Origin of the sequence: Actinoalloteichus sp. AHMU CJ021 (genome assembly GCF_002895405.1) — a bacterium.
Taxonomy (GTDB): Bacteria; Actinomycetota; Actinomycetes; order Mycobacteriales; family Pseudonocardiaceae; genus Actinoalloteichus_B; species Actinoalloteichus_B caeruleus.
The window spans coordinates 6737811-6795481 of record NZ_CP025990.1; the positions used below are offsets into that span (position 1 = coordinate 6737811).

At 72.3% G+C, this 57671-nt stretch carries 30 protein-coding genes and 1 CRISPR repeat array (2 of these 31 cut by a window edge); of the genes, 11 read left to right on the top strand and 19 right to left on the bottom strand.

Features of this window, described 5'->3' with window-relative positions; genetic code table 11:
* From C1701_RS26715 to eccD, 10 genes are all read right to left on the bottom strand, one after another.
* A protein-coding gene (locus tag C1701_RS26715) for a WXG100-like domain-containing protein (RefSeq protein WP_103056895.1) crosses the window boundary here: on the bottom strand, window positions 1–15363 show its 5' portion. 3456 nt of this gene lie to the left of the window's left edge; 15363 of the gene's 18819 nt are visible here — the first part of the coding sequence; the start codon lies at window positions 15361–15363; the stop codon falls past the left edge of the window.
* Between the two features lie 19 nt (window positions 15364–15382).
* Entirely contained in the window at window positions 15383–15733 is a 351-nt protein-coding gene (locus tag C1701_RS26720) for a hypothetical protein (protein ID WP_030107301.1), read from the bottom strand.
* Between the two features lie 119 nt (window positions 15734–15852).
* The gene (locus C1701_RS26725) at window positions 15853–16335 is read right to left on the bottom strand and encodes a YbaB/EbfC family nucleoid-associated protein (RefSeq protein WP_030107302.1); all 483 of its coding nucleotides are present in this window, start codon (window positions 16333–16335) and stop codon (window positions 15853–15855) included.
* Between the two features lie 49 nt (window positions 16336–16384).
* The gene (locus tag C1701_RS26730; RefSeq protein WP_026420311.1) at window positions 16385–18208 is read right to left on the bottom strand and encodes a WXG100 family type VII secretion target; all 1824 of its coding nucleotides are present in this window, start codon (window positions 18206–18208) and stop codon (window positions 16385–16387) included.
* 62 nt (window positions 18209–18270) lie between these two features.
* Window positions 18271–21486 (bottom strand): hypothetical protein, encoded by a 3216-nt coding sequence (locus C1701_RS28055; RefSeq protein WP_337662020.1) that lies wholly within the window; start codon window positions 21484–21486, stop codon window positions 18271–18273.
* Between the two features lie 147 nt (window positions 21487–21633).
* Complete coding sequence (locus C1701_RS26740; RefSeq protein ID WP_103056896.1) at window positions 21634–22557, bottom strand: hypothetical protein; 924 nt, start codon at window positions 22555–22557, stop codon at window positions 21634–21636.
* A gap of 98 nt (window positions 22558–22655) precedes the next feature.
* Window positions 22656–22943 carry a WXG100 family type VII secretion target gene (locus C1701_RS26745; RefSeq protein ID WP_026420308.1) on the bottom strand — a complete coding sequence of 96 codons (288 nt, stop codon included), beginning with the start codon at window positions 22941–22943 and terminating at the stop codon, window positions 22656–22658.
* A gap of 53 nt (window positions 22944–22996) precedes the next feature.
* The gene (locus tag C1701_RS26750; protein WP_026420307.1) at window positions 22997–23326 is read right to left on the bottom strand and encodes a WXG100 family type VII secretion target; all 330 of its coding nucleotides are present in this window, start codon (window positions 23324–23326) and stop codon (window positions 22997–22999) included.
* Between the two features lie 151 nt (window positions 23327–23477).
* The gene (gene eccB, locus C1701_RS26755) at window positions 23478–24929 is read right to left on the bottom strand and encodes a type VII secretion protein EccB (RefSeq protein ID WP_051314308.1); all 1452 of its coding nucleotides are present in this window, start codon (window positions 24927–24929) and stop codon (window positions 23478–23480) included.
* A gap of 81 nt (window positions 24930–25010) precedes the next feature.
* Window positions 25011–26408: a type VII secretion integral membrane protein EccD gene (gene eccD, locus C1701_RS26760; RefSeq protein WP_026420306.1), complete on the bottom strand. Its 1398-nt coding sequence runs from the start codon at window positions 26406–26408 to the stop codon at window positions 25011–25013.
* 143 nt (window positions 26409–26551) lie between these two features.
* On the opposite strand from eccD, the gene C1701_RS26765 reads away from it, so the two are divergent.
* Window positions 26552–30550 carry a type VII secretion protein EccC gene (locus C1701_RS26765; RefSeq protein WP_026420305.1) on the top strand — a complete coding sequence of 1333 codons (3999 nt, stop codon included), beginning with the start codon at window positions 26552–26554 and terminating at the stop codon, window positions 30548–30550.
* Between the two features lie 335 nt (window positions 30551–30885).
* Here the strand turns inward: C1701_RS26765 and C1701_RS26770 are convergent, their stop codons facing one another.
* Window positions 30886–31269, bottom strand: a complete 384-nt coding sequence (locus C1701_RS26770; protein ID WP_103056897.1) for a VOC family protein — start codon at window positions 31267–31269, stop codon at window positions 30886–30888.
* Window positions 31270–31567: 298 nt separating this feature from the next.
* Here C1701_RS26770 and C1701_RS26775 point away from each other — a divergent pair, with 298 nt between their 5' ends.
* The 3 genes from C1701_RS26775 (at window position 31568) to C1701_RS26785 (ending at window position 33447) form a co-directional block, all read left to right on the top strand.
* The gene (locus C1701_RS26775) at window positions 31568–32032 is read left to right on the top strand and encodes an NUDIX hydrolase (protein ID WP_026420303.1); all 465 of its coding nucleotides are present in this window, start codon (window positions 31568–31570) and stop codon (window positions 32030–32032) included.
* 453 nt (window positions 32033–32485) lie between these two features.
* Window positions 32486–33091, top strand: coding sequence for a TetR/AcrR family transcriptional regulator (locus C1701_RS26780; protein ID WP_026420302.1), 606 nt, complete (start codon window positions 32486–32488; stop codon window positions 33089–33091).
* Window positions 33088–33447, top strand: a complete 360-nt coding sequence (locus C1701_RS26785) for a DoxX family protein (RefSeq protein WP_026420301.1) — start codon at window positions 33088–33090, stop codon at window positions 33445–33447. Before C1701_RS26780 ends, C1701_RS26785 begins: the two co-directional genes overlap by 4 nt.
* 305 nt (window positions 33448–33752) lie before the next feature.
* Here C1701_RS26785 and mycP read toward each other — a convergent pair whose 3' ends face one another.
* Together mycP and C1701_RS26795 are read right to left on the bottom strand one after the other, a co-directional pair.
* Window positions 33753–35168 carry a type VII secretion-associated serine protease mycosin gene (gene mycP / locus C1701_RS28060; RefSeq protein WP_026420300.1) on the bottom strand — a complete coding sequence of 472 codons (1416 nt, stop codon included), beginning with the start codon at window positions 35166–35168 and terminating at the stop codon, window positions 33753–33755.
* 28 nt (window positions 35169–35196) lie between these two features.
* Window positions 35197–39651, bottom strand: a complete 4455-nt coding sequence (locus tag C1701_RS26795) for a hypothetical protein (protein WP_103056898.1) — start codon at window positions 39649–39651, stop codon at window positions 35197–35199.
* Between the two features lie 711 nt (window positions 39652–40362).
* Between C1701_RS26795 and C1701_RS26805 the strand changes: the two genes are divergently transcribed.
* Together C1701_RS26805 and C1701_RS26810 are read left to right on the top strand one after the other, a co-directional pair.
* Window positions 40363–41328 (top strand): arsenic resistance protein, encoded by a 966-nt coding sequence (locus C1701_RS26805; RefSeq protein WP_103057202.1) that lies wholly within the window; start codon window positions 40363–40365, stop codon window positions 41326–41328.
* A 1131-nt stretch (window positions 41329–42459) separates the two neighbouring features.
* Window positions 42460–43410 (top strand): glycoside hydrolase family 16 protein, encoded by a 951-nt coding sequence (locus C1701_RS26810; protein WP_026420296.1) that lies wholly within the window; start codon window positions 42460–42462, stop codon window positions 43408–43410.
* A gap of 283 nt (window positions 43411–43693) precedes the next feature.
* Here C1701_RS26810 and C1701_RS26815 read toward each other — a convergent pair whose 3' ends face one another.
* The 4 genes from C1701_RS26815 to C1701_RS26830 all read right to left on the bottom strand — a co-directional run bounded on the left by C1701_RS26815 (window position 43694) and on the right by C1701_RS26830 (window position 48412).
* Window positions 43694–45028, bottom strand: a complete 1335-nt coding sequence (locus C1701_RS26815) for an MFS transporter (protein ID WP_103056899.1) — start codon at window positions 45026–45028, stop codon at window positions 43694–43696.
* A 77-nt stretch (window positions 45029–45105) separates the two neighbouring features.
* Entirely contained in the window at window positions 45106–46440 is a 1335-nt protein-coding gene (locus C1701_RS26820) for an alanine racemase (protein WP_103056900.1), read from the bottom strand.
* Window positions 46437–47588 (bottom strand): M20 family metallopeptidase, encoded by a 1152-nt coding sequence (locus tag C1701_RS26825; protein ID WP_051314304.1) that lies wholly within the window; start codon window positions 47586–47588, stop codon window positions 46437–46439. The genes C1701_RS26820 and C1701_RS26825 overlap by 4 nt, the downstream gene beginning before the upstream one ends.
* Window positions 47589–47689: 101 nt before the next feature.
* Window positions 47690–48412: a bifunctional 4-hydroxy-2-oxoglutarate aldolase/2-dehydro-3-deoxy-phosphogluconate aldolase gene (locus C1701_RS26830; protein WP_103056901.1), complete on the bottom strand. Its 723-nt coding sequence runs from the start codon at window positions 48410–48412 to the stop codon at window positions 47690–47692.
* Between the two features lie 310 nt (window positions 48413–48722).
* Here C1701_RS26830 and C1701_RS26835 point away from each other — a divergent pair, with 310 nt between their 5' ends.
* The 4 genes from C1701_RS26835 (at window position 48723) to C1701_RS26850 (ending at window position 52173) form a co-directional block, all read left to right on the top strand.
* Window positions 48723–49760 (top strand): sugar kinase, encoded by a 1038-nt coding sequence (locus C1701_RS26835; RefSeq protein WP_103056902.1) that lies wholly within the window; start codon window positions 48723–48725, stop codon window positions 49758–49760.
* Between the two features lie 61 nt (window positions 49761–49821).
* Window positions 49822–50595, top strand: coding sequence for an IclR family transcriptional regulator (locus C1701_RS26840; protein ID WP_035276098.1), 774 nt, complete (start codon window positions 49822–49824; stop codon window positions 50593–50595).
* A gap of 16 nt (window positions 50596–50611) precedes the next feature.
* Entirely contained in the window at window positions 50612–51025 is a 414-nt protein-coding gene (locus C1701_RS26845) for a RidA family protein (protein WP_030107328.1), read from the top strand.
* Window positions 51026–51723: 698 nt separating this feature from the next.
* Window positions 51724–52173 carry a hypothetical protein gene (locus tag C1701_RS26850; RefSeq protein WP_103056903.1) on the top strand — a complete coding sequence of 150 codons (450 nt, stop codon included), beginning with the start codon at window positions 51724–51726 and terminating at the stop codon, window positions 52171–52173.
* A gap of 150 nt (window positions 52174–52323) precedes the next feature.
* Window positions 52324–54269: direct repeats of the CRISPR family, unit length 37 nt; unit sequence GTTGCGATCCTCACCGGCCCCGGAGGGCCGGTGCAAC.
* 497 nt (window positions 54270–54766) lie between these two features.
* Here the strand turns inward: C1701_RS26850 and C1701_RS26855 are convergent.
* Together C1701_RS26855 and pruA are read right to left on the bottom strand one after the other, a co-directional pair.
* A complete protein-coding gene (locus C1701_RS26855) occupies window positions 54767–55696 on the bottom strand; it encodes a proline dehydrogenase family protein (RefSeq protein WP_026420291.1) in 930 nt (309 codons plus the stop codon).
* A 25-nt stretch (window positions 55697–55721) separates the two neighbouring features.
* On the bottom strand, window positions 55722–57347 hold the full coding sequence (gene pruA, locus C1701_RS26860; RefSeq protein WP_026420290.1) for an L-glutamate gamma-semialdehyde dehydrogenase: 1626 nt from the start codon (window positions 57345–57347) through the stop codon (window positions 55722–55724).
* A 127-nt stretch (window positions 57348–57474) separates the two neighbouring features.
* Between pruA and C1701_RS26865 the strand changes: the two genes are divergently transcribed.
* Window positions 57475–57671, top strand: the beginning of a protein-coding gene (locus C1701_RS26865; protein WP_035292967.1) for a PucR family transcriptional regulator. Its footprint extends 1435 nt past the window's final position; the window shows 197 of its 1632 coding nt (coding positions 1–197); it begins with the start codon at window positions 57475–57477; its stop codon lies off the right edge, out of view.

Sequence of the window (57671 nt, forward strand, 5' to 3'; positions counted from 1 at the left end):
GGTGACCTGGGCGATCACCTTCTTGAGCGTCGCGTCGAGCTCCTTCAGGCCCTCCGGGGAAACGAGGGCGGTGTCGGCGCCCAGCGCGGTCCCGACCCCGATGTAGGGCGGGAGCTTCCGGGTACCAGCGCCCGGGTTCTTCTTCGGGCTCTCGGTGGTCGCGGTGCTCCCGTCGGTCTCCGTCGTCCCGTCCTTCGCCGTGGAGGCCGGGTCCTTCCCGGGTGCCTTCCCGGTGGAATTCTCGGGAGCCTTCCCGGTGCTGCTCTCCGGGGTCGTTCCGGTGCTGTTCTCCGGAGCCTTCCCGGTGCTGTTCTCCGGAGTCGTTCCGGTGCTGTTCTCCGGAGTCGTTCCGGTGGTGTCCCCGTTGGGGTTCTCCGGAGCTCTCGTCGTCGACGTGGTGGTGTCCGTCGCGTCGGTGGTCTCGGCCGAGCGTTCGCCTCGCTGGTTCGTCCGACCATCCCCACCGGCCGTGTCCCGCATGGCGGACTCGGTGGTGTCGGCCGGACCGCGCCGCTGGCCGTCGTGTCGCCCGTCGCTCGCCGAGTCGCGGCCCTCGGTCTGGTCGCTCGCCGGGCCGGCCTCGGTGTTCGGCGCGTCCTGGTCCGGGGACTTCGTTCCCTCCGTGCCCTCCTTCGTCGTCCCGGTCGATCCGCCCTCGCTGGGCTCCTTCGTGCCGTCCTTCACCGTGCTGGGCGGCTCGGGGAGCTTCTTGTCCTGGCGCTGGGTGTCGGTGACCACGAACTCGAGTGCCTTGGGGATGAGCACCGTGACGGTCTTGGTCGCCGGAGCCATCGGGTACCCGAAGAAGTTCCGGTGCCCCCAGGCGTCCTGGTTCGGCTGTCCGAGGAGGTTCTGCCAGGCGTGGGCCGAGATGGTCACCAGGGCGTCGGCACGGTACCGGTGGTACACCGTGTCCTTGATTCCCTCGACGGCGGTGACCTTCTTCGCGCCGTAGCCCTTGCCCGCCGACTGCTCGCTCGACCAGCTCTTCCCCGCGTTGCCCGTGACGGGGGTGACCATCACGTTGACGTTCATCGAGGTGTCGCTGCTGCTCCCGCTGGTCTGCTTGCGGGAGCTGTCCACCGTGGTCTGCTCGCTCGGCGTCAGCCCGGGCGGGCTGTCCACGTAGGTGGCGCCGTGCGCGCGCATCCCGATGACACCGCTTTCGGTGCGGTCGAGAACGGTTCCCTTCTCCGTGCCGTTCGAGAGCACGGCGCCCTCTCCCAGGAGGCGGTCCTGGTTCGCGGCCCACCACTCGGAGTCGATCACCATCGTGGTGTCGGTGTCGCTCGGCTTCGCGTTGACCCTCTCGCGCACGTCCTGCTGCGCGGTCCTCAGCGCGTCGTTGATGGCGGTCAGGTCGTTGACGGGCCTTGTCACCAGGGCGCCGGACAGGTCGATCCCGTCCTCCCGGCTGCTCTTCTGGAAGTCCGCGTCCTTGGGGTCGGTGATCGGCTTGCCGGGCAGGGACTCCTCCACCGACCGTTGCGGGTTGTCCTTGCCGTCGGTGGGTACCTGGAACTCCGGTACCTGGTGGCGAGCGACCACCGGGACGGAGATGTCGGTCCTGCCGCCCTTGTCGTTGGACGGCTCCGTGATGGTGACGTTCAACTGCCCGCCGCGCTCGATCTCCCGGATCGGACCCTTGTACTTGATCTTCTTCTCGACGCTGGTCGTGCTGGTCAGCCCCGAGCCGTGGTTGTGCTCGGAACGGTACCCCGGCCCGAGGTGGAAGCCACCCAGGAAGCGCTGGAGGTTGGGCGCACCGCTCAGGCGGGAGCGGAAGCCGAACATCAACGAGGCGAACTGCGCACCGGCGGTCTGGATCTTGGTCCCGAGCCCGGCGCCCTGTCCCGGGGTGGCGGTGATCTCACCTTCCTTGACCGACCGTTCGGAGTGGACGGCGGTCACGGGGTCGCTGTCGGGCGTGGCCGTCAGAGCGATCTCGAACTCTCGCGACGCCACTCGGACGGTCGAGGTGAGCGGGGGGCTGCCCGGCACGGAGATGCGGTGGTAGTCGCCTTCGACCCGCGACTGGCTGATGGCGGCGGTCAGGCTCCTGGTGATCTGTGCCCTGACGTGCTTGTCGACGACGACGCCATCCCTGGTGAGGCGCTGCTCGATGTCGGCGTGCGCCTTGGCCAGGGCCTGGTGCGCGCCCTTGACGCGCTCGGTGTGGTTGAACAGGCTCGCGTCGGTGGCAGCCCTCAGGGCGGCCTGCCGCTCGACGCTGGGACGGTTCGGCGTCGTTGAGCCGTCCTTGGCGGTGGACGAGGTCGTGTCGGTGTTGCCACCGCTGGACTCGTCCCCACCCGACTCCGGCTTGCTCGTGGACGAGGTCGTGTCGGTGGTACCGCCGCCGGACTCGTCCCCACCCGACTCCGGCTTGCTGGTCGTGACGTTCGCCGGGTCGGTCCCTGCCGGGTTCCGGCCCGTGGTCCCGGTCTCGCCCCGCTTCGCGCGGTCGTTGCCGCTCCCGTCGGTACCCGAGGTGCCGTGCTGGTACCCTGCCGACTGGGCGGGAGTCTGGGTGTCCGCGCCGGTCTGACTCGCGGGGTTCGGCTGCGCGATGGGGGTCAGCGGGATACCCGAGGCGGGGTCGCCGTTCGTCGTCGACGTGTCCCGCCCACCGCCGAAGAGCCTGCGCACCGGCAGGGGGACCGAAAGCCGGTCCCACCGCGTCACGTTGGCCTGCCGTCCTCCGTTCGCGGCGGGCGGGCTGGTGGTGGGATTGGTGTTCGCCGCCGCTCGGTCGCCCGAACCCTGGTTGTCGGTCTGACCGGTCTTCCCGGCGGGCGCGGGGCCCCCCGTCTCGCTCCCCTTGTCGGCGCCGCCGGACTTGTCGACCGTCGTCGACCCCTCGCCACCCGTCGACTTCTCGGTGGTGGCCGGCTGGTCCTTGAGCGCCTCGTTGAGCAGGAGCTCCACGGTGTCCGCATCGGAGCCGCGAACCCGCAGGTGCACCTTGCCCTCCTTGCCGTCGACGGTGAAGTCGACGTTCTCCATCCCCCGGAACCGGGTGGCGGAGACGTCCGCGCTGAACTCGGCGTCCAGCACGAAGAGGGTGGTGTCGGAATCGATCTTCGACTCGCTCTTGAGTGCCTGGTTGTAGGCCAACGAGCCCGTCGTCTTCCGGGAAGCGCCGAAGCCGAGCGTGCCGACCCCGCCCACGTTCATCTGCTGGCCGTGGCTCAGTTCTCCACCGGGACCGTAACCGCGTACCTCGACCCCGAGCTCGAAACCGCTGGAAATCCCCTTCTCGTTCGACTGACTCCCGGTCGCGGAGGCCTCGTGGCCGAGGGTGGCTTCACCGGCGTCGTGCCGTTGGAAGCCGCGGAACCTGGTGGTCGTGGTCGTGCTGACGTCAGGGAGGACCTGGTGGTAGGTGCGTCGCCCAGAAGGCTGTGGATTGGAGGTGGACAGTCCGTGGATGAGGGCGTCGGGCCCCGACTTCTCCACATGCGCCGAGTTGATCCGGCTCACCGCGTCCCGGCGGATGGTCCCGTCGACGGGGACGCTGGCGGGCAGCTTGCTCATGACGTCCGCCCGGACCTGCCCCAGGCCCGAGACGAGATCCACGGACACGATGTGGTCGAGCAGGGCGGGTGGCAGGGCGACCGCCGGTCTCGGCTTGGGCGGGGCGGGGTTCCTCGTGCCCTCCTGCGGGGACGAGACGTCCTTGTCCGCCTTGGTGTCCTTCTCCCTGTCGGCCTTGGTGTCCTTGCCGCTGGTGTCCTCGGTCGTCCGGGTGTCCTCGCCCGCCTTGTCCCGCGACGTGGTGTTCTGGTCAGCCGGCGCTGATCGGGTGTCGACGACGGACGTCCCACCCTCCGTGGTTGTCCCGGTGTCGGACTTCGGGGTCGATGTCGAGGCGGATTCTCCGGGGCGGGCGTCGCGCAGCGCCGTTTCGGAGTAGCTCAGCCGGAACTCGCCGGGGAGGCTGACCCCCGGTTCCTTCGGCTTCCCGCGGCCCCGCACCTCGACGTCGGCCCGGAAGCGGACGTCGAACAGGGAGGGGTCGCCCTCCTTGGACACCGAGCGCGAGGAGGTTCCCACACGCTGCGTGCTGTCCTGGGTGGACCGCTCGGCCGTGCTCCTGAAGGTTGGCGTCACCATGATCGGTGCGCCCGTCAACATCTGGAGCAGCGTGCCCGCACGAAGGGTGAAGGGCATCAGGGAACGGCTGACCTGCTTGTTCCGGGAACGCTCCGAGGAGATCGACGTGCCGGGCGCGACCTCGTCCTTGGGCCCCTCGTCCTTGCCGTCCTTGCCGTCCTTGCCGTCCTTGCCGTCCTTGCCCTTGGGCTCCTTCGAGTCCTTGGCGTCGGGCGAGTCCTTGGCGTCGGGCGAGTCCTTGGCGTCGGGTGAGTCCTTGGCGTTCGCCTTGGAACCGTCCTCGCGACTCGTCTTCGTCCCGTCGGAGGAATCCGACGTCGTGGTCGACTTCGTGGCGGTGTCGTCCGGGGCCGGCAGGACCGATTCCGGCGTGAGCCGAACCCAGACATCGCGGACCGAGCCCTTGTCCCCGGTGAACTGGAACAGGTGTCCGTCGGTCAGCAGGCGCAGCGCGGCCACCGTGCCCTCCCGTCGGACGAGGTCCCGCACCTGGGTGCGCAGCGTCGTCCCCTCGGTCGGGCTCAACCCCAGCTTCTTCGGCCGATCCCCGGCGGTGAGGGTGTCGAGGATGGTGGTGAGCTGCTGTGCCGGGGTCGGCTTCCTCCCCGACGTCGGCCCGCCCTGGGACGACGTCGTCGAGGACTTGGAGTCCTGGTCCAGCTCGATGGACCGGATCTTGGCCTCCGGACCGAGTGTTCCGGCATCCTTGAGGTCCCGGGGCATCAGATCGCGCTTGGGCTTCTTCTCGGCCCCCGGCGTGTCGGTGTCAGTCGTCCGCTCGGGACTGACCGTCGTCTCATGGCCCGTCTCCCGCACGGCCGACTCGGTCGTCCGCTCGGGACTGACCGTCGTGTCGTGGCCCGTCTCCCGCGTGACGCGCTCGGTCAGCGGGTCGTCCCCCTCACGATGGCTGTGCTGGCCAGGTTCCTGATCGAGCAGTCGCGAGATGTGCACCCGGTGGGGGGCGGATTCGGTCTCGAACGGGGACGTGAACGTCGTCGATCCGGGGTCCCGCGAGGGGTTCGGCCCCGCGGCCGGCCGCGTGGTGCTCGGCGCGGGAGGTTCCGCGTCGAACTCCGAGAAGTCCCTGTTCGATCGAACGAGGTAAGAGAAGTCGGAGATCACCGAGTCGTCGGGGATGGTCTCGAACGGGTAGCGCCGACCGGAGTCCCGCTGTTGCCCGGAACCCCGCTCGGGGGGCGGGGCGAACTCGGGATCCGAGCGGTCGTCGACGTCGTACCGCCGGCGCGGCGTGCCGCCCTCGGGATCGGGGGTGGCCGATCCACCTTCCTGGGCCGGGCGGTCCACACCGCCCCGTTCCTCGATGCCTCCGGCCGTGTCCCGGTCGGGAACCCGGCCTTCGGGGTCGTTCGACGCACCGTCGCCCCGCGCGGTCTCGGGTGGCGCCGGCGGGACCTCGGACGTGGTCAGCTCAGGGTTGGTGTCCTCGGTGGTGGGAACGTGGTCCGCACTCCGCACCGGGTCCGATCCGTCCGAGTCGACGCGCGTCGTGGGCTCCCGGTCCGCGACGACCTGGTTCGACCCCTCACCCTCACTCACCGGGGTGCTCTCCGGCACCCGCGAATCCCGGGTGGTCCCGCCAGTGCCCTCGGTGCCCCGCTCCTCCAGGCCGCCCTCGGTCAGTCCGTCCTGCGGGTGCTCGCGCCGTTCACGGGCGCGCTCCAGCAGCTCCGTGATCCACTCGGGGCGATCCCCCTCGAAGTCGGCGGTCCTCTCCACCGGCTCGGCGAACCGGACCCGGCGGGGCGGCGCGGGTGTGGACCCGCCGGTCTCCGCATCGGTGGTGGACGTCCCGCCTTCCCGCGTCGCAGCGGGCACCACGGGCCGCTCCGCACCGTCCTGGACGGCGTCGTCGGCACGAACCCGATCCTCGATGCTCCCGGCCTCGTCCCGCACGGGAACCCGGCCGCCGGCTTCGTCCGACGCACCCTCGCCCCGCGCGGTCTCCGGCGGCGCCGGCGGGACCTCGGTCGTGGACGGTCGACCGTCGGTGGTCGTCGTGGTGGCGCCACCGTCCTCGACCAGCGCCGGATCCGACCCGTCCGGCTCGACGCGCGTCGTGGGCTCCCGGTCCGCGACGACCTGGTTCGACCCCTCACCCTCACTCACCGGGGTGCTCTCCGGCACTCGCGGCCCCCGGCCGGTTCCGCTGGTGCCCTCCGCGTCGAATGCGGCCCGTTCGACGGGGCTGGGAGCGGGGTCGTGGGTGTTCGGCGTCGGCGGGCGCTCGTTCACCAGCGGCGACGTCAGCACCGGCGGGGCGGAGGAGGCACGCGGCGTGGGAAGCGGCGCACGTCGCGGTTCGCGGCTCTGGCGCTGTTCGGTGGAATCCGTGGCGCGTTCGGAGGTGGGCTCGCGGGTTCCGTCCACCTCCCCCGGAGGTGCCTGCCTCGTGGCCTCGTCGACGGTCGGGTCCGGCGTCGTCCGGGTGTCGTTGCCCCCGCGTTGGCTGGTGTCGGGGTTGGGCGCGTCGCCCTCGCTCGGACTGCTGGTCGGGTTCGTGGCGGGCGGCTGCTCGCCCTGGCCGGCTCGCGAGTCGGGCGCCGTGCCCTGGGGCGCGGGCCCCGGTGGCGGTGCGGGGGGCGCGGCGAGTTCGGTGCCGCCCAGGCGCGGGCTGCCGGCCGGGGTGGCCTCGCGGGCGTTGTGTTCGAACCAGTCCCGCGCCTCCTGGGTGAGGGCGTCGCGGGGTCCCGGGGTGGGATCGTGGTAGGCGGCGTAGGCCTCGGCGAACCACTCCATCGGATCGGAGAACTGGTAGTTGGACACCGCGTTGTCCCGGGCCGAGGCCTGGTAGCTCACCCACTGGTTGTGCGGGCTCACCTGGTAGATGCGCCCGTCGACGGTGAGCCGGTCGCCACCACCGTCGTCGAGGGTCCAGGGTTGCCGCAGCGCGGCCCGGGCGAAGTCGATGGCCTGTTGGACCTTGGCCCGGTATTCCGGGCCGTGGTGGCCGTAGTCGGTGAGGAGCCGGTCGAGGTTGCCGGGATCGCTCCTGGTGCCTTCGGGGTGCAGCGCCGTTTCCAGGGCGTCGTCGAAGGTGGTGCTCCCCGACCTGTCGGTGCGGGCGGCCTGTTCCGGTGTCATCCCGACCTTGGTGACGACCGCATCGGCCACGCTCGACAGGTCGTGGTCGCCGTTGCTGTTGACGTGGACCCGCCAACCGCCGAACCGGTCCTCGTGGGCGTGGTTCTCCAACCAGTCGTGCCCGTTGTCCACGGAGTGGGCGACCTCGTGCCGGAGTGTCCACTCCACGAGGTTGCCGTGCGCCAGGACGTCGGACACCCCGCCCATGACGTGCCGTCGTTCGCCGCCGATCCTGAGGGCGTCCCGGGCGCCCAGCCCTTCGTACTGGGAGAGCGGGCCGAGGTCCATCAGCCACCGCTGCCAGCCGATCCCCCGGTCCAGCCTGGTGTAGAGCCAGGAGGGCATCCCGCCGGGGTTCACCACCTCGATGCTGTTGGTGTCGAGGTTGTAGCGGCTCGCGCCGCTACTGCTCTCCGAGCGGACGATCGAGTCGAGGAACGGGTTGTCCCGGACGTGCAGGGGCGGCAGGCCCCCCAGCACGGTGTCGATCCTGTCGAGCATGGAGTGGCTGAAGTGCTTGCCGTCCGTGCCCGGTGCCGGTCCGATCCTGGTGTGGTACTTGCGGGACAGCTCCATCTCCCGCTGCTCGACGCCCTGTTCCCTGCGGCTCCCCGGCGCGGGGGGCGCGTCGAGGTCGTGGGGCGCGTCGCCCTCCGCTCGGGACCGGTCGGGCCCGCCGCGCTCACCCCGGTCCCCCGAGGAGCCCTCGGGGGAGGTGCGGGACGACGACGGCCCGGTGTCGGCGGAGAGGTCGCCGATGTGCTGGTCGAGGACCCGCAGGTAGCGGTCGGGGATCTGGACCCCCGGCATTTCCCGGATGGTCCCGTCGGCGTCGCGGTAGGTGGTCTCACCACCCATGAGGGTGCCGGTGATCGTCAGGCCGTCGGCCTCACCGGAGGGGTTGTACTCGTCGGGCAGGCCGATCATGTGGCCGACCTCGTGGGCGTAGACGAGGCCAGGTTGTCCCGGACGCCAGTTGCGCTGGTCGTTCCGCCCGCTCTCGGTGATCCGCACCTCGTGGTGTGCTGGCTGGTCGCCCTCGGCGCGCTCGATCCGCACCCGGAGCTGATCTCCGTTGGGCAGGCGCAGGTCGCGGGAGTTGAAGTAGTCGTCGACGCCCTTGCTCGCCTCGGCCCAGACGGCGTCGGGGTCCGCGGTGGACCCCGGGCCCGGGTTGACGCGAACGACGACCCGCACCTCGGTGACACCCTGATCGCCGACCTGGGCGCGTCGCACGTCGAAGGCGGTGTGCTCCCCGTAGGGGCGGCCGGGGACGATCCGCTTGGGCGGCACGCCCTCACCAGGGGGAACGAGGCCGCTGCGGCTGTCCTGACTGGGCAGCTGGCGGTACTTCCGACGTTCCACCCAGGGCGTCTCGTCCAGCTTCGCGCGTAGTTCGGGATCCAGCGGTGGGACGTCCCGTCCGGGCCGCGCCGGGCGACCGGGGGAACCCTCGGAGTCCCGGGTGCCCGGGCCGGACCGGTCGTCGGTGGTGGTCTGGTCGGTGGGGTTCCGGCCCGGTTCGCCGGTGGTGGACCCGCCGTGGTCAGCGTCCCCGGGCAGCGGGGCGCGTGGGGCGGGCGGGTTGGTGCTCTGCGGACCGCCCCACTCGGCGTACTCGCCGCGCACGTCGTGGGGTAGTGCCTCGCCGTACACCTGGGCGGTGAAGACCTCCGCGACGAACTCCAGGCCGCTGTTCGTCGCGTAGTGGCTGACGTCCATCGCGCTCTGCGCCGCGTTGGAGGTCGGCGGGGTGCCCTGAAGGGCGTGGTCCTGCACCCGCAACCACTGCGACGGGTCCTGGGCGGTGTGCAGACCGTGCCCCAGCTCGTGCACGAAGGTCGCTTCCGCGACGGCCCTGCGGTAGGTGTTCGACCTGGGCTTGTGGTTCCCGGGGTACAGCGACTGCAACTTGTGCTTGGCCTCGTACCGGGCGTCGGCGACACGGTGCGCCACGCCACGCATCCCGCTCTCCCCGACCCCTCCCCGTACCCCGTAGTCGGCGCCGGACGCGTCGTTGGGCCGGAAGACGTTCGGGCCGAACAGCAGGTGCCACGACTGGGTGCCGGTGTTCGGGTCCCGCAGGTGCAGCATCTGCGTGAGCACCCCGGTGGTCCCTGGCGGTGCGAGGGACACCGTCACCGGCCCCGGGAACCGGTAACCGGCGCCCGACACCTTGTCCAGCGCCCCCTGGAGGGCATCCTTCTTCACCGGCCAGTCGGGATCCCGGGTCGCGTGCTCGACGCGCACCGTGACGCCGCCGTCGGACGAGGTCACGGTGTCGAACCGCGTCTCACCGCCGGAGCGGATCCGCGCCAACTGCTCGTTCGACACCTCCCGCTGGACCTGGTAGATCTCGTTGACCCGTTCGGGGGTGAGGGCGGGGCGGGGCGGTGGGGCCTGCGGGGAGGGCAGCGGAGGCCCGCCCCACTCGTCGTAGTCGTTGCGCACGCCAACGGGGAAGGACTCCCCGTACACCTGGCCGGTGAAGACCTCGGCGACGAACTCCAGGCCACTGTTCGTCGCGTAGTGGCTGACGTCCAGCGCGCTCGGAGCGGCATTCGGGACCGGCTGGGTGCCTCGCATCGCGTGCTGCTGCACCCGCAACCACTGCGACGGGTCGTGCGCGGTGTGCAGGCCGTGGCCGAACTCGTGCACGAGGGTCGCCTCGGCGATCGCCGTGCGGTAGTTCCGGGACTCCGACTTCGGCCTCCCGATGCCCAGCGACTGGAACTTGTGCTTGGCGTCGTACCGGGCGTCGGCGACGCGGTGCGCCACCCCACGCATCCCGCTCTCCCCGACCCCTCCTCGCACACCGTAGTCGGTGCCGGAGGCGTCGTTGGGCCGGAAGACGTTCGGGCCGAGCAGCAGGTGCCAGGAGTGGGCGCCGGTCCCCGGGTCCCGCAGGTGCATCATCTGCGTCAGCACGCCCCGCGCGTCGGGGGGAGCCATCGTCACCATCACCGGACCCGGGAACCGATAACCGGCGCGGGAAACCCTGTCCAGCGCCCCCTGGAGGGCCTCCCGCTTCACCGGGTAGTCGACGTCCGGTGTGGCGCGCTCCACCCACACCGAGACAGCGCCGTCCGAGGACGTCATGGTGTCCCACGTCATCGTGCGGCCCGCCCGGACCTGAGTGAGCTGTTCGTCCAGTGCCTCCCGCTGGACGTCGTAGATCCTCGTCACCTCCTCCGGAGTGATCGCCGGGCGGGATGGCGGAGCGGGTGGTGCCGCGAGTTCGGACTCGGTCCGAGGCCGCTGGGGACCGTCACTCGGGGTGTTCGTCTCGGCTCGACCGTCCTGTCCGCCGGACCGGTCCCGTCCACTGGGCGGGGTGGAACCGCCGTTCGGGGTGGGGCCGGGTGGCACGAGGACGGGTGTCGGGCCCGGCTGTTCGGTGTCCCCTCGTCCGGGGGTGGGCCGCTGGCCGGGTGGGGGTGTCGGGCCGCCCTCGGCGCGCCGGTCCGGCGGTTGGACGGGCATCGGCTCGGGGCGGCTGGGCTGGCCACCACTCGTCGGGGGCCGGTTGCTCTCCGGCGGCGGGGTGGGTCGGCCGGGGTCGTCGGGGCGGGGAGCCGGTGGTGGGGTGGCCGGCCCCTGGTTCGGACCGGGATTCGGTGGAGCCCCCGTGGTGTGGCTGGCGGTCTGCCCGCTGATCGGGCCGCCGGTCGGTGCCTTGGGGGCGGGAGTGGTGCCCACCTCGACGATCGGCCGGGGAGTGGGGCGCTCCGGGGCGGGGCCCGAGGGGCGGGACTCGGTGGACACGCCTCCCCGGTCGGGGACGGCTGGCGGGGACTGCGGCGGCTGGGTGTGCGAGGAACCCGGTGTGGTCGAGGTGTGACCGCCGCTCGTGGGCGGCGGTGTCGGAGTGCTCGACTGCCCGCCACCGCCGGGCGGTGGGGTGGGAGTTGGCGTGGTGCTGGTGCTGGGTCCCGGGGCGGGTTGGGGTGCGGGACCGTTCGGGGTCGGCGTGGCCGGCGTGGTCGCCTGGCCGCCCGTGGACGGGCTGGGCGTTGGCGCGGTGGCCCCGGCATCGGAGGTCACCTGAGTGGGGGTGGGGGTGCTCGGTGGGCCGCTGCTCGTGACCACCGGTGCGGGTGCCGGCGTGCTCGTCGTGGTGGGGACGGGACCGCTGGTGATGGGCGTGCTGGTCGTCGGCACGGCGGTGGGCACCGGTCGTGCGGCGGGCGCCGGCGGCGGAGCGCTCTGCTGGTTCGAGTTCGTCGGTTGCGTCGCGGTGTTCCCCCCCTGGTTGGTGGGGGTCCCGGAGCCGGACTGCGTCGTGGGTGGGGGCGCCGCCTGGGACGCCACCGGGGTGTCCGCGCGCTGCCCCGAGGTGTCGGAACTCGTCGTGGTGGGTCGGTCCTGGTGCGGCGTGCCGCCGCCCTGCTGTCCCTGCTGCGGGGCGGGGGACTGCCCACCACCGGTGTCGCCCGTGGTCGGGGGGTGCTGGACGCTGGTGGATGGCTGGTCGGAGCTGGTGGACGACCCGGTACGGCCGTTCGGGCTCGGTCCGGTTTGCTCCGCCTCCTGGAAGCGGCCGCCCGGCAGCGGCCCCTGCGCGCCCCGGTCCGAGGACGGGCTCGACGCGGGTTCGGGACGCCCGGTGTGCTGCTGGGCGTCGGTGTCCTGGGCGCGTCCCGTCGAGGTGTGCTGGTCGGGGGTGACCCGGGTGGGACCGTCGGAGGAGGAGTCCCGCTGCCCGCCGCCCTGCTGGGTCTGGGAGTGGGAGTCGGGAGCGCGATGGCCGTCACCACGGTGGTCCTCGACGACGGGGGTGGTCCGCCCCTGCTCGGGTCGGTTGTCGGAGTGCTGGCCTCCCCGGTCACCCGTCCGCTGCCCGTCGTCGCCGGTCCGGTGGTTCGAACGGTCGTCGCCGCGCTCCGACACGTCGTCCCGCCCGACCCGGTTCTCCTCGGTCCCGGGTTCCGGCCGGCCGTGCGCGCCCCTACCCGAGCCGATGTCGTCCCCGCCACCGCGTTCCCCGCGCTCACCGGGACCGCTGCCTACGTCACCGGACCGCTGGCCGTCCCGCTGCTCCGAACCGGAACCCCGCTCACCACCGGACCAACGACCGTCCTCACCGCCGCGCTGATCCGAGGAGTCCCCACCACGACCCCCCTCACGCTGGTCACCGCTCCCCCACTCACCACCGGAACGCTGATCATCCTCACCCGACCGCTCACCCGGACGACTCCCGGAACGCTCCGACGACGAATCGTCCTGCCCTCTCCGAGCACCCTCCTCGCCACCACGCTCACCCCGCTCACCGGGACCGCCGTCGACGTCACCGGACCGCTGGCCGTCCCGCTGCTCCGAACCAGAACCCCGCTCACCACCGGACCAACGACCGTCCTCACCGCCGCGCTGATCCGAGGAGTCCCCACCACGACCCCCCTCACGCTGGTCACCGCTCCCCCACTCACCACCGGAACGCTGATCATCCTCACCCGACCGCTCACCCGGACGACTCCCGGAACGCTCCGACGACGAATCGTCCTGCCCTCTCCGAGCACCCTCCTCGCCACCACGCTCACCCCGCTCACCGGGACCGCCGTCGACGTCACCGGACCGCTGGCCGTCCCGCTGCTCCGAACCAGAACCCCGCTCACCACCGGACCAACGACCGTCCTCACCGCCGCGCTGATCCGAGGAGTCCCCACCACGACCCCCCTCACGCTGGTCACCGCTCCCCCACTCACCACCGGAACGCTGATCATCCTCACCCGACCGCTCACCCGGACGACTCCCGGAACGCTCCGACGACGAATCGTCCTGCCCTCTCCGAGCACCCTCCTCGCCACCACGCTCACCCCGCTCACCGGGACCGCCGTCGACGTCACCGGACCGCTGGCCGTCCCGCTGCTCCGAACCGGTGTCCCGGCCCGGTGTTCCGCTGGAATCGCGGTCGCTCGACTCCCGGCCGGGTCGCGAGTCCTCGCCGCGGTCGCCGCCGTTCGCACCGTCACCGGTGTCGGACCGGCTGTCGGTGCCCCGGTGCGAGTCGCGGGACTCGTCGCCGACCGTTCCGGAGTCACGGCCGGTCTGGGAGTCCTGCCCCGAGCCCCGGCCGTTCTCGCCCGGGGTCGTCTCGGTGGACCGGTGCTCTCCGGTCCCCTGGCGGTCGCCGATCTCGCGGCCGGCGGAGTCGGTGCCCTCCCCGCGCTGCCCGCGTCCCTCCCCGGGGTTGGACTCCTGACCGCCCTGGCCGTGGCTCGTGTCGGCGTGCGCGTTCCCGGGAACGGTCTCCCCGCCCTGGTTCCACCCGCCCTCGCCGCCGTTCGAGTTCGACTGCCGGTTGCCTGGGGAGTCGCTCGTCTCCTGGCGGCCGTTCGTGTCGGAGTCGGCCCGCGAGGCGGAGTCGCGGCCGCTGTCCGGCGAGCCCACGGTGTCCGGACGGTCCCGGGAGGTGACGTCACCATTGCCGCCCCGCTCGCCCCGGGACTCGGTGACGATGCCCTCGCCGGAGTCCCCGCGCTGCCCACCGGGGACCGTGTCCCGCCCGGCGGGCTGGTTGACGTCGTTCTGGCCACCGTTCTGGGCACCAGGCCGGCCGCTCTGGTTGGACTGGTTGGACTGCTGGTTCTGGTTGGACTGCTGGTTCTGGTTGGACTGCTGGTTCTGGTTGGACTGCTGCCCGGGTCCCTGCTGGTTGTTGCTCACCTGGCTGGGCACGCCACCGTTGAAGCCCGAGGTCCGCTCGTCGCCGCCGGGAGTGTTCTGGCCTCGGCTGTCCTGCCCCGGGGTGTCGTACCCGCCTGACCGATCGCCGCGCGCGTCCGGGCTGACCTGCTCCGAGGAGTGTTGACCGCCCCGATGGCCAGGTGTGTCGCCCGGGTTGCTGGTCCGGTCGTGGGGGCTACCGGCGCCCTCCGTCCCGTCGCGGCCGAACTGGGACTCGCCCGGCCGATCCGCGTTCCCCCGGTCGCCGGCGTGCTGGTTCCCGCTGTCCTGCTGCCCACCGAACTCGGTCGAGTTCCCTCGGCTGTCGGACCCGCCGCCTCCGGTCCCCTCCTCGGCTGGGGGCGCGTCGCCGCCCTCCTGGACCGGGGCCTGGTTGTTCTCCGTGTCGAGCGTCGGCGGTCCCGTCAGGTCGTCGCCGGTCCCGACATCGACCCCGTCCCCCTCACCGCCACCGCCTCGGCCACCTCGACCGCTGAACCCGCCGAAGAAGCCCGCGCTCATCGAGAACGGGTTGAACTCGCCACCCATCGCCGCCGCGGTGGCGGCGTCGCTGATACCGGCCGCGACGCCCTCCCGCGCCGCTCCGCCGAACATGCTGAGGGCCTCGCCCGGCTTGGAGTTGTGGAAGTTCTGCGGCCCGCCGCCGAACTTGCCGTCACCGATCTTGTTGCCCAGCCCTCGCCCACCCGCACCGAGGATGCCGCTGGCCGCGCCGTTCGTCGCGCCGCCGATCGCCGCGCCGATGGTGTTGTCCTTGTTCCAGTCGTCACGGCCCCCGGTGGCGATCTGGCCGCTCTGGATGGCGACGTCGAGCCCGACCTCCTGCGTGGTGCTGTTGACGGTCTGCCGGCCGACCTGGTTGACGACGTTCCCGGCCCGGTTGCCGACGACCTTGTTGACGCCGCCGCCGATCTTGTTGCCGACACCGCCAACGGCGCGGGGGATGGTGGTGCCGACGGTGCGGATGACCTGGTTGCCGATGGTGCGGCCCAGGATCTTGGTGATCACGTTGCGCAGGACCTGCGAGATCACCGTGCGCGCCGCCGTGACGGCGGCGGAGACGATGGCCCCACCGAAGAACGGGATCCAGGCCATGGCGAGCGCCGCGGCGACCATCACCAGCTGGACGATGATCATGATACGGGCCTGCTGGATGTCGGCGGCGGTGTTCTTCGCCAGGCTCGACAGCTCCTGGGCTCCGGCGCGGAGCTCGTCGAGTTTGGTCCGGACCTGCCGGGCGGCCCAGTCCTGGTAGCCGTCGGAGAACTCGCCCGTCATGTCCTGGGACATGTTGCGGGCGGAGCGCTCCATGGCGACGGCGAACACCTCGAGTTCGTCCGCCATCTTCGACCACGCGCTGCTGATCGAACGCAGGCCGCTCTCACTCCCCTCGGGCCAGGGCTGGCCCGCGACGATCTTGAGAGCGGTCTGGAGTCCGGCAGGCAGTTCCGTGGTCATGTCTCACCCAGTTCCGTACTCAGCCCGAGGTGTCGGGCCGACCCCTGCGGAGATGGTCGATGGCGGAGCCGAGGTCCTGCGCCCCCTCGCTGTCGATCTGCATGAACAACTCGACCACCTCGGGCACGAAACCCGACATGTTCGCGCAGATCTCGTAGACGTCCTCCAGGCTCTGGACCTGCCCGTCAGCGGGTTCGACGTACTTGTTCGCGAACGCCTTCCCGATGTCGTCGGTGCTCCAGCAGCCGTCGTTGGCGTCGAGGACCTGGCAGAGCTCGCGCCACGCTGCACCGAAGTCCTCGATGGCCTCCCGGTCCTCCTTGTTGTGGATGAACACCTCGGTGGTGTCCACTGAGGTCTCGTCGGCCACGCCGCTCTCCTTCCTCTCGGGCCCCCTCCAGGGGGGACCCGGTGTCCTGGGGGGACACGCGGTGGTCTCGGGTCAACGAAGGGGGAGGCCGCCGGGGTCAGGGGCGGCCCCCAGGGCGGTCAGCGGTCGTGGTCCCAGCCGTCGTCCTGGGGACGCGGCTTCTTCAGCTCGGGTTTCTGCGTGGTGGCGCCCTGGTCGGCGATGATCGGGTCGAGGATGCCCTGGAGCAGTTCGCCGAAGTCGCTGCGCCCCGAGGCGAAGTCCTCGAAGTCCACGTTGGGGACCGGGGACCCGCCCATCAGCTCACCCATCGACTTGAGGTGCTCCGAGTTCGCCTTCCGCAACGTCTTGGTGAGGACCTCGGCCAGTTCCTTGGGCGTCATCTTGCGGTACTGGGTCGTGTTCACCTTGATCTCGCGCAGCTGGCCGTTGCCGTCGAGGGTCACGGTGAGCATCTTGTTGTCGGAGTCGACCGTCGTCGACGCCTTGGAGATGTCCTCCTGGAGCTTGATCAGCCGCGCCTGCTGCTTCTCGAACTCCGCGAGGGCTCCGGCGACGTCGGGCAGGCCTTGGCCGCTGAACGGGTTAAAGCCGGCGGTCATGTCAGGTCCTCCTGCTGGATGTTGCTGTCGGGGACGGTGGGGCGGGCTGTCAGTCCCGGCCGATCACTCCGGCGGAACCCTCCCGGGCGACCGACCACGAGTCGGACTCGGTGTAGGGAGCGTCTCGCAGCCGGTCCTCCTCCTGTTGGCCGGCACCCGCGCCCATTCCTCCCATCGGCATGAACGGAGCTCTGGAGTCTCCCGAACCCCCCGGGGTCACGACGCCAGGGGTCCCCATCCCCATGTCGAACCCGAAGACGCCGCCCGGGGTGGACACCGGCAACCGCCCGGGCGTCCCGCCGGGCAGTGGCGCTCCGCCGAGGGGCTGCCCCGGGACCGCGCTTCCTGGCGTCCCGCCTGGCACCGGCGGAACCGCACCGGGCGGGATCGCCCCTGGCGGCACCGCGCTGCCCGGCGAGACCACACCGGACGGCGGGATGCCCCCGGGTGTGGCGCCGAGGACCGGCAGCCCCGGGGTGACCTTGCCTGGTGGGAGCGCACCCGGGGGCGTCACCCCGCCGGGGGTCTGCCCGAACTGGGGGTTCTGGACGGGCACCGACCCGGGCCCACTGCCCGGCGGCAGGGTGTTCAGCGGAGGCTGCCCCGCTGGCGGTCGGCCACCCGACGGGTTCGTCGGCGACGGGTTGTGCCCCGGCGGGTTGCCCGGGCGGTCCCCGGACTGGTTGGAGACGGGCGGCACGACCGGGTTCACCGGCTGCGGGAACCGGGGCACGTTGGTGCCGACGCCGCCGGGCACTCCGATGCCCGCCACCGGCACCCGTCCACCCGCCTCGACCCCGACCGGGACGTTCGACACCGGTGCGACGGGCGCCACCGGTGCCCCGGGCGCGGCGGGGACCACGGGGGCGTGTCCGACGGTCTGCACCGCCTGCGCGTCCAGACCGACCGTGACATCACCCGGAGTGGACCACTGGCCGTCCTCCCCCGACTGCCCGTACTGCCCAGGCTGGCCGGCGCGGTCGCCGACACCGCCGACGACGCCGACGCCGGCGGGGCGCGCCACCGAGTTGACCCCGTACTTCTCGTCACCGACGGGCTGCGACGACGCGGCCGGCTGCCCCAGGACACCCATGCGTTGCTGGACCGCCCCGTAGGGGGCGGCACCGGCCACGGCGGCCGGCGCTCCCGCGTACGGGGTCACCTCCTGCTGCTCGGGAGCGGCCAGCCCGGTCGGGGAGAGCGGAACGCCGTTCGCCGGGGCGCCGAGCACCGACATCGGGGCGGAGGCCGTGGTGACCCCGACCTGGGTCACGCGGGTCATGGGCGCGTTGGCCCGCACCCGAGCATCGGCCGCGGTCACCTCGGGAAGCTGCCGCAGGGTGGCACTGGTCTGGTTGTAGTCGGCGGACAGCCGGTGGAGCACATGCGCCGCCTGCTCGTCCTTGACCCTGGCGGCGTGTTCCGCCCGCGCGGCGTTGGCGTGCGCGGCGTCCTCCGCCGGCATGTCGGTGGGCAGCGGGTCCATCTGGACCGTCGACTGCTGGATGTCCTTCAGCTGCCGCTGTGCCCGCACCAGGGCGTCCCCGGCCTCCCTGGTGCGGGAGGAGTAACTCGGCGTGCTCAGGGTGTCGGTCACCTGGACGACGACGTTGTCCGTCCTCGTCCTCCGCTCGGACAACCTGTCCTTGGCCGAACCGCCCTGCCAGACCTCGTCGAGCCGGTTCCAGTGTCGACGTACCTCGTCCAACACCCCGTTGAGCCGGGTGACGATGCCGTCGAAGCTGTCCGCGGCGCGGTAGAACCGGTCGGGGTCGGCGGCCGCGAGCGCCGCCACGGCGCCCTCCAGCGTCGGTGGAACGCCCCCGAAGTCGCCCGGGTCGGGCGGCTGGGTGGTGTCGGAGACCAGCTCCATCCGTGATCCTCCTCGTGCTCACACCTGACGTGTCATCGCCGTACCCGCGCTGGCCGGCCCGCTCATTCGCGTCCCACCACCGGGGAGATGGAACGGTCGTCGGACCATTCCTCGTCGTCCGCCCCGATCCAGGCCTCGCGTTCCCGCTTCTGGTTCTGCCCACCCGCGCCGGCCGCCGCCATGCCGGGGGACATCGGGGGCATCATCGGCATCCCGTGCCCGCCCGGTCCGCCGGCCGACTGGGTCGCGGGCACGGACACCGAGGACACCGACTGGGGCATCGTCGCTCCGGGCGGTGCCACGTTGAAGGACGGGGTCCTCGTCATGGCGGCCGGGTCCATGGCCGGCAGTGTCCTCGGTGCGCCCACGCCCACCCCGGGGTCGACGCCACCGCCACCGCCACCGCCGATGGAGCCGAGGTCCGGCACGCCGCCACCGGCACCTCCGCCAGCACCGATCGACTCCAGATCCGGCGCCCCACCGCCACCGGCGCCGCCACCGGAGAGGAAGGACTCCAGGTCACTGGTGGCCGCCTTGGCCTCGGTGGCGGCGTCGCGCCACGAGTCGGTGTCACCCTCACGCGACAGCAGACCGGACAGGCTCTCCCGCCCCTCGGACAGCGACTGGCGAGCGTCCTCGATGGCCTGCCGGGCCTCCTCGGGGAGGGCGCTGGTGTCGATCCCGGCGAGCCGGTCCTCCGCGTCCCGGAATCCGCCGTCGGCGGATTCCAGGCCCTGCCGCGCGAGGTCGGGGTCGCCGTCGAGGTTGATCTCGCCGAGGCCGGCGACGGCTTCCTCCGCCATCCGCCTGGCGTCGTCGACCGCCTGGCGCGACGCCTCCGACATCCCGTCGGTCTCGATGTCGCCGAGACGTCCTCGGGCGTTGTCGAAGTCGCGCTGCGCGTCGTTGAGGTCGGCGGGCAACAGCTGTGGCTGGCCGGGGAGCGGAACGTCGGTGAGGCTGTCCATGCTCTCGCCGAGCTTGTCGCGGACGTCCTCGATGGCCTGCCGCTCGGCGTCGGACATGTCGCTCATGTCCATGCCCGCCAGCAGGTCGTCGGCGGCTTCGAAACCTGACCTGGCCTGTTCGAGTGCCTCGCTGACCTCGGCGGGGTCGCCGGTGAGGTCGATGCCCTCCAGCCCGGCCATGGCCTCCTCCGCGGCGCGGCGGGCACCGTCGACCGCGTCCTGGGAGCCGTCGGGGAGGCCGCCGGGGGTGGAGGAACCGATCTGACCGAGTTCGTCCAGTGCGTCCTGGGCCTGTCGGGCGGCGTCGTCGACGGCGCGTTCGCCCTCGCTGACCGAGGGGTCGAGGGCGTTCCTGGCCTCGTCGAGGCTGCCGAGGCCGTCGCTGAGGCGGTCCCTGGCGTCCTCGATGGCCTGCCGTTCCTGGGGGGACATCCCGCTGGTGTCGATGCCCTCCAGTTGGTCCTGGGCCTCGCGGAATCCGGCCTCGGCGTCGTCGATCGCCTGTCGGGCGGCTCCCGGGTCGAAACTCCCGTCCTCGCCGATGCCGAGGCCGCCCCCGTTGACCAGGTCGTCGAGGCCGTCGATGGCCTCCTGGCCGGCCCGCTTCGCGTCCTCGATGGCGCGGCGCGACTCGGGGTCCCGGTCGCCGGATCCAGGCGCCCCGCCGCCGGGCACGCCACCGCCTGGGACGCCACCGCCGATGCCGTCGAGACCGCCGCCGCCGATCTCGTTGAGGCCGTCGATGGCCTCCTGACCGGCCCGCTTCGCGTCCTCGACGGCCTGCCGGGCCGCCTCACCGGCGCCGTTGTCCCCACCGCCGGCGGAGTCCCCGCCGCCACCGGTCCCCTCGGAACCGCCGCCGCCGAAGCCGGGCACGCCGCCGCCGATCGGGGCGCCACCGCCGCCCTCGCCGGGCGCGTCGCCACCGATGCCGTCCAGACCACCGCCGCCGATCTCGTTCAGGCCGTCGATGGCCTCCTGACCGGCTGCCTTGGCGTCCTCGACGGCCTGCCGCGCTGCCTCGCCGGCTGCCGAGTCGCCGCCACCGCCGGCACCCTCGCCACCGCCGCCGACGCCCTCCTCGCCACCGACGCCTTCCTCGCCACCGATGCCCTCGCCGATGTCGAGGCCGCCGGGGGAGCCACCGGGGGAGCCGCCACCCGCGCCCTCACCGGCCGAGTCGAGGCTCGGCGCGCTGTTCCCGATCTCGTTGAGGCCGTCGATGGCGTCCTGTCCCGCCGCCTTCGCGTCCTCGACGGCCTGCTGCGCCTCCTCGCCGGCGCCACCCACGTCCAGACCGCCGGGCGTCTCGCCTCCGGCCGGGTCGCCGGCGCCGCCACCGCCCACGCCGGGCGCGCCGCCGCCGATGCCCTCGCCGTTCTCCCCGAGGGCCTCCTCCCCCAGCTCACCGGGAGTGGTGGCCAGCCCCTCGGTGTCCAGCCCCGGTACCGCTTCACCCGGTGCGAGCTGCCCGGCCTCCGATGGGATCTCGCCCCCGAACCCCTCCTCCGCGGGGACGCCGGGGATGTTCTCCTGGGGGATCTGGTCCGGCAGCTGCTCCCCTGGCATCCCCTGGCCGTTGCCCGGAACCCCGGGCGGGTTTCCGACAGTCTCGACGGGCGGTGGCTGGAAGACCGCGCCGGCGGAGGACACCGGCGTGTCCAACGCCTTGCCGAGGGAGTCCTTCAGGGAGTCACCGACCGGCAGGTACACCTCGTCGGAGAGGTGTTGCATGGCCTCGCGGGCCTTCTTCAGCCGCTCCTTGCCCATCTCGGCGGCCACCTTGCCGAGCCCGAAGAGCATCATCGCCGTGGCGGGGCTGAAGAACATCACGCCGACACCCGCCGAGATGAGCTGCGCGGCAGACTTGTAGAAGCCCTGCGCCGCCTCGACCTCGTCGAGGATCGTGTCCCTGGCTTCCTGTGCCCGGTCCCCGACGTCGACGAAGATGCCGTACCCGCCGGAGTTGCCGCCCCCGCCGTCCTCGCCCCGGATGGGGTGTTGGTCGAAGTGGCTGGGCGAGAGCGCGTTCACCACCCGCCCCGAGATCCGCAGCAGTTCGCCGACGTAGTTCTGGAACGACTCGGCGGCCGCGCCCTCGAAGATCCCGTCCTCGTCGAGCTTCTTCGCCTGCGACTTGATCGAGTCGAGGGTGGTGTCGAGGTTCTGCGCGATGTTGGGGAATACCTCACCGGCGTGCCGCAGCGTGGGGGGTTCGATGGTCCTGGCGGTCTCGACCAGCCATTCCATCGACGAGTCGGCATAGCTGGTGGACGGCCGGTCGTTCTCGCCGTTCAAACGATCGGACATCGGTGTTCTCCCTCGTGGGGCGTGGGCGGAGGGCGGCGAAGGCCACCGGCGGCATCGGGTCCCCCTGCGTTCCCCGAGGCGCGGGGGAACGCGGGAGGCTCGGTGATCTGTCGGTGTGCCCGCCGTGCGGCGCGGGCACTGCTGGGCCTACGCGTCGTGGTCGAGCCTCTCGGCCGGGATCGCGGGCTCCGCCGGGATGAACCGCGGCTCCAACGGGGTCAGCCCGCGCTCGACGGGCAGTGCCGGCGCGTTCATCGGCTCCAACGGGGTGTACGCGCGCTCGACGGGCAGCATCGGCGCGTTCATCGGCTCCAACGGCGCGTACGCGGGCTCCAGCGGGATCGCCGGGATGACCGGTGTGACCGGGATGACCGGCATGACCGGGAGCGCCGGAGTCGCCGGGTAACCGTGGTTGACCGGGTAACCGTAGTTGGCGGGGATGCTCTGCGACTCGTAGGTGACCGGCTGCGCCGGGTACCCCCCGTGCTGCGACGGGTAGGTCGGCTGCTGCGTCCCGTACTGGTAGTTCGCTGGGACGTTCTGCGACTCGTAGGTGAGCGGCTGGCCGACGTACCCACCGTTGGGCGCCTGGTAGGTCGGGTCCTGGCCGGGATACCCGCTGTTGGCCGGCGTGTACTGCGACGGCGGGGGCGCGTACCCGTGTTGCTGCCCCGGGTAGGGGTAGTCCGAGGGCATGTACTCGGGATCGCCCGGCACGGGCTCGGGAGGCTGGAGCGCCATGTCGCTCACGAGGCCGTCGATCTGGGAGGTCACCCTGGCGAGCTCGGCGGCGTTGGTCTCGTCGACGTCCTCGAAGAGGCCGGCGATCTCCTCAAGGTTGTCCCCGATGTAGGTGACGACCTTCTTGAGGTCCAGCAGGTGCTGGCGGAGCTCCTCCTTGCGGTTCCCGACGACGTCCTCGAGGAAGTGACCGGCCGCCAGGTTGCCGGGCCGGATCTCGATGGACAGGAGTTCCGACATCATCTCGTCGAAGTTCGGCAGGAGGTTCTTGAGCGCGGCGGCCGCGTTCCGGACCTCGTCCGGGTCCATGGCCGTGTTGGAGTGGGACATGGTTGGCGACTCCAGAGGATCAGTGGCGGTGGACCGCCTCGGAACCGACACGCGGGAAAGCGGAACCCATCAACGGCGGGTTCCGCTTTCCCAGGGCCTCAGAAACCGCCGGCCGACGAGCGGTCCTGACGCTGGAGGCTGTCAGCGGCGCTCTCGATGGAGGTGGCGGCGTTGTTCAACGTCATGTTCGCCGAGTCGAACGCCTGCGTCACCAGCTTCGACTTCGAGCCGTAGGCCGTCGCGGCCTCACCGTCGAAGGAGGCGAGCTGCCGCTGGGTGTCGCTGCGCAGCCCGTCCACCGAAGCCTGGATGCCCCTGGCCGAGTTCCGCATGATGTTGATGCCCTCGGCGATCTTCGGGTAGACGTAGTTGATGTTCTCGCTCATGTCGCTCCGTTCGGAAGACTGGGTCGTGCGAGGGACGTACGGAAGTCAGGAACTCAGAGCATCCCGGCGTACGGGTTGCCCTGGTTCCCGACGTTCATGAGGTCCTGTCCGGACGTCTCGTCGGTGCTCTCGAGCTTGTTCGCGGAGTTCCGCACCTGCTCGGCCATCTCACGGAGCTTCTGCTCGATCCTCGCGAACTCGCCGTCCCACTGCTCGTGAACCCTCTTGAGCGTGTTGATCAGAGCGCCGCTGTTCCCGGAGACCAGCGCCGACACCTCACCCTGAACCCGCTGGCGCTCGCGGTTCAGCGAGTCCGCCTCGCTGTCGTGCCGGCCCGCGGTGGCGCGGAGCTCTGCGGGAGTCAAACGTGTCTGCTGGGACATCTCACCCTCACCGTCGGCATAGGAAAACACGGGACGCATCGACAACCACGGAACCGCGGTTTCACCGATGCTGACAGAAGTAAGCACATCACTGATTCCGAGTGCGTTCCGACCGGAACGCATCCCCCTGGCACTGTCGCAGGGGTATCCCTCAGTTGTCCCCCTCGGACTGGGGCGGCACGGGTTGACGCGGCCGAATGGCCTGTTCCGGATCGAGCACCGGCCCCGTCGGCAGGGCGGCGAGCAGCTCGCCAGGGACGGGCACCGACCGGCTTCCCCCGTACCCGAGGGTCGCCGCCACCTGGGTGGAGGCCAGCGGGTACTTCACCCCGAGGTCGGTGACGAGGTAGTGGGTTCCGCCGTCCACCCCGGGCGCCGGCAGATCCCGCACCAGGACCCCGCTGTTCGGGGGCACGAGAACCCGGTCGGCGCTACCGGCCTCGGTACCGCGCGCCGGGCTCACCGGTCCGTCGACGGTGTCGCGGTCCACCATGCTCACCGCGATGTCGGGTCCGTCGGTGGAGCCGAGGGTGAAGCGCACGCACGGCCGGACGCTCGCCGATCCGTCCAGGTCGACCAGGGTCGGCGGGGTGTTCGGGTGGTCGGTACCGGCGATCGGGGCCGAGGAACGCGGCGCTCCGGCGAGGGCTTCCGGACCGATCGCGATCGGGCGGACACCGCCGGCCGGGTAGGCGGTCGCGGTGGCCGGGGAGGCCAGGGCGAGGCTCGCCATCGTCGGGCTCACCGCCGCCAGGCCGTCCCGCCGCAGCACGTAGAACTCGGTGGCGTCGATCACCGGGTTGTCCACCTGGTAGATCTGGCCGACCACGCCAGGGCTGTTCCCGATGGGCGCGGTCGGCTCGCCGATGCCCTCGACCTCGGGAGGACCGAGGTCCGGCCCGGTGGGCAACGCGTTGATCCAGCTGGTGGTGACCCGGAGCGGGGTGACGGTGTCGTACCCGAGAGCGGCGGCGATGGTGCCGTCCGGGAAACGGTACTTGCGGCCCTGCCACACCAGGTGCGTCTGGTCGTCCGGGCCGACGACGAGCAGACCCTCGCCGTCAGCGAGGGTGATGCCACCGGGACCGGCGACCAGCAGGGTGGTGGCGGGGCGGTCCTGGCCGGCCTCGTCGGTGGTGGTGGAGGCGCAGGACAGCCACGGGCCGTCCGTCATGTCCGCCGCCGCCGGCAACGAGTCCGGCGCGTTGGGTATGCCGATGGGCACCCCGCGCGGCACGCCCTCCAACGACCGCTGGGACACCTGCGACACCTGCCCCCGCGCGTCGTTGACGGCGAGCCGGGCCGAGGCGTAGTTCAGGACGGGGTGCAGGAGCCCGTCCAGGTACAGGTACCGGGCGCCGGTCTCCTCCTCGACGATGATCGTGCCGGCGGCACGCCACGAGTCGTTGCCACTGGGCACGATCAGCCCGTACACCCCGAAGCCCGCGCTGATCAGGGCGGCCAGCAGCACACCGCCGAAGAAGCCGGTGCCGAAGCGGCGGTGCGGCGGGGCCGGTTCGTCGGTTCTGGCCCGCATCAGCGCGGACACCAGCCGGCCCACGACGAAGAAGTAGGCTTGGACCTGGTCGCGCCGCGACTGCACGGCCCCTCCTTGTTCCCGGGTGGACTGCTGATTCGGTGGGCCGTCGCGGCGACCGCGACGGCCGGTGGGGCGGGCGGGCGCTCAGCCCGCGAGCCCCCGCATGATCCCGTACACGTCGAGCATCGCCAACAGCAGTGGCGCCACCGCCGCCGCGCACAACGTCTCCAGGATGTCCACGGTCCGCCCCCAGTAGGGCGGCGGCCGGTAGCCGGGCATCTTCGCGCTACCGGCGAGCAACGCCACGGCGAGGACCATCACGCCGCCGAACACCCAGGCGAGCCGTTCGAGCAGGGCCTGATCGGCGGCGAAGGCGACCACGACGGCGGCCAGGCCATAGCCGCCGGCCGCCAGCAGGGACCACCGGTGGCGACCGGCGTCGAGGTGCCGGGAGCGCAGCACCAGCAGCAGCCCCACCACGGCGGCGGTGATCAGCGCCCAACCCGAACCGTTCCAGACCAGCGCCGTCAGCAACGCGGCCTCGATCACCGAGAACACCAGGTACAACGTCGTCATGTACCTGTCGGTGGCCAGGGCGCCGTCGATGACGGACTGGAACGGGGTGGGTTCGATGTCCTCGTTCAGTTCCTCCGGCGCGGTGGGCAGGGTGGGCAGCCCCAGCCGGCCGAGGCGGAAGGACATGCTCGGCACGAAGTTCTGCGCGACGAGGGTCACCACCAGCACGATCCCGGCCGCCCCTGACACGCCGAGGGTGTCACTGCCGGCGAGCAGCGCCGTCGCGAGGGTGAACACCGAGAGCACGAGCCCACCGGTGAAGACCAGCGCGGCGTCGGCGACGCCGACCAGCCCGAGCACCAGGGCCGCCGCGCCGGCCGCCGAGGCGCAGACGGCGCTGACGGTCGCGGTCGTCGAATCGGAGAACACCAGCGGGAACAGCCAGCCGAACCCGGCCGCGTAGCCGAAGCCGGCGACGGCCAGCACGGCGCCGGTCACCGTGTCCCGCACGGACCTGGACACCACGGCGGCGGCGACCAGCAGCACCGCGGCGATCCCGCCCATCACCGAGACCCGGGGCACCACCGGGCCGGGCACCAGGAGGACCAGGAGGCCGAGCAGCAGGGTGGCGCCGGCGAAGCCGAGCAGCATGTTGCGGGTGGCACGGGGTTTCCACCGGTCCCGACGCATCCGGGACTGGTCGGCGACCCCGGCCACGAGGTCGTCGAAGTCGATGGCGGGGAGCCCGTCGGTGCGAGGGCGCAGGTGCACGGTCTCCCCGTCGACCAGGCCGAGTTCTCCGGGGGTGTACTCCTCGTCGAACGGTGGCTGCCCCAACCGCTGGAGCACGAACCCCTCATGTTCGACGGCCTCGTCGGCCAGGTCTCCGCCGGCCTGCCGGAGGATCGCCGGCAGCAGGTCGACCAGGGGGACATCGCTGGGCAACGCCAGATCAACGGCGTTGTCCCCGATCACCAACCGAAGTCGGCAGAGTTGACTTGTGGCATCCTTGGACGCGTCATCCACGTGGTGTTGAGTTCCTCATACCCCGGTTGGCCGGGTTTCCGTTCCCTTGACAAGGCGGAAGCTAGCCACGAATGTCGCAGCATTGCTCCGTTCGTGCGGTACCGCCGGTGTTTTGAGGGTTATCTCTCGCCAAAGGAGACACGGTGAGCACGACGTTGTTCCGCAGGCCCCCGCGCCGGGTCGGTCCGAAGATGCCCGGTGGGGAGCTGGGCCTCCAGGAGCCGCCCACGGTGCCGGAGCCGCAGAGCGGCAACATGGCCACCGTCCTCACCTACCTGCCCATGGCGTTGGGCTCCGGCGCCATGATGCTGATCTTCCTCCAGCCCAACTCCAGCCCGCTGTCCTACATGGCTGGCGGGATGATGGGCATCGCGAGCATCGGCATGCTGGTGGGCCAGCTGGCGAGGACGGCGTCCGAACGCAAACGGCAGATGCACGGCGAGCGGCGGGACTACCTCCGCTACCTCTCGCAGGTGCGCAAACAGGTCCGGGAGAAGTTGGCCGCGCAGCACCGGGCGGCGACCTGGACCCACCCCGATCCGGCGTCCCTCTGGTCGCTGATCCTGAGCTACCGGCTGTGGGAACGGCGCACCGGGCACGACGACTTCGGGGAGGTGCGGCTGGGCCTTGGCTCGCAGCACTCGGCGATGAAGCTGATCCCACCGCAGACCAAACCGGTGGAGGACCTTGAACCGTTGTCCGCGCACGCGTTGCGCCGGTTCCTGCGCGCGTACAGCACGCTCTCCCCGTCGCCGATCGCGGTCTACCTGCGGGGTTTCGCGCGGATCCAACTCCGGGGCGACCAGGCCGCTGGCAGGGACCTGGTGCGGGCGATGTTGGCGCAGCTCGCGGCGTTCCACTCCCCCAACGACCTGACGATCGCGGTCTGCGCGAAGGGCGAGAACCTGCCGGAGTGGGACTGGGTGAAGTGGCTTCCGCACGCCCAGGACCCCGACCGCAGGGACGCGCTGGGGCCGCTGCGGATGGTGGGCCAGGACTTCGCCGAGTTGGAGGAACGGCTCGGGGAGTCCTTCACCGCTCGCACCAAGTTCGAGACCGGCACGATGATCACTGCGGGCGAACCGCTGGTGGTGATCGTGGTCGACGGTGTGGAACCACCGCCCGGTCACCAGAGCGTGGACACCGGTTACCAGAACACGGTGCTCATCGACGTCGGCGGCACACTGCCGTGGCGGCCGAACCGGAGCGTGCTGCACCTGGAGGTGAGCGCGGAGGAGATCGGCCGGGTCAGCTTCGACCGCACCGGCAAGGAGAGCTCCGCGACGCTGTGCGCCCCGGACCGCATGTCGGTCCAGGCGGCGGCCGCGCTGGCCAGGGGCATGGCCCACCAGCGGATGAGCACCAGCAACGACACCAGCGCCCCGCTCAGCGGTGACTACGAGCTGACGACCCTGTTGGGGGTCGGCGACGCCCGGACCTTCGACCCGACCCCGGTCCGGCTGGCCCGCTCCTCCCGCCAGCGTCTCCGGGTCCCCATCGGGGTGGCCGAGGACGGAACGCCGGTGGACCTGGACATCAAGGAGTCGGCCGAGTCCGGGATGGGCCCGCACGGGATGCTGGTCGGCGCCACCGGGTCCGGCAAGAGCGAGCTGCTGCGGACCCTCGTCGCCGCGCTGGCCATCACCCACTCCTCGGAGGAACTGAACTTCGTCCTCGTCGACTTCAAGGGCGGCGCGGCCTTCCTCGGGTTCGACCAGTTACCCCACACGTCGGCCGTCATCACCAACCTCGTCGACGAGTTGGAACTGGTCGACCGGATGGCGGACGCGTTGACCGGGGAGATGACCCGGCGGCAGGAGCTGCTGCGGGCGGCGGGCAACTACGCGTCCCGCCGCGACTACGAACAGGCCCGGCGCAACGGGGTCCCCCTCGAACCGTTGCCGGCCCTGTTCGTCGTGGTCGACGAGTTCAGCGAGATGCTGGTGAGCAAGCCCGACTTCATCGACGTGTTCGCCACCATCGGACGTCTCGGCCGAAGCCTGGGCGTGCACCTGCTGCTGGCCTCCCAGCGCCTGGACGAGGGCCGCATCTCCAAGGTCGAGACGCACCTGTCCTACCGGATCGGTCTGCGCACGTTCTCGGCGATGGAGAGCCGCGCGGTGATCGGCGTGCCCGACGCCTACGAGCTGCCCACCTCCCCTGGCAACGGCTACCTGCGCAGCGACACCCACACCCTGGAGCGGTTCAAGGGCGCCTACGTCTCCGGTGCGTACCGGTCCAGCCGTCGCCAGCACAGCAGGCAGGTCATCGAGGAGCAGTTGCACGCCTTCGAGGCGGGCTACCTGGCACCGAAGGTGCGGACGGAACGGCTGGTCAGCGAGGAGGAACTCGCCGCGGAGCGGGAGGCGGGCGCGAAGCAGGCCGGGCTGAGCGTGCTGGACGTGCTCATCGACCGGTTGCGTGGGCTCGGGCCACGCGCCCACCAGGTGTGGTTGCCGCCGCTGCGCCGCTCCGCCACCCTCGACGAGCTGCTGCCGCCCCTGTTGGAGGAGCCGGGGCGCGGCCTGATGGTGGCCGACCCGTCGCTGGTGCGCCCGCTGAACGCGCCGATGGCGCTGGTCGACCTCCCCGAGCAGCAGCGCCGCGACCTGCTGACCGCCGACCTGTCGGGTTCGGCGGGGCACATGGCCGTGGTGGGCGGGCCGCAGAGCGGGAAGAGCACCGTGCTGCGCACCGTGATCACCGGGCTCAGCCTCATGCACGACGCCACCGAGGTGCAGTTCTACTGCCTGGACTTCGGCGGTGGCACCCTGTCCTCGCTCTCGGGCCTCCCGCACGTGGGTAGCGTGGCGAACCGGCTCGACCGGGACCGGGTCAGCCGCACCGTGATGGAGATGTCGGCGTTGTTGGAACGGCGGGAGCTGCTGTTCCAGGCGAACAACATCGACTCGATCGCCAACTACCGGCGGGCCCGCAGGGAGGGGCGGCTGGTCGAGCAGGACCCCTACGGGGACGTGTTCCTGGTCATCGACGGCTGGTACACCGTCCGGCAGGAGTTCGAGGAGCTGGAGGACCGGCTCGGGGAGATCGCCGCGCGGGGTCTGACCTTCGGCATCCACCTCATGGTGGCCGCGACGCGGTGGGCGGAGATGCGGCCCTGGCTGCGGGACGTGCTCGGCACCCGGTTCGAGCTGCGGCTGGGCGACCCGGTGGACTCCGAGATCGGCGGCAAGATCGCCGCCCAGGTGCCCGCCATCCCCGGACGTGGCATCACGGCGGACGCGATGCACTACCTGACGGCGCTGCCGAGGGTGGACGGCCGGTCCAGCACCGACGACCTGCCCGACGCCGCCCTCGACCTGGTGGACACCTTCGCGATGCCCGGCGTGCCCCAGGCGCCGCCGGTGCGGATGCTGCCGGCGACCGTGTCGGCCCGGGACCTGCCGGGGCCCCAGGCCGACCGGCCGGAGGCCGAGGTGCGGGTGGCGTTGGGCCTGGACGATGTGGACCTGGCCCCGCTGTGGCACGACTTCGACGTCACCCCCCACCTGTTGGTGTTCGGCGACGGCGAGACCGGGAAGACGAACCTCCTCCGCCACATCGCCCGGTCGGTGGCCGCCCACCACCCGGCGGGGGAGGCCCGGATCATGTTCGCCGACTTCCGCCGCGAGCTGTACGACGCGGCACCCCAGGAGCACCAGATCGCCTACTCGGTGACCAGCGACTCGTTCGGGGAGAACGTCGGGCACGTCGCCGAACTGATCAAGAAGCGGTTGCCCGGCCCGGAGATCACTCCTGACCGGCTGTCCAAGCGGGACTGGTGGACCGGTGGCCGGCTGTTCATCCTCGTGGACGACTTCGAGCTCATGGGCGGCGGCTACGGCGGCAGCCCGCTGCAACCGCTGCTGCCGATGCTGCCGCAGGCGGCGGACATCGGCCTGCACGTGATCATCGCCAGGAGCACGGCGGGGGCGAACCGGGCGATGAGTGATCCGGTCGTGCGGCAGATGTGGGAGCTGGGGACCCCGGCGCTGATGTTCTCCTGCCCGAAGGACGAGGGGCGGTTCCTGGGGGACCTGCGGCCGAAGACGCTCCCGGTGGGCCGGGCCCAGCACGTCAACCGCCGGCGGGCGGTCCGCATGGTGCAGACGGCGCTGCTGGACGACCGCGAGCAGGGGTGAGTCCCCGCGCCCGGGGGTCGGTCGACGCTCACCCGCGACGGCCCCCGGGCGTCCGGTCCCGAAGCCCGGTCAGGCTCAGCACGACGAGCCCGGTCCCGAGCACGACCGCGCTCACCAAGACGTGCCTGGAGTCCGGGGGTCGACGCGCCGCCGACGGCGTCGAGCAGCGCGCCCCCGGTCGGAGGCCGGCGGCGCGACTGCCGCGCCGACCGCCGGACGACGTGCCCCACGGGCACCGTGGCCAGCGGCAGCGCCGAGCCCACGGAGGCCCTACCTCCGGGCGAGCGCTTCGGACCGCATCCCGACGACAACCGGTCAGGGCGAAGCGGGAGCTGTCACGTCATGGCCATGTGCACCAGTTCCCACACGTGCCCGTCGGGGTCCTGGAAGCTCCCCCCGTACATCGGGCCATCCTCCATCGGCGGCTTCCAGGGCCGCCCGCCGGCTGCGATCGCCTTCGCCACCAGGTCGTCGACCTGTTCCCGGCTGTCCGCCGACAGGCAGGTCAGCACCTCCGTGGTGGTGGAGGTGTCACTGATCTCGTCGGTGATGAACTGCCGGAACTGCTCCTCCTCCAGCAGCATCACGTAGATGTTCCGCTCGACGACCATCCCGGCGACGGTGTCGTTGGAGAACGTGGGGTCGAAGGAGAAACCCAGCTCGCCGAAGAACCGCTTCGACCGCTCGAGGTCCCTGACCGGCAGGTTCACGAAGATCATTCGCACTGTTCGGCCCTCCACGGGACGAGGGCACGATCGCCGGACCTTCCCGCGGTCCCCGTCCCACTCGACCTCCCGGCTTCACGTCGAGGGGCTGCCTCCACCGTAGGCCCGGTCGCGCGGCGCGGACAACGTCGCGCCTCGACCCCGGTCCAGGGCGGGGCGGGACCGCCCTGATGCGTGGAGGCCGGCACCGGAGCACCGGCGTGGAGCGGCGCTGCCACCAGGGACGCGGGTGGGGCGGGTCCGTAGGCTCCCGGACGGTACGTCCCCACCACCGGCCGCCCGGAGGCCACCGATGCCAGAACGCCACCTCGTCGACGTGCACGTCATCCTGGTGCGCGACGACGAGCTCCTGCTGAGCCTCCGCAGGGACACCGACCCGAGGTTCGACGGCCAGTGGCACCTGCCGGCGGGAAAACTGGAGGCCGGGGAGTCCGTCCTCGCCGGAGCCGCCCGCGAGGCGCGTGAGGAGGTCGGCGTCTCGGTCAGGCAGGACCAGCTGCGGCTGGTCCACACGGCGCACGTCACCGCTCCCGGCGTGGAACCCCGGTTGGGTCTGTTCTTCGAAGCGACCAGGTGGTCGGGAGTTCCGTTCAACAGGGAACCCGAGAAGAGCTCCGGCGTGGCCTGGTTCCGGTTCGACGCCCTGCCGAGCCCGCTGATCGCCTACTCGGCGGTGGGCATCGCGCACTACCGGGCGGGCGTGGCCCTGTCGGTGCTGGGTTGGGACGACACCGAGGTCACGCGTTCCCGACACTGACCACGAAACCCCAGGACCCGCCGGGCGGTGCGGGGACGTGGGGCGGCGGGATCCCGACGTCGTGGCGGATCCAGGTGGGTGCCAGCCGTGCCTCGACCCGGGGCACCGGTCTACCCGCGCGGCCCGCCCGGACCACACCTCACCGCACCAGGAGACCTCCGGCGTGCCACGCGCCTGAGGGCGCCGATCCGCCCCGGGGGTCGTCCACCGGCGGCGGGACGGGTTCCTGACCACGCTCGACGGGGGTCCGGTGGAGGCTGGCCGTGCCGGTGATCAGCTGGGACGACGCGAAGGACGACGCCCCGGCCCTGCCCACCGTGACCGAGAGCGGGGCCGGCGACGCGCGGGCCTCAGGGCCAGGAGAGCCGCCGATGGCGTGATGGGTGCCGGAGGCGCGGGACCACCACAGTGTGCTGAACGTGTTCAGTGAACTCGTTCAGTCTGGTGGGTCGGATGGGTACGACACGAGATCGACTACGAAGCGCGACGCACGCGAAGGTGCTCGCCGCAGCCGACGCCCTGTTCCTCGAGCAGGGCTTCGCGGCCACCACGGTCCGGGACATCGCCGCGTCGGCGGGCGTGAGCGTCGGCACCGTCATGGCGGTGGGCGACAAGAGCGGGCTCCTCGTCGCCATCTTCGACAGGCTCATCGAACAGGTGCACCTGGCCCGGCGCGGCTCGGTCACCGAGCCGCCATCCGCGACCGGAGTCCCGTGCGCGGCTCGCGTGATGTCGCTCCTGACACCGTTCCTCGACCTCTTCACCACCCGCCCAGGCCTCGCCAGGGCGTACGCCTCGATCCTCGTCGCCGGGAACCACTCCTCCACCGTCTTCACCGAACTGTCCACGACGCTGGTGGATGAGATCCGCGACGTGCTCGAGGCGGGCGGCCGCCCGGGAACACGCGACCCCACCTCGCTGGCGACCGCGATCTACTTCGCCTACGTCGGAGCGCTGTTCGGCTGGGCAGCCGGTCCCGACGACGAGGCCACCACGATCAGTGATCGCCTGTGCGACACCATCACCACCATCTGCTCCAGTGAGGACCACTCGTCATGACACTCGTCCCTGCCCTCTGGTGGCTCCCGGCGGCGCTTGCCTCGGTACTCCTCCTGGACGCGGCGCTCTCGATCCGACCGCCGAAGTTCATTCGCGACTGCCTCGACGGGGTGGGCTTCCCCCGGGAGTGGTGGTGGACCCTCGTCGTCATCAAGGCACTGGCGAGCGCGGGACTCCTCGTCGGCATCTGGGTGCCGGGAGTCGGGGCCGCCGCGAACGCCGGAGTGGTGGCCTACTTCCTGTGCGCCTCGTACGCGCACGTCAGAGCCCGGTTCCTCCGACAGGAGTTCTGGGTCAACTGCCTGGGGCTGCTCGTCTTCTCCGTGGTGGTGTTCGTGTTCTCGTACGTGGTCTAGCCGCCGCGAGCACCGCCGGGGGTCACGGCGACGCTCCGCCGCCCGACCAGAGTGCGGAGGGCACGCCCCAGGTCCAGCACGGCGGGGCGGTCAGCCGGTGACCGGTGGCCTCGTCGCGCCGCCCACGCCGCTCGAGCGCCGGAGAACCCGGCGGCGGACGTCGGCCCCCTCGCGGCCGGGTCGCCCGTCCCCGGCCCCGGCACGATCGGGGCCGACGGGCGACCCCCTCGGCGACCCGGCCCCGATCGGGTCCTCCCAACGCCGGTGTCGACACCGGGACGGGGACGTCCGCTCTCGGCCCCCGCTCAGGGCACCTCGGCGGCGGGGGGCCGGCCGCGCCGGCCGACCGCACCCCCGGCGGGGGTGACGGCCCGGGGGTTCCCCTCCCTGACCGCGCCGTCCGGCTGGTCGCCCCCGTCGGGGTCCGACGGTCCGCCGTCGGGACCGCCCGGGGGCTCGACCGAGGAGTTCGCGCCCGCCTCGTCCGCACCGGCGACGACGGCGACACGGCTCCGGCGCCACCGCCGGCGCCATCCCGGCGGACCGAACACGCCGGCCAGGACACCGACGAACGCGAGGACGGCGGCGGAGGCCACCGTGAGGGTGGCGACGATGCGGGGGATCGGGTCGTCCTCGGGGATCACCGGGTGGGAGATCGTCGGCTGCCGCGCCGGGCTCGGCTGCTCCTCCAGTTCCGAGGGCACCACGGCGGTGACGGCCGCGTACGGGTTCACCACGCCCCAGCCCAGGGCGGGGTCCGGGCGTTCGGCCGGGGGCGGGTCCGCGGTGACCCGGAGCCGGTGGGCGACCTGGCTCGCGGTCAACTCCGGGTACCGCGACCGCACCAGCGCGGCCACCCCGCTGACGAAGGGCGCCGCGTAGCTCGTCCCGCTGCCCTGCCAGTGCCCGGGGCCGCCGGGGCCCAGGCTCACCACGTCGACGCCGGGAGCGACAAGGCTGACGAACTCGCCCGTCTGCGAGAACTCGCCCCGCTCGCCCTGGGCGTCGATCGCGCCCACCGCGAGCACGCCCGGATACGCGGCCGGGTAGGAGGTGGGGTTGCCCTCCTGGGCGTTGTTGGCGGCGGAGGCGACGACGAGCACGTCGGAGGTGGTGGCCCGCTCCACCGCCGCGCGCAGCTCCTCGTTCGGGTAGGTCGTGCTCGCCGAGATGTTGATGACGCCCGCGCCCTCGTCGACCGCCCGATGGATGGCCTGGGCCATCACCGGCGCGGACCCGTCGTTCTGGCTGTTGGCGTTGCGCAACGGGAGGATGCGCGCACCCGGGGCGATTCCGGCGAACCCGGTGCCCTCCGCGGGCTGGGCGGCGATGATGCCGGCGACGAAGGTCCCGTGCCCGTAGCAGTCGTCGTCGGCCGACCCCCCGCCCCCGTTGACCAGGTCGACGCCAGGCAGCACCACGCCCTCGAGCTGGGGGACGGCGCCGTCGACCCCGGAGTCGATCACCGCCACCGTCACTCCCTCGCCCCGCGTCAGTTCCCAGACCCGCCGGGGCAGCATCCGGCGCTGCGCCCAGGGCACAGACTCCTCGACCATCGCGGGCGGGGGCAGGCAGCCGGAGTCGACGGTGGGTACCGGGGGCACCTCCTGGGCGCTCGCGGTTCCCACGGCGAGCTGCGGGCAGAGCAGCACCGCGACGGCGAGCAGGGCTCCCCTGCGGGCACGGGAAGCGCGGGCCCCGGCGTCAGGACGCCTGTTCATCTCAGATCTCCGGTTCGGTGGTACCCGGTCAGTCGGCGGAGCCGGCGGTCGCGGTGGCGGTGGCGGTGGTGGTCGAGGAGGACGAGGGCATGGCCGACCCGGTCAGGCCGAAGGGCGCGGCCCACCGGCCGAACGTCTCCTCCTCGGACAACTCGCGCGGCGTGGCGCGCTGCCGACGGCCTAACGCCCGCCGCAGCCGCGCCAGCACCTGGGCGTCGACCTCGTCCAGACCGATGCCCAGGCTGGTCTCGTTGGCCCGCAGCTCCCTGGCGAGCACGGCGGGCCGGGTGGCGGCCCCGCCCACGACGTCGAGCACCTTGAACCGGCTGTGGGAGAAGAACACCACCTCCTCGGGTAGGCCGCCGGCCCCCAGCATCCCGACCCGGCGGCCGGTGGTGGACCAGATGAGCAGGTCGACGGTGGCGTCGGGGGTGTTCAGGTCGTGCGCCGCCGTGGCGCTGAGGAAACCCGGTTCGTCCAGCACCTCCGCCGGTGGGCACACCTCCCGGAGCCGGTCCCCGTCGTCGGGGAGGTGTGCCTGTTGGAAGGTCGCGCCGCGGTGGACGGGAAGCCGGCGGAGGCCCGAGGTCAGGCAGGCGACGAGATCGCGCCAGCCGCGACCGCCGTCCGATCGCAGGGCCTCGTTCAGGACCCGGCCCCCGTACCCCTCGTGGGCCAGGTACAGGCACACGGCCACGAAGTCGGCCTTCGCGGACTCCCCGCCCGCGCCGCGCAGGACCGGTGACATGGCCAGGGCCGCGTTGACGGTGGCCAACGCGTTCTCGTAGTCCTCGCCGACGAGCCTGGCGAGCGCGGCTCGTTCCGCTTCGGTGCTCCGGTGGTCCGGCGGCACCCACCCGACAGCCGCCTCCCCGTTGGGGTCCTCCTCACCGGTGTCCTCCTCGGACCCCGAACGGTCCCCCTCATCCCCTGGCGCGGGCTCCGGGTCGTCGGTGTCCTCAGTGGACGGCGCGCCCTCCGTTCCGGCCGGTTCGGTGGCAGGGTCCTCGGATTCGGCCCCCGGAGCCGCTGGTTCGCCAACAGGGCCCTCGGTCGCGTCGACGGTCGGGGTTTGCTCGACGGTCGAGGGCTGTTCCGTGGCGGGGCTGGTCTCGCTGGGCGGTGGCTCCTCGGCGTAGAAGGTGAGGTCCCATCGGCCCGGGGTCGAGGACGTCGTCGGGCCGGGCGGTGGGGTGGGGTGGGGGGCCGGCTCGCGGGGAGCCGCCGCCGGAGGTTCCGCAGGGGGCGGTGGGACGTCCCGCGCCTCCGGCGGTGGGTCCGCCGGCCGGTGCCGGCCGGCCGGCGGGGTCGTGAGGTCGGCTGGCTTCGGTTCCGCGACCGTGGCCGGCCGAACGGGGACGAGGGGGACGACGGCGGGTTCGACGGGCGGGGCCGCCTCCACCGGGGCGGGTGGCGCGTCGGCGCCGCCAGCGTCCGCCTCGGGCACCGGGGGCTGGTCCTCCGGAACGGCGGTCGGGTGGGCGATGCCCCCGTCGGCGGGTGGAGCCGGTGGCGCACCGGCGACCGGCGCCGCCCCCGGGTCCTGGTGGTCCTCCCGAGGGCCACCGTGGGCGTCGAGGTGCCCGGGGGACGGGGCTTCGGGCGGGATCGCGGTCTCGTCGGTCGCACCCGTGACGTCGCCCGCCACCTCGGGCCGGGGGTGCTCGTCGATGTCGGCGGGACGCGTCCCCGGCTGGTCGACCGCGCGTGGCTCCGCCTCACCGCCGTCCTCCCGCGCCCCGCCGTCGGGGGTCGCGGCGGCCTCGGAGCCCCCGCCGGCGACGGGGCCGGGGGATTCCGGCGACACCTCCGCCTCGCGGTCCGTGGCCCAGGTCGCGCGGTCGAGGTGAGAGTCGGAGTCGGAGTCGGAGTCGGAGGAAGGGGTGGGGGAAGCCGCCGCGTCGACGGTCGAATGATCCACCGGCCGGGGTTCGGTGGGCGGAAGCGCGGGGAGGTCGGCGGCGGGGCCCACCGAGCGGTCGCCATCCGCCTGCCGCCGGTCGCGCGGCTCGCCTCCGTCCGGGCCGTCCCCGGCGCGGTGAGTGCCGGGAACCCGGTCACGGGCGGCGGTGGTCGCCTCCGTGCCGGGGTGGGCGCCGCGGTCCGGTTCGCCCGCCGCCGGCTCCCGGGTCAGGGCGCGGTCCTGGTCCGCGTCGCCGGCCGGGGCCTCGTCGGCTCGCGCTGGCGGGGTGTCCGCCGGTCCGGCGGCGGGAGGCGTCGAGGGGTCGTCGGCCCCCTCGGGGGTCGACCGCCCCTCGGAGGGGCGGGCCGGGGAAGTGCCTTCGTGGCCGGGGGCGGCGGGCCGCGCGTCCACCCGCACCGGGCCAGCCTCGACGTCCGAGGTGGACGGCTCATCCCGGGTCCCGGTGGGCGTCGGTGTTCCCCCGTGTCGGAGGCGCCGGTCCGTGGCCGGCTCGGTGGCGGCGTCGACCTCGTCGGTGGCGGGAGCGGTGTGCCCGGTGACCGGTTCTCGGGGGTCGACCTCGGGATCACCGGGCCGGGTCGCGCCGTCGCGCGACTCCGTCACCGGCCGGTTCGCGATCCCACCTGGCCGTGGTGCACCGTTCGACACGTGGTCGGTGCCGGGCGGCGGAGCCATCGTCGCGGCCGGCGCCACCGGTCGGTCGTTGCGGGCGGGATGCTCCGGGTCATGCCGCACCCACCACAGGGGGGCCGAGGTCGGCCGGTGGCCGGGGTGCTCGTCATCGACCCCGACGCCGGCGTCGGCTGCTGCCCCGTCGGTCGCCGGCGTCGGCTCGGCGGACCAGGTGGGTTCGGTGGGGGACGGTCGCGGCGGGACGTCGCCGGGACCGTCCTGCTCGGACGGGGGCTCCGCCGGTGCGGTGTCCGTGGCGGCTCGCTCCTCGGACGGGACCGGGTCGCCACCTCCTGCCCGCCCGTCCTCCGGCGCCGTCCAGGCCGCCTCGGAGGTGGCCGCCCCGGTTGGGGCCGAGTCGTCGCGGGACTCCTCCCGGCCGAGGGGGGCGGCGCCGGGATGGGGACTCTCCTCCCGTCCGGCGGATTCCTCGGCGCGAGGTGGCTGCCCGCTGCCGGAGGCTCCGCCCTCGGCGCCGGGCATCCCGCCGTCAGCCTCCTCGGCCTCTGGCGGCGGAGCCGCCCCCAGCTCCGGGGACGTGGTTCCTCGCGGGAGGTTCGCCTCGTCGTCCCCGGAGGGGACGACGGCGGGGCGCGGTGTCACCCCTTCCTCCTCCGCGACCGCAGCTCGTGCCGGCGACGCCTCGTCGTCCGGGTGCGGTTCGCCGGCGGGGGTGCCCGGTCCCGACGCCCCGGCAGCGCCCGACGCGTCCTCCTGGTCGGACTCCCCGTCCGCCCACTCGGCGTCCCCGGCGGCCCCGCCATCCGAGGCGGCCCCACCCAGGACGGGCGCTGTCCCCCCCGGCGCGAACCGAGGGGCGGCGGGCGCGCCCACCACGGGCAGCACGACGGTCTGCTCGTTGGCGCCCGGGCAGTCCGTCTCCGCCGGAACCTCCACCTCGGGATCGACGAGGAGATCCGACACCGCCAGCCGTTCCACCACTCGCGGCCTGCCCAGCGGGGGGTGGCAGCGCAGGCTCAGCTGGTCGTGGGCGTCGAGATCCGCGAGGTCGGGCAGGGCGGCTGGGCGCCAGCTGCCGTCGCGGCCACGGATCAGGGAGACGCTGGGCAGCACCACGTCGTGGTCGAGCAGCGCGGCGAGGCGACTCGCCCAGTCGGACAGCGGCCGGACACCGTTGACGGGCACGACGGTCAGGTACCGCCGCAACCCCGGGGGCAGCCGGTCGACCAGGACGGCCGTCTCCTCCGGGCTGGGCAGTCCACCAGCCAGGTCCAGCACCACCCGGGGCGCGGCGTCCGACAGGCGGACCTGCCGGCCCGCGTGTTCGGGGAGCGGCTGCCCGGAGCGGGACCGGACGTAGAGGCCAGCGGGGATCGGGTCAGCCTGGAGTTCGTCGGTGGTGGTCGGGCCCGGCGGGACGAGCGCCTCCCAGTAGGGGCGGCGCCACCGCACCGCGAACCGGAACGTGGGCTGACGGCCACGGAAGAACCGCCAACCCGACTCGCCGGCGGCGCCTCCCGCGTAGAGGTGTCCACCAGCGACCCACTCCACATCGGCCTCGGGTGCGACGATGTCCACCCGGAACGCGGAGCTGAGCTCGGCGGCCCAGCGGGCGTGAGGCCCCTCGACGTCCCCCAGTTCGGGGACGGCGAGCCACAGCTGGTGGCCGGGCCCCCGCGACTCCGGGAGGCCGAACCGGCAGGCCTCCCACAGCAGCGGCCACAGGTTCCCCGTCCGGAGGACGGACGGGGCCACGACCACGATGGTGTTGTCGGTGACGGCGGGCAGCTCCCGCAGGAACCGCTGTTCCTCCTCGTCCCGGTCTCCTGCCATCCGGATCAGCACGTTCGGTCCGCGTGCTTGGAGGAGGAAGTCACCGTCGGGTTCGGGCCGTGTGCCGGCCCGCTCGTCGTGCGGCGGCTGCATCAGGGCGCGTCTCGATTCTCGGTCTTTCCGCTCACCGGTGCCGGGTCCGTCTCCCAGGTCAGTGGGTCGCCACTCCTCGCGGGCCAGTCTCGGTGATCACCATCGCGCCACCGGGGGCGGTACCCTCGCCTGTGAGCGATCCAGGGGTTTCCCTCACGACACGGGACGTCGATGTTTCGCGTCCGTGAGGGCGTCACGGTTCCACACTGACCATGCGAGGCGAGTCGGCGGATCTTATCACCCGAAGGGGTGAGCTGGATCTCGCGACCTCGTCCCCGCGACGAGGGTGAAGCCCGCCGCTCACTAGCGTGAACGGGTGTCCTCGTCCTGTCGCCAGGGCCGCGTCGTCGCAGCTCACCCGGCCGCCGCCTCCCGATCCCACGTGCCGCTCTGGTGGCCCGCCACCACCTCCGGAGGCGGGACCCGCACCCGGCGCGACTCCGCCCGGGCCGGGGTGCCGCGACGCGTGCCCACCACACCGATGTCGCCGTCGAGCGCGGCCGCTCCCGGCCACCGGCACGCCTCCCCGGACAGGCCCACGACGAGCGGTGCGGCAGCCGGTCGGCCGCACCGCCACTCCCCGCACCGCCACTCACCGCACCGCCGTGCCCCGCTCCTCCAGCCGCGCGGGGTCGACGCGGTGGACGTGTCGCCCGCCGGACCCGCCGCTGGACCCACCGGCGGGCCGGAGCGAACGGGCGGGTGTTCCTGATGTCCCGCTGGGAGCGCCTGCAGAGCGTCCTGGTGGCGGCGGCCGCCGGCGGTGGCCTCGCGGTGGGCGTGGCCTGGCCCGTGGGCGCGGTGCTGGAGCACCTGGTGCTGCCGGCGCTACTGCTGATGCTCGTCTGCGTCTTCGCGCGACTCGACGCCGCCCAGGTCGGGGCGTTCCGCCGGGCTGGGGCGGTCGTCACGACCAGCCTGGTCCTCAACTTCGTCTGGACACCGCTGCTGGCGTGGGCTCTGGGGTCGGGGCTGCTGGGAGACGCGCCGGACCTGCGGATAGGCCTGTTGCTGCTGCTCGTCACCCCCTGCACCGACTGGTACCTGGTCTTCACCTCACTGGCCCGGGGTCACCTGGGTCTCGCCGCCGCGCTGCTGCCGGTGAACCTCGTGCTCCAACTGGTACTGCTCCCCGTGTACGTGGTGCTGCTGGGCGGGCCGGCCGCCATGGTGGACGCGGGGACCCTGGTCGAGGCCGTCCTCGTCGTCCTGGTCGTCCCGCTCGCGTTGGGCCTGGGGCTCCGCTGGGGCACCGGCCGGTGGCGCGGACCGGCGTGGCGCGACCGCGTGTTGGACGGCCCGGCGGGAGCGTTGGTGCTGCCCCTGCTCTGCGTGGCCGTGTTCGCGATGTTCGCCTGGCAGGCGCGCACCGTCGTCGAACACGGGTCCGCGCTGCTCGCCCTGCTGATCCCCCTGCTGGTCTTCTTCGTCGTCACGCCGCTGCTGGCCGTGGGGACCGGACGTGCGCTGCGCCTGCCCGCCGACCAACGGGTGACGTTGACGATGACCACCACGGCCCGCAACTCGCCGATCGCGTTGGCCGTGGCGGTTGCCGCGTTCCCGGACCGCCCGTTGATCGCCGTGGCGCTGGTGGTGGGGCCGCTGCTGGAACTGCCGGTGCTCGCCCTGCTCAGCCAGGTCGTCCGGGTGCGGGAACCAGCTGGTTCGACGGGCTGAGCGGCGGGTGGCGTGGCCAACGCCGCCGGACTGGCCCGTGCGCCGCCCGGGTTCCAGGAGCTGCCCCGGAATCCCCAGCCTGGGAGGGAGCGGACGTCGAGATCCGGGAGGCCCCGGGGACGGCGGGGCATGGGAAGCCGTCCCGGGTGGCGGGACGGCGCACTCCCGGCCCACCGCTCTACCGACGAGTTTCCTTCACGCGGGCTGGCGACCGGCCCTGGGCGAGCGGTGAAGCTCCGCGTTGCCGGGGCCTGTTGGCGGCGCGCTTCGTCGCCAGCGGACGCGCCCGGACCCCCACCGCGCCCCGCGCCACACGAGCTCCCGCGCGCCGAGCGGATCGAGGTGCGTTCCGCACAGCACGGAAGTGCCGCACCCGGACCGCTAACCGGAGGGGACGAGCGAGGAGTTCTCGGCGCCACCAACGCCGAACCACCCCGCTGGCGCGTCCTGCGGCGGGGACCGCACGCCAGAGGGCCGCCGCGCCTCCGCCGAACGGCGACAGCACGCCGGTCACTCCCCGGACCGGCCCTGCTCGCGGCGTACGGGCACCCCGTCGTGACCGTCGCCCACGTACCGTCGACACGGCGGCTGATCCACCATCACGACGGTGATCGGCCTGCCCCGGATCAGCTCCCTGATCCCCTCGCGGTCGAACGGGGCAGGGCCGTCACCGCATCGCGTCCGACGGCGGCAGTACGAACCCACCTCCCCGCCGACCCGCCCCGGCGGGAACCGCCATCAACGGGGCTCGTCCTCGCCTGCGCCGTTCGCCGTAGCGCGGCGGACAGCCTCCTGGACAGCTCGCGAGGCACCTAGTCGACTGTCAACACTGCCCGTCCTGGGTCGCGCAGACCCTCGACCTGCCGGTGAGCAGGACGAAGCACCCTTCACACAGGCGGCACCGCGCCCACACCGCCGGCCGGCCAGACGCTCGCTCTCCCTCCCCGGTGTCCCCGGTCACGGCCGTCGGTGCGGTACCAGTAGTCCGCCGGCACCCACCAGGTGCCGGTTGGTCAGCGGCCGACGACGGAACGACCTGCCGAGCGGCATGGGGCCTCGTACGGGGTCGGACGCCGTCGGCGGTAGCCACCCCGCAGGTCGAAGCGGTCGCGTGGAAGACAGGAGCGTGGAATGCCCCTTGGAACAGGACGGTCAGCCCGCCGTCGTCACCTCCCCGCACTGGTCGCTCTCGCCGGCGCGGTCGCCCTGCCCGTGGGCCTCCTCCCCGCTCTCGGCGGCACCGCGACAGCCGGGGCGGAAGCAGCTGAGGCCCCCACCCAGGTGCTCTTCGACGACTTCGACTACACGAGCCACACCGACCCGCGCCTGCGGGAACGCGGCTGGAGCGTGCGGAACTACCCGGGAGGTCCCGGTATCGGCGGTGACACCTGGTCGGCCGCCAACATCAGCTTCCGGTCGGAGGGGGCGGGGGCGGTGTTGCGGCTGGAGGCGACGACCGACGGCACGGTGGCCGGCACCTCCCAGGCGCAGATCAACACCCAACGCCGTTTCCACCACGGCACCTACGCGGCCAGGGTGCGGTTCACCGACACCCCGGTGAGCGGCCCCGACGGCGACCAGGTCCTCCAGACCTTCTACACCATCACTCCCCTGCGCTGGGACTACGACCCGGAGTACGGGGAACTGGACTTCGAGTACCTGCCCAACGGCGGCTGGGGGCAGCCGTCCTCGGCGCTGTTCCTGACCAGCTGGGACACCTACCGGCCCGATCCGTGGGACGCGCGCAACGAGTCGACCGTCCGCCCAGGATCGCTGGAGGGCTGGCACGACCTGGTGGTGCAGGCCGACGGCGGTACCCGGACGATCCGCTACTACCTGGACGGTCAGCTCGTCGCCGAGCACGGCGGCCCGAACTACCCGGCCAGCCGGATGAGCATCGACTTCAACCAATGGTTCATCCCGGAGGGCTTCGTGGGGAGTTCGGCGAGCCGGACCTACGAGCAGGAGGTCGACTGGGTGTACCACGCGAAGGACGAGATCCTCAGCCCCGCCGAGGTGGCCGCGCAGGTAGCGGCCCAACGCGCCGCCGGAATCCCCCACCTGGACACCATCACGGAGTGAGCCCGGTACGCCACGCCAGCCGGAGCACCCAGGGACATACCGCTCCGCCGAGTGCTCCGGCCTGGCTGGGTCCACAGGATGCTCCGGCCTGGTTGAGTTCACAGGCGGAGGCTGCCCACGGCGCGCGAACGGTCACCTCGCAGCGTCACGACACTGTGGTACTCCGCACCGAGGGCGTTCAACGTGGCGGGAACCGGGAATCAGGGACGTTGGGCTCAACGACCGAATGGTGCGGCCGACACCCTGCTGGGCGTCGGCCCCACCGCTCCTCCACTCGCTCAGCTCAGCTCGCCGGCTGGCCAGCCTGGCGGGTGTCCGGGGTGCGGACCCGGCCGAAGAACGCCAGCAGCAGCGCACCGGTCAGGGCCACCACGGCGGCGACCGTGAAGGTGCCCGTCCAGCCGAGGGACGAGTCCACCAGGTACCCGGTGATCATCGGCGCGATGATCGACGCGGTCGTGGCGAACATCTGCATGGCGCCCGACACCGAGCCGTACCGCGAGCCGGGCACCGCCTCACCCACGATGAGCCAGTACTGGGCGCCGGTGAAGTACAGCAGGAACACCACGACCGTCATCAGCGCGACCGCGCTGCCCGTGCCGCTGACCGTGCCGATCGAGCCGAACAGCAGGCCGGTGGCGGCCAGGCAGATCACGACGGTCCAACGCCGGGGGGCCACCGACTTGCCGGTGCGCCGCACCAACCAGTCGGTGAACGCGCCCCCCAGCGCCAGGCCGATGCACCCGCCCACCCAGGGGATGGCGCCGGTGACGGCGAGATCGCTGAGGTCGATGCCCCGCTCGTTCACCAGGTACGTGGGGAACCAGTTGAGGAACGTCCACAGGATCCAGGCGTACCCGAAGAACGCCACCGCCGTCGTCCACACCGCCGGCAGCGTCAGGTAGCGCCACCACGGTTCCGCGTTCGCGTCGGCGTCGGCGTCGTCCTCGGCGGCCGGGGCGGCGTCCTGGCGGATGTGCGCCAGTTCGCCCTTCGACACCCAGGGATGCTGCTCGGGGGTGTCGCGGACGACGACGAACCAGCCGATGGCGAAGAGGACACCCAGGACACCGAAGATGATGAAGGGCAGCCGCCAGTTGCCCTGGGTGGCGTCCATGATCGCCACGACGACCGGGGTGCCGATCGCCCCACCCAACGGGGTGGCGGCGTTGGCGATGCCGACCGCCGTGCCCAGTTTCTTCTTCGGGAACCAGTTGTGCATGACCTTCGCGGTGACCGTGGCCTGGGGCCCTTCACCGGCTCCGAACAGCAACCGGATGATGAGGAGGCTGACGAAGCCGACGCCGGCCGCGGTCAGCGCGGTGAACACCGACCAGGCGATGGCTGCCCACCCCATCACCTTGGCCGGGCCGAACTTGTCGGCCAGCCACCCGCCGATGAAGCCGAACGGCGAGTAGGTGAAGGCGAAGGCGGCCAGGATCCAGCCGAACGCGGCGTTGGAGAAGCCGAACTCGGTGATGATCAGCGGGGCGGCCACGCCGATGACGGCCCGGTCCGCGTAGTTGAGCATCAGGATCATGAAGTTCGAGGCGAGGATCGCGAACCGGGTTCGTGATCTCTTCTCGGTGGAGGCCTCGGTGGAGGTGGGGGCGGTCATGGCGGTTGTCCTTCTGGGTGGCGCGGGCCGCGGGGTTCGTGTGACACGGGCCGGGCGGCGTGGACGAGCGCTGCTGGTCAGAAGTAGCAGCGGGCCACCGAGACGACGGTGTCGTCGTCGGCGGCGATGACCGCGGAGAGCCAGCGGTCGTGGGCGGTGCACGGATGGGAGATGCCCAGGCGCACCAGGTCGGAGGGCCCGAGGTCGGCGTCCGGTGGGACGGTGAGGAAGGCGTGCTGGTCGTTGAGCGCGGTGACCTGCCATCCCGTGGTGGGGCGGGGTGACCCGCCCCGGTGGTCCCTGGCCTCGATGGGGAGTGGGAGCCCTTCGTCGTAGTTCAGCTCCCGTCGGCCGGCTCCGAGGATGACCTGGTCGGGGGTGGGCCTGGTGAGCACCGGTGCCCACACCTCGATGGCGGGGGCGAGCCTGGCCACCTCGGCCGGGTCGGAGCCCGAGCCGTCGAGTGGGGACAGTGCGTGGTAGAGGCCCTGGTCGTGGGTGAGGTAGGCACCGGGCCGGGCGATCACGCGGACGGGGACGTCGGCGGGCCACCCGGTGGCGAGTTCCTCGCCGACCAGGTCGAAGTAGAGGCTGCCGCCAGCGGAGACCACGTATTCGGGGAGCCGGGGGTCGCGGTGCGCGAGGACGGTGTCCATGGCGGCCCGCACCCAGCTGAGGTAGTCGCGCACGGCGCGCAGGCCTTCGCTGCCCCGCGAGTGGCTGACCGACCCCTCGTACCCGGATACGCCGGCCAGGGCGAGCGTGGGGTTGGCGCGCACGGCGTCGATCGTGGCGGCCAGGGCGGCGGTGTCCCGGCAGCCGCCGCGTCCGCCTTCGTGGCCGACCTCCACGAGAACGGGCAGGGGGCGGTTGGGGTCCTGGTCGGCGAGGGCGTCGGCCAGCACGGCGACGCCGGCCGGGGAGTCCACGTAGCAGGAGAAGCGCCGTTCCGGGTCCTCCCCGAGCCACTGGGCCGCCTCGACGGCGAAGGCCCGGTCGACGAGCTGGTTGGCCAGCAGGATGCGGTCGTGACCGGCGGCCATGAACACCCGGGCCTGGAACGGGTTGGCCACGGTGACGCCCCACGCTCCGGCGCGGAGCGCGTAGTCGGCCACCTGCGGGGAGGCGGACGTCTTCAGGTGGGGCGCCAGCGACATGCCCCGGTCGGCGGCGAAGAGGGCCATCAGTTCCGCGTTGTGGCGCAGCGCGGAGTCCCGCAGCACGAGCAGGGGGAAGCCGAAGTCCCCGTCGAAGATCCGGCGTCCGGAGTCACCCAGTTGGGCGAGGGTCTGGTGCGCGGCCGCCGGGGGCAGCCCCTTGAACCGCCAGCCGATCGCGCCGTCGTCGATGAACCCGGGGTCCGGGCGTGCGGGGGTGGTGGGGGTGCGGGTGGTTCCGGTGTTGTCCGTCATCGTGCCTGCGCTCCCTTTGTGTCGAGGACCGGGCTGCGGAGCAGCTCTCCCACCACCTTGCGGGCAGCGTGGAGTTCGTCCAAGGGCACGAACTCCGCCGGCGTGTGCGCCTGGGCGATCGCGCCGGGGCCGAAGACGACGCAGGGCACGCCGTCGAGGGCGATCTTGGACGCGTCGGTGCCGTGTCCCACGCCCTTGGCCTCCGGGTTGTGCCCTGCCCCGGCCAGCACGGACGCGACGGAGCGGACGAACGGGTCCTCGGGGTCTGTTTCCAGGGCGTAGTCGACGATGTGGGGTTCGGCGACGTCGACGCCCTCGGGCCAGCGGCGGAGGAGTTCGTCGCGGAGTTCTCCCCACACCTGGTGGGGGTCCTCGCCGGCGACGGTGCGGCGGTCGATGGTCAGGGTGGTGCTCTCGGGCAGGACGTTGGGGCCGGAACCGCCGTCGATCATGGTGACGGCGAGGGAGGGCGGTCCCACCAGGGGACGGGCCTTGGCGTCGAGGGCCGGGGCGTACTCGTCGGCGAGGTAGTCCACGATGCGGGCGGCGGTGGTGATCGGGTTGGTCTTGCCCCACGGTTCGGAACTGTGGCCGCCGGGCCCGCGAGCGGTGATCCGGCAGCGCATGCAGCCCTTGTGGGCGGTGACCATGCGCAGCGAGGTGGGTTCGCCGATGACGGCGCCGACCGGGTTGATGCCCTGGTCTCGCAGTGCGAGGACGCCCCGGTAGATGTGTTCCTCGTCGACGACGCCGGCGAGGGTGACGGTGTGGGGTCGGGGGCCGCCGGCGGCGAGTTCTGCCATGGCGGTGAGGAACACCGCGAGGGGCCCCTTGGCGTCGCAGGAGCCCCGTCCGTAGAGGAGGCCGTCGCGGATGGTGGGTTCGAACGGGGGCACGGTCATGCCCTCGGTCTCGACGGTGTCGAGGTGGGTCTCCAGCAGGATCGTGTCCGCGCTGTCGCCGGGGACGGTGACGACGACGTTGTACCGGCCGTCGAGGACCTCGTGGAGGTCGGCGGTCATGCCGTGCCGTCGGGCCCAGTCGGCGACGAACTCGGCGAGCGGTGTTTCGGCGGGTTCGGCGCGTCCCCTCGGGTTGACGCTGGGGATGCGGATCAGCTGCGACACGAGGTCGACGACGTCAGTCATGGCTCCTCCTGGTCCGCCGCCGGGAACACGGCGGTGTGTTGGTGGTGCGGGCGGTTCGGGGGTTGGCTGGTCGGGGACGGCGCGGTGTCGGGTGGGGTCGGTCAGGCGACCGCCTCGGGGGTCGGGTGGTCCGGCGTCGCGGGTCGAGCGCGGAGCGCCCGGACGAACTCGGCGGCGCGGCGGGTGAGGGCGGGCCAGTCGCCGGCGGCGATGGCCTCGGCGGGGGCGACGTCGGTGCCGGCGGCGACGGCGAACGCGCCGGCTGCCAGGTACGCGGCGGCGTCGCGCGCGGTGACACCCCCGGAGGGCACCAGCGGGGTGGTGGGCAGGGGGCCGGCGAGGTCGCGGAGGTAGCGGGGGCCGAGCCGGTTCGCGGGGAAGACCTTGACGGCGGCGGCTCCGAGGTCCTGGGCGGTGAGCACCTCGCTGGGGGTGAGCGCGCCGAGCAGGACGGGGAGGCCGAGGTCGTGGGCCGCCTCGGCGACCTCGGGCTGGAGGCCCGGGGTGACGAGGAAGCGGGCTCCGGCGTCGGCGGCGGCCCTGGCCTGGTCCGCGGTGCGGACGGTGCCGGCCCCGACGATGGCCCCGGTCTCCGCCGAGGTGTCCGAGGCGCGGCGGAGGTGGCGGGGCAGGTCGGGGGTGGTGAAGGTGAACTCGACGATGCGCAGGCCGCCGGCGGTGAGTGCCGCCGTGAGCTCGGCGGCGTCCGGGAGAGTGCTGGCTCGGACGACGACGAGGGCGCGGTCAGTCGCGAGGGCTTCCACGGCGGGGTGGGCCTCGGGTGGTGACGAGCCCGGGGAGACGCGGGGTTCCCTGGCGGTCATCGTGTTGCTCCTTGTGCTGGCGAGCCACCGGTGGTCGGCCGGGTGACGGCGATGTCGGGGTGTTGGCCGGGTGGTGGCGCGGTCGCCGTGGGTTCCGTCGAGAGCCGGGAACGACCCCACCACCTGCATTGCGTCATACGCAACGCTTATTGCGTATTTCGATTGGGAGGTTGTAGCATTCGACCGCGCCGGGGTCAATGGCGGACCACGGCACCCGGACTGGCCGGGACGGACCAGGAACACGCCGCCACCTGGCGGTAGCACGCACGACCGGCCGCAGCACCGCGCCGACCTCGACCAAGGAGCGTTCATGCCCCTGCCAGCCCAGCGCCCGCCGCGAGCCGTGTGCGTCGGCGAGTCGATGGTGGTGCTGGTGCCGCACCGGACCGGACCGCTGGAACACGCCGAGGAGTTCCGGCGCTATGCCGGCGGCGCCGAGTCGAACGTGGCCGGTGCGCTCGCCGGACTCGGCGTCGACACCTCCTGGGTGTCCCGCCTGGGCGACGACGGATTCGGTCGGTACCTGCGGGCGGACATCGCCGACCGCGGGGTGGACGTTTCCGCCGTCGAGATCGACCCGCTCCGCCCGACCGGCCTCTACGTCAAGGAGACCGGCGACGGAACCGGGGACCTCCCCGCCGGACGCAGCCGCATGCACTACTACCGTGCCGCGTCAGCGGCCTCCGCGATGTCCCCGGACCTGGTCTCCGGCGGGCCGGCGCGCGACCTGCTGGACCGGGCCGACCTGGTCCACGTCACCGGCATCACCGCCGGGATCTCCGACTCCGCCACCGACCTGCTGTGGCACCTGCTCTCCAGGCCCAGGCCGTCCACCACCGTCAGCTTCGACCTGAACTGGCGCCCCGGCCTCTGGCACGGACGCGACCCCGCCGTGCTCGGACGCCTCTGCGCGCTCGCCGACGTCGTCCTCCTCGGAGCCGACGAGGCCGCCGAGGTGCTGGGCAGCTCGTCCCCCGCCCGCCTCCGCGAACTCCTCCCGAACCCCGACATGCTGGTCGTGAAGAACGACGCGCACGACGCGATCGCCGTGGACCGGACCGGCGCCGAGGTCGTCGTGCCCGCCCTCGACGTCGAGGTGGTGGAACCCGTGGGAGCGGGTGACGCCTTCGCCGCCGGCTACCTCGCCGGCACCCTCCGGGACCTGCCGGTGGCGCACCGCCTCCGCCTCGGGCACCTGTGCGCCGCCCGCGCGTTGGCCGTGCCCGGCGACCACGGCGTTCCCCCCTCCCCCGCGACCATCACCGCGCTCCTGGCCCGCGCCGATGACGAATGGGCGCGGACCAGGGTGAGCCGGCTGGGCGTCGACACCCCGCCGGTAGCGTCGTGACGGCGGAACCAGGAGGCGGGCGACGAACGCGTCGACCACGCCCGGACCAGGAGGTGGGAGCGTGAGCCAGAGTCTGGCCAGGGCGCTGAGCATTCTGATCGACCTCGGCGAACGGGAGCAGTCGCTGGACGACCTCGCTGAACGGTTGGGCGTGCACAAGACGACCGTGTTGCGGCTGCTGCGGACCCTGGAGAGCGAACGCTTCGTCTTCCGCGACGACGCCCACCGGTACCACCTCGGATCCCGGCTCTTCGCGCTGTCCAGCCTCGCCCTCGAGCAACGGGAGGTGCGGAACATCGCCTCCCCCCACCTCGCAGAGCTGAACCAGCGCACCGGGCAGACCGTGCACCTCGCCGTCTACGAGGCGGGCGAGGTCATCTACGTCGACAAGTACGACTCCCGCCACCCGGTGCGGATGTACTCGAGGATCGGCCTGCGCGCCCCCCTGAACTGCGCCGCCGTGTCCAAGGTGCTGCTCGCCGACATGCCGCCCGCGAAACGGCGCGGGGTCGTCGACGGCATCGACTTCGTCCGGTTCACCGACCAGACCATCACCGACGCCCCCACCCTGCTGGCCGAGCTCGACCGGGTCGCCAACCAGGGATACGCGGTGGACCAGGCCGAACACGAGTCGTTCATCAACTGCGTCGGCGCGCCCGTACGGGACGCCAGCGGTCGGGTGGCCGCCGCGGTGTCCGTGTCCGTGCCCACCGTCGTGCTCAGCTACGAACAGGTCCTGGAACTCCTCCCGGACCTGCTGTCCACCGCCGCCGCGATCTCCCGCGACTGCGGGTACGGCGGCACCGCACCGCCGAGATCCACCTCGGCCCGTTGAGAGAGGGGTCAGCTCGATGGCTGCCCAGAGCAAGACCGCGATCCGCACCGACGCCGCCCCGGCCCCCGCGCACACCTTTTCCCAGGGGGTCCGCAAGGGACCGTTGCTCCAGGTGTCCGGTCAGGGCCCGGTCGACCCGACCAGCAACGAGTACGTCTTCCAGGGTGACGTCCACGCGCAGACGATCCGCACCCTGGAGAACGTGGCGGCCATCCTCGCGGCGGGCGGCGCGAGCTTCGAGGACGTCATCATGCTGCGCGTCTACCTCACCACCCGCGACGACTTCGCCACCATGAACGAGGCGTACGGCGAGTTCGTCACCGCCCGGGTGCCCAGTGGCGTGCTGCCCGCGCGGACGACCGTGTTCACCGGGCTGCCCCGCGAGGAGATGCTCGTGGAGATCGACGCCCTCGCCGTCGTCAACGACTGACTCCCCGCCCCACCCGGGTGTTGGCCAGTCCGCGCTCCGTTCGCGTCAGCGCGCCAGCACCCGGGCCGAGGCGCCTTCCCCCGGCATCCCCGAAGACGCCGACCGGCGGCAACCAGAAACCCGCGGTTCGACAGCACCGTCCTCACACGACACTGTCAGGAGTCGTGCTCCTCCGGTGGTGCGCACATCCCCGCACTCCACACCAGTGACCAACCCCCGTGTCGTTGACCACAGCCTCGCGCTGATCGATTAAGCCACGAGGTGGGCACGGCACGACGGGATCGCAGGACGCAGCACCTGGCTCACCCGCGAACTCGACGCAACCCCCGCCCGCACTCGGCGGGACGATCGCGGCGTTCACCCCCGCCGCGGCCGCGGCCGCGTCACCCCCAATGCGGACAGCGCCGAGGCCATGTCCACCAAGCTGGATGCCATCGCGGACCGCGCCGAACGCAGGCTGACGCTCTTCGAGGACCTCGAGCGGGTAGCTCTGGGGTCGAGTGACGTCCGCCCCGCCAGGACGATGGAACGGCAGGACCGCGCTGCGGCCACCGGCACCCCCTCGCCAGGAAAAAACTCGTGCTCCACGTGCGGTCGCTTCGCGAGGTCGCCGCCGCGGTACGGGCCTGCGCGCACTCGACGGTCGGGACGGACGAGGAGAACGCCGCGGTCCCGAACCAGAAGGGAGACCAACCGGCATGGGAGCCTCCAGACGCTGCGGCCGGGTCCTGGTAGGTCCACTGCTGGCGGCGCTCGTCACGATCAGCGGCTGCGTCCGGGAGTCGGCCGGTCACGCCACCCTCACCACCAACGGCGACCAGTCGGGGACGTCCGAAACGGACGCCTCCGCGACGGGCGGGGCGTCCACACCGAGCAGCGGAACTGGTTCCTCCTCGGCAAGCGCAACCCTGGGAGGTCTGGACCCCTGCGAACTCCTCGACGACGAGCTCACCTCGGTCGGAATCGACCCGGCGACCGGAGAACGGAACTCGATCGGCATCAACCACGCCCGCGCGTACGGGCAACTGGACCCGTCAGCCCCCCGTGTACTGCTTCAGCTGAACACGTTCCTCGAGGTCGACGAGCAGAACCACGGGGACGAGGAGGTGGAGGAGATCGAGGCGGACGGCGCCGCGCGCTGCGATTGAAGGACGACACCTTTCGCGAGATCGTCCTGAACAGCGCACTCCCCTAGGCCTCCATGATCGTGACGGACATGCTCAGTTCTACAGATCCTCACCGCCCCGGAGGGCCGGTGCAACGGCGCTAGGTGTCCCAGAGGACGCACCGGTTCAGGCGTTGCGATCCTCACCGGCCCTGGAGGGCCGGTGCAACCACCTCAGACGTCGTGATGATCGGCTTCGCAGGGTCGTTGCGATCCTCACCGGCCCCAGAGGGCCGGTGCAACTCGCGGCTGGCGTCGTGCGCCGCCCGGTAGCGGGCGGCGTTGCGATCCTCACCGGCCCTGGAGGGCCGGTGCAACGAGCTCTCTCTCAACGGGTGGCATGTCGCCACCTTAGGTTGCGATCCTCACCGGCCCTGGAGGGCCGGTGCAACTCTGGCGGGAGATCTCCGCCCCGCCCTCGGTAGACGAGTTGCGATCCTCACCGGCCCTGGAGGGCCGGTGCAACTGCCGGGATGGGCGCCGGGGCGACGATCGAGCTCGGGGTGTTGCGATCCTCACCGGCCCCGGAGGGCCGGTGCAACCTCCGTACGATCCACCGGGCGACATCCCTGACGAGTTGCGATCCTCACCGGCCCCGGAGGGCCGGTGCAACAATTCGCTTTCGCGCTATTAGCGGGGTGTCTTCCGTTGCGATCCTCACCGGCCCCGGAGGGCCGGTGCAACCTGCGATCCCATCGTGGTCGGCGTGTACGAGGACGGCGTTGCGATCCTCACCGGCCCCGGAGGGCCGGTGCAACAATTCGCTTTCGCGCTATTAGCGGGGTGTCTTCCGTTGCGATCCTCACCGGCCCCGGAGGGCCGGTGCAACCTGCGATCCCATCGTGGTCGGCGTGTACGAGGACGGCGTTGCGATCCTCACCGGCCCCGGAGGGCCGGTGCAACAATTCGCTTTCGCGCTATTAGCGGGGTGTCTTCCGTTGCGATCCTCACCGGCCCCGGAGGGCCGGTGCAACCTGCGATCCCATCGTGGTCGGCGTGTACGAGGACGGCGTTGCGATCCTCACCGGCCCCGGAGGGCCGGTGCAACCCGCGAGCTGGTCTCGCCCCCACCGGTCGGTGCGGTCGTTGCGATCCTCACCGGCCCCGGAGGGCCGGTGCAACCACGTACTTCGTGCCGTACGAGTTCGGGTTCGCGGCGTTGCGATCCTCACCGGCCCCGGAGGGCCGGTGCAACGACACGCTGCCCGCGCCACCCGGCGCGGGACCACCGCGTTGCGATCCTCACCGGCCCTGGAGGGCCGGTGCAACCACCTTGACTTTAGAGGCGACGTCTCCCGTGAGTCCGGCGTTGCGATCCTCACCGGCCCTGGAGGGCCGGTGCAACGAGTGAGCCGGGTTCGTGCCGGACCCCATGTGGGAGGTTGCGATCCTCACCGGCCCTGGAGGGCCGGTGCAACGCCTTGGGCAGGGGGCACGTTCCCGACGGGACACACAGGTTGCGATCCTCACCGGCCCTGGAGGGCCGGTGCAACCCGAGCTCAGCGCCCGCACGCGCCGATAACCAGGGTTGCGATCCTCACCGGCCCTGGAGGGCCGGTGCAACTCGTCCCGGAACTGGGTCTGGTTGATCCCAATTGCGCGGACGTTGCGATCCTCACCGGCCCTGGAGGGCCGGTGCAACTGCGCGTGACGGACATCGCCGGCGGCCTCCTGGAGCTGGTTGCGATCCTCACCGGCCCTGGAGGGCCGGTGCAACGGGTCCAGCGTCGCCATCGCGAGACGCGGCGTCGGGTTGCGATCCTCACCGGCCCTGGAGGGCCGGTGCAACCCCCGCCTGATCGGAGACGGCCAGGGCGACGGGATGTTGCGATCCTCACCGGCCCTGGAGGGCCGGTGCAACCGGTGCGGATGTCATCCCCCTGCGGCGGCCCGCGTGTTGCGATCCTCACCGGCCCTGGAGGGCCGGTGCAACCCTACATCGTCTCGATGGTGTCGGCCCTCGCGGCCGGTTGCGATCCTCACCGGCCCTGGAGGGCCGGTGCAACTGGGTCGCCGGCGCCGCCTGCCGGGACACCGACCCCGTTGCGATCCTCACCGGCCCTGGAGGGCCGGTGCAACGCTGCGCGAGCAGCGGGTTTCCAGTCTAGAGGCGACACCACGCCACCATGAGACAGACATATCGGACAACACGCCCGGGATTCGCTTAGGAGAGCACCGGTGTGTCGCGTGACGCTTCCGATCCGCGCTCGAGGGAGGCGGCTGATCGGATGCCGTTGCACCGAGCGCACGGCTGCGGGGACACCGCTACCGAAGGACACCGGTTGATGTTACCGCCGCCCCGGCATGGACCTCCCGAGCACAGCGCCCCGTGAGCGCCGGGGCCCCTCCTCCGCACCGTCGCCCCTGCCCCGCACCTGGTGACCACCCGGCGCGCGCAGGCCCTGGCGCACCGCCCGGCGCGCATGCGGGGCGGGCCTGGGTGGACCTCGGCCCGGCCCACCGGAGTGGTGGACCGGGCCGACGGGCCGTGTCCCCGCGCGGGCGTTCGGGGACACGGGTGGTGTTGCGGTGCGCCGCCAGGCTGGTCACGGCGACGCACCGCAGGTCAGGGGTGGTCAGCTCTTCGTGGCGAGTGCCCGCAGGAAGAAGCCCACGTTCGCGGGCCGCTCGGCCAGCCTGCGCATGAAGTAGCCGTACCACTCGTCGCCGTAGGGCAGGTACACGCGCATGGTGTTGCCCTCCCCCGCCAGCCTGAGCTGTTCCTCGGGACGGATCCCGTAGAGCATCTGGTACTCGTAGCTGTCCCGCGCCCGGTTGTTGTCCCCGGCCAGCCTCGCTGTGATGGCGACGAGCCTGGGGTCGTGGGTCGCCACCATCGGGTAGCCCTCCCCCGACATCAGGACGTCGAGGCACCGCACGTAGGCCCGGTCCACCTCGTGCCGCGACTGGAACGCCACCGAGGACGGCTCCTTGTAGGCGCCCTTGCACAACCGGACCCGGCTGCCGGGGCCGGCGAGGTCCCGGCAGTCGGCCTCGGTGCGCCGCAGGTACGCCTGGAGCACCGCCCCGACCCACGGCCAGTCCGTCCGGAGTTCGCGGAGGACCTCGAGGGTGGAGTCGGTGGTGGTGTGGTCCTCCATGTCGAGGGTGACCGTGGTCCCGGCGGCAGCGGCGGCCTCGCACACCCGGCGGGCGTTGTCGAGGGCGATCCGCTGACCGTCCGATCCCAGGAACTGGCCGACGGCGGACAGCTTGAGCGACACCTCGGCCGCCTGGGCCAGGTTCGCCGTCCGCAGCCGGTCCAGCAGTCGCACGTAGGCGTCGACCGTCGCGTCCGCCTGCTCCCGGTCCGTGGTGTCCTCGCCGAGGTGGTCGAGGGTGATGCGCAACCCGTCGTCGGCCAACGCCGTGGTGGCGGTGATGGCGTCGTCGAGGGTGTCGCCGGCGACGAAGCGCCGGACCACGTACCTGGTCGCCGGGGTCCGTTCGACGACGGTTCTGGCGAGCGGCGAGCGGCCCGCCGCGAGCAGGATGGATCGCAACATGGGGTTTCTCCTCACGCGGTGATGCTCAGCCCTGGTGCGGGTAGCCGCTCGACGTCGGCGGCACCAGCGTCTCCTTGAGGGAGCGGGGGCTGGTCCAGCGCAGCAGGTTCAGCACGGAGCCGGCCTTGTCGTTGGTGCCCGAGGCCCGGGCCCCGCCGAAGGGCTGCTGGCCGACGACGGCGCCGGTGGGCTTGTCGTTGACGTAGAAGTTGCCGGCGGCGAAGCGCAGCTGCTCGCTGGCGTAGGCGATGGCGGACCGGTCCTGGGCGATGACGGCCCCGGTGAGCGCGTAGGGGGACACGCTCTCCATCTGGCGGACGACCTTCTCGAAGTCGGCGTCGTCGTAGACGTGCACGGCGAGCACCGGCCCGAAGTACTCGTCGCGGAACACCTCGTGCTCGGGGTCGGTGCCGACGAGGACGGTCGGCCGCACGAAGTAGCCCTCGCTGTCGTCGGCGGTGCCGCCGGCGATGACCTCGAGCGTCGGGTCGGTGCGGGCCATGTCCAGCACCCGGGACAGCTTGGCGAAGGAACGGTCGTCGATGACGGCGCCCATGAAGTTGGACAGGTCGGTGACGTCACCCATGGTGAGGCCCTCGACCTCCGCGACGAGGTCGTCGCGGAGCCGGGTCCACAGCGAGCGGGGGATGTAGGCGCGGGAGGCGGCGGAGCACTTCTGGCCCTGGAACTCGAAGGCTCCCCGGACGAGGGCGGTGCGGAGGGTGTCGACGTCGGCGGAGGGGTGGGCGAGGACGAAGTCCTTGCCGCCGGTCTCGCCGACGATCCTCGGGTAGCCGCGGTAGTTGGCGATGTTGGCGCCGACCGCGCCCCACAGGTGCTGGAAGGTGGCGGTGGAGCCGGTGAAGTGGATGCCGGCCAGGTCGGGCTGGGCGAGGGCCACCTCGGAGACGTCCAGGCCGTCACCGGTGACGAGGTTGATGACGCCCGGCGGGAGACCGGCCGCCTCCAGCAACCGCATGGTGAGGTGCGCGGCGAAGCTCTGGGTGGGCGCGGGCTTCCACACGACCGTGTTGCCCATCAGGGCGGGGGCGGTGGGGAGGTTGCCGGCGATGGCGGTGAAGTTGAAGGGCGTGATCGCGTAGACGAAGCCCTCCAGCGGCCGGTGGTCCATCCGGTTCCACACGCCGGCGGAGCTGCGGGGCTGCTCGGTGAGGATGTCCCGGCCGTACTGGACGTTGAAGCGCCAGAAGTCGGCGAGCTCGCAGGCGGAGTCGATCTCGGCCTGGATGGCGGTCTTCGACTGGCCGAGCATGGTGGCGGCGTTGAGGGTGGAACGCCAGGGGCCGCTGAGCAGGTCGGCGGCGCGCAGCAGCACGGCGGCGCGGTCGTCGTAGCTGAGGGCGCGCCAGCCGGGGGCGGCCTGGCGGGCGGCCTCGACGGCGTCGGTGGCGTCCTGCTGGGTGGCGTTGCCGAGGGTGCCGAGCACGTGGCGGTGGTTGTGCGGCTGCACGACGTCGATCCGCCGGCCACCGCCCATCCGCTGTTCACCGCCGATGGTGAGCGTCAGCTCGCGGGGCTCGGCGGCCAGCTCGGTCAGCTTCGCCTGCAGCTCCGCGCGCTCGGGGGTGCCCGGCGCGTAGGAGAGGACAGGTTCGTTCTGCGGCGTCGGAACGTTGGTGACGGCGTCCACAGGACGGCTCCTTCCGGCGGTGGGTGGATCGATGTGACGGACCTTAGGCCCGGGGCAGCGCGGAAGGCTTGGCCGACTGGCTAGTGTTCGTGGTGGAAGTTTGTTCGATCGAACGAAGGGGGCGGGTGTGACGGTGCGGGGTGTGTCCGCCGCCGGGGCGCCGGGGGCGTCGCTGCGGCAGCTGCTGCTGGCCTTGGACGACCCGTTGGTGGAGCTGGTGGCCGCTCCCGCTGGGTTGGACGTGGTGATCGGTGAGGTGGTGATCCTGGATCCGGAGGACGCCCCGGACACCCAGCGGGGGGATCTGATCCTGTTGATCGGGGC

What these genes read in the sequence shown, in the direction of transcription:
- C1701_RS26775 (WP_026420303.1), top strand. Translation starts at nt 31,568, where the DNA reads ATGCCAGAACGCCACCTCGTCGACGTGCACGTCATCCTGGTGCGCGAC.
- C1701_RS26725 (WP_030107302.1), bottom strand. Translation starts at nt 16,335, where the DNA reads ATGACCGCCGGCTTTAACCCGTTCAGCGGCCAAGGCCTGCCCGACGTC.
- C1701_RS26795 (WP_103056898.1), bottom strand. Translation starts at nt 39,651, where the DNA reads ATGCAGCCGCCGCACGACGAGCGGGCCGGCACACGGCCCGAACCCGAC.
- C1701_RS26740 (WP_103056896.1), bottom strand. Translation starts at nt 22,557, where the DNA reads ATGTCCCACTCCAACACGGCCATGGACCCGGACGAGGTCCGGAACGCG.
- C1701_RS26730 (WP_026420311.1), bottom strand. Translation starts at nt 18,208, where the DNA reads ATGGAGCTGGTCTCCGACACCACCCAGCCGCCCGACCCGGGCGACTTC.
- mycP (WP_026420300.1), bottom strand. Translation starts at nt 35,168, where the DNA reads ATGAACAGGCGTCCTGACGCCGGGGCCCGCGCTTCCCGTGCCCGCAGG.
- C1701_RS26750 (WP_026420307.1), bottom strand. Translation starts at nt 23,326, where the DNA reads ATGTCCCAGCAGACACGTTTGACTCCCGCAGAGCTCCGCGCCACCGCG.
- C1701_RS26820 (WP_103056900.1), bottom strand. Translation starts at nt 46,440, where the DNA reads ATGACGGACAACACCGGAACCACCCGCACCCCCACCACCCCCGCACGC.
- C1701_RS26810 (WP_026420296.1), top strand. Translation starts at nt 42,460, where the DNA reads ATGCCCCTTGGAACAGGACGGTCAGCCCGCCGTCGTCACCTCCCCGCA.
- C1701_RS26805 (WP_103057202.1), top strand. Translation starts at nt 40,363, where the DNA reads ATGTCCCGCTGGGAGCGCCTGCAGAGCGTCCTGGTGGCGGCGGCCGCC.
- C1701_RS26830 (WP_103056901.1), bottom strand. Translation starts at nt 48,412, where the DNA reads ATGACCGCCAGGGAACCCCGCGTCTCCCCGGGCTCGTCACCACCCGAG.
- C1701_RS26825 (WP_051314304.1), bottom strand. Translation starts at nt 47,588, where the DNA reads ATGACTGACGTCGTCGACCTCGTGTCGCAGCTGATCCGCATCCCCAGC.
- C1701_RS26770 (WP_103056897.1), bottom strand. Translation starts at nt 31,269, where the DNA reads ATGATCTTCGTGAACCTGCCGGTCAGGGACCTCGAGCGGTCGAAGCGG.
- C1701_RS26835 (WP_103056902.1), top strand. Translation starts at nt 48,723, where the DNA reads ATGCCCCTGCCAGCCCAGCGCCCGCCGCGAGCCGTGTGCGTCGGCGAG.
- C1701_RS26785 (WP_026420301.1), top strand. Translation starts at nt 33,088, where the DNA reads ATGACACTCGTCCCTGCCCTCTGGTGGCTCCCGGCGGCGCTTGCCTCG.
- C1701_RS26850 (WP_103056903.1), top strand. Translation starts at nt 51,724, where the DNA reads ATGGGAGCCTCCAGACGCTGCGGCCGGGTCCTGGTAGGTCCACTGCTG.
- C1701_RS26845 (WP_030107328.1), top strand. Translation starts at nt 50,612, where the DNA reads ATGGCTGCCCAGAGCAAGACCGCGATCCGCACCGACGCCGCCCCGGCC.
- C1701_RS26815 (WP_103056899.1), bottom strand. Translation starts at nt 45,028, where the DNA reads ATGACCGCCCCCACCTCCACCGAGGCCTCCACCGAGAAGAGATCACGA.
- C1701_RS26745 (WP_026420308.1), bottom strand. Translation starts at nt 22,943, where the DNA reads ATGAGCGAGAACATCAACTACGTCTACCCGAAGATCGCCGAGGGCATC.
- C1701_RS26780 (WP_026420302.1), top strand. Translation starts at nt 32,486, where the DNA reads ATGGGTACGACACGAGATCGACTACGAAGCGCGACGCACGCGAAGGTG.
- C1701_RS26855 (WP_026420291.1), bottom strand. Translation starts at nt 55,696, where the DNA reads ATGTTGCGATCCATCCTGCTCGCGGCGGGCCGCTCGCCGCTCGCCAGA.
- C1701_RS28055 (WP_337662020.1), bottom strand. Translation starts at nt 21,486, where the DNA reads ATGTCCGATCGTTTGAACGGCGAGAACGACCGGCCGTCCACCAGCTAT.